We start from the raw sequence: 57,671 nt of genomic DNA on the forward strand, positions 1-57,671 counted from the left end.
AGAGCGCCGGAGACGTCGTCAAGGCCGGTGAGGCGATTTCCACCGTCGGCAACAGTGGCGGCCAGGACAACTCAGGGCTGTACTTCGCCATCCGCCAGCAAGGTCGCCCCAGCGACCCCGCACAATGGTGCCGTGCCCAGGGATAGGTACCACCCCCTATTTGACGGCCTAGCGTGACATCGCGCTGTGCCGAGGCTCCAGCCGGAGCGCTACCAGGATCAGGAGTTCGTTCGACATGCTGCATTTGCCTCGCCTCACCTCACTGGCCCTGACCATCGCCGTGGTCCTCGGTGCGCCTCTGGCCCATGCGGCCGAGCCGACCAAGCCGACCACTGTGCCGGCCACGACGGTATCGGCGGCGGCCAAGGCGCCGTTGCCACTGGAGGAGCTGCGCACCTTCGCCGAGGTCATGGACCGGATCAAGGCAGCCTATGTCGAACCCGTCGACGACAAGACCCTGCTGGAAAACGCCATCAAGGGCATGCTCAGTAACCTCGACCCGCACTCGGCCTACCTTGGCCCGGAAGACTTCCAGGAGCTGCAGGAAAGCACCAGCGGCGAGTTTGGCGGTTTGGGCATCGAAGTCGGCATGGAAGACGGTTTCGTCAAAGTCGTATCGCCGATCGACGACACGCCAGCCTCGCGCGCCGGCATCGAAGCCGGTGACCTGATCGTCAAGATCAACGGCCAGCCGACCCGTGGCCAGACCATGACCGAAGCCGTCGACAAGATGCGCGGCAAGATCGGCGAGAAAATCACCCTGACCCTGGTCCGTGATGGCGGCACTCCATTCGACGTCACCCTTGCCCGTGCAGTCATTCAGGTCAAGAGCGTCAAGAGCCAGCTGCTCGAAGATGGTTACGGTTACATCCGCATCACCCAGTTCCAGGTCAAGACCGGCGAAGAAGTCGGCAAGGCGCTGGCCAAACTGCGTAAAGACAACGGCAAGAAGCTGCGCGGCCTGGTCCTGGACCTGCGCAACAACCCCGGCGGCGTTTTGCAATCTGCAGTAGAAGTGGCTGACCACTTCCTGACCAAAGGCCTGATCGTCTACACCAAAGGCCGTATCGCCAACTCCGAGCTGCGCTTCTCGGCCGACCCTGCCGACGCCAGCGAGGGCGTGCCGCTGGTGGTGCTGATCAACGGTGGCAGTGCTTCGGCGTCGGAAATTGTCGCCGGTGCCCTGCAAGATCAGAAGCGTGGCGTGCTGATGGGTACCGACAGCTTCGGTAAAGGCTCGGTGCAAACCGTTCTGCCGCTGAACAACGATCGCGCCCTTAAGCTCACCACCGCGCTGTACTACACCCCGAACGGCCGCTCGATCCAGGCCCAGGGCATCATCCCCGACATCGAAGTGCGCCAGGCCAAGCTGACCGCCGAAGCCGACAGCGAGAACTTCAAGGAAGCCGACTTGCAGGGCCACCTGGGCAACGGCAACGGTGGTGCCGACCGTCCAACCGGCAGCACCAAGCGCAAAGAGCGTCCGCAAGACAACGACTTCCAGCTCAGCCAGGCCCTGAGCCTGCTCAAAGGCCTGAGCATCACCCACAGTAAGTGACAGCCTGCATGCGTTACCTGCTGGTCTTGCTGTACCTGTTGAGCGGCGCCGTGATCGCGGCGCCTGCTCAACCGGGCAAGGCTTATATGAGCATCATCATCGACGACCTCGGCCAGAGCACGGCCCGGGACAGCCGCACCTTGGCCCTGCCCGGCCCGGTCACCCTGGCGATCATGCCCGATACCCCGCACGCGACCGAATTCGCCCGCCAGGCTCACAAGGCAGGTAAAACGGTGATCCTGCACATGCCCATGGACCCTGCCACTGGCCCCTATGCCTGGCACCCCGGCACCACCATGCCAGCGCTGGCGCAGCGCCTGGACGCCGCCCTGGCCAAAGTGCCGTACGCTGCGGGGATCAACAACCACATGGGCAGCCGCATGACCTCGCAACCTGAGCCCATGGCCTGGTTGATGGGCGAACTGCAACGCCGCCACCTGTTCTTCGTCGACAGCCGCACCAGTGCCGCTACCGTGGCTGCCGCCAAGGCCCAGGCCACCGACCTTGCACATGTCTCGCGGGATGTATTTCTGGACGATGTGCGCACCACCGAAGCAATCGCCAGCCAACTGCAATCGGGCGTCGAGCTGGCACGCAAACAAGGCTCGGCGGTGTTGATCGGCCACCCTTATCCACAAACCCTCGAGGTGCTGGAACGGGAAATGCCCCGGCTGAAAAGCCAGGGCATCGAACTGATCAACATCCAACAGATGATTGCCGAGCGCAGCAACCAGGCCATGCCCGCACACGGCAGTCATGGCCTGTATCGCAATCGCTGAGACCAGTCAGGCAAACGGAATCATCCCGTCGACATCGGACAAGACCAGATTGCCCCGATAGACCGCCAGCAACTCACGGGAGTCACTGTGCGCCGCCTCAATCTGGACTTTCCGGCCAATCAATCGCTGCGACCAGATTTTCAGGTGCCCTTTCACAAACTGACGTGCCGGAATTGCCGCCGTCTTGTAGTGAAAATGCGCTTCCCAAATTGCCGTACCTGCCTGGTCGTCCCGCGATAGCGAACTGCCTGTCACACCGCTATCGCGGGCCAAGCCCGCGCCTACCAGTGCAAGTCAAACAAAAAGGCCCTGTTCTTGCGAACAGAGCCTTTGAGGTTACCCGGAACAGGTCAGCTATAGACCCGGCCCAGCAACTGGCGATGACTCTCGAACTGATCGAGCACATCACGGGTGATCTGATCTGGGGTAAAGCCCATCAGATCATATTCCTGGCTACCGCTTTGCAGGTAAACCTCGGCACGGTAAAAACGCTGACGCACTTCGCTTTCACCTTCTACCGGTGCTTCACTTGGCGCCGCCAGGTAGCCGTCAAGGCTCACTTCGTAAACGAACGGGTTGCCCTCTTCCATCATGACCCGCAGGCCCATGGTCGAACGCGACTGCCCCACTCGGGTCTCCACCTCGACCCCTAGGTTCTGCAACTGTACGGCCGCTTCCTTGAGCGCCGGGCTTACCTGTTTGTCCATGAAGCGCTGAACCATCGCCTGGGTCGGCTGCAGATCCAGCTGGCTCAAACGCTCGCTGAAACCACGACGACCACGCGCAGCCAGTTCGGCTTGCTCCTGCTCGGTCTGGCTGTCTTGTTTCATGGCCTTGTACAGGCCGAACATGAACAGCACCAGCACCACCGAGAACGGCAGGCCCGCCAGTACCACCATGGTCTGCATCGCGGCGAAGTTACCGGCGAACAGCAAACCAATGGTCACCAGGGTGATCACCACCGACCAGAACACTACCATCCAGTGCGGCGCGTCCTCGTCGACTTGACCGCCTTTGCACGACAGGTTGGCCATCATCACCGCGCCCGAGTCGGCCGGGGTGAGGAACAGCACGAAGCCTACGAACACTGCGACACCAATGACGATCTTGGCCGCTGGGAAGAACTCCAGCAGTTGGTAGATCGACATCGACGGTTGCTCAAGCGCGGTCTTGCCGAGCTCTACGGCGCCATGGTTCATCACCAGGTCCAGCGCGGTGTTGCCGAAGATCGACAGCCAGGCCAGGGTGAAGCCCAGCGGAATCAGCAGCACGCCAGCAACCAGCTCACGCACGGTGCGGCCCTTGGAGATACGGGCGATGAACATGCCGACGAATGGGCCCCAGGAAATCCACCAGGCCCAGTAGAACACGGTCCACAGCCCCAGCCAGCGCTCAGACTTGCCCGCCTCGCTTTCGTAGACGTAGAGATCGAAGGTCTTCAGCACAATGCCGTTGAGGTAGTCACCGACGTTCTGAACGAAACCGTTGAGCAGGTGCAGGGTGTCACCGGCCAGCAGCACAAAGATCAGCAGGCCGCTGAACAGAACGATGTTCAGGTTGGACAGGCGGCGGATGCCGTTCTCCACACCGGACACTGCGGCCACAGTGGCCACTGTCGCCATCACCAGGATCACGATCAGCAGGTTGGTATTGCTGTGATCCATGCCGAACAGGTATTCCAGGCCCGAGGCCACCTGCATCGAACCGATGCCCAGGTTGGTCACCAGGCCCAGCAACGTCACGAACATGCCGAAGATGTCCACCGCATGACCGGCGCCACCTTTGACCCAGCGCTCACCCATCAGCGGGTAAAGCGCCGAACGCAGAGCCAGCGGCTGGTTATGACGGTAGGCGAAGTAGCCCACAGCCAGGCCAACCAGGGCGTAGATCGCCCAGCCATGCAGGCCCCAGTGCAGGAAGGTCAACTGCAAGCCCTGACGCGCAGCCTCAGCAGTGGCCGAGGCGCCTTCTGGCGGGTTGAAGTAGTGATCCAGCGGCTCGGAGGCGCCGAAGTACAGCAGCGAAATACCAATACCCGACGAGAACAGCATGCCGGCCCAAGCGCCGTAGCTGAAGTCTGGCTTGTCGTCCTTGCCACCCAGCTTGAGTTTGCCGAAGTTGGAAAACGCCAGAACGATGACGAACAGCAGGTAACCGCCGATCACCAGCATGTAGTACCAGCCGAAGCTACGTGTCAGCCAGGTCTGGGCGACATTGAGCACTTCGCCGGCTTTTTCAGGAACAGCGATAAGCAAGGCAGTCAGTACAAGGATCAGCAACGCGGAAGTGATGAACACCACGCTATTGACCCGGACCCTCTCGGTGGGGGTCTTGATTAGGGAGGCAGAACTCATTGCACATTTGCTCCGGGCAGTGCGAGAGAAACGAAAACAACCTGGCCCTGAGCAAATGGTGCAATAGCCCCACTGCATCAGGTGTTATAAAAGCACCTTGAAAAAACCGTGATCCCGAATCGATTGCGTTGAGAAAAAACAGACCAAAAGCCCCGCTCCGAGGGTTGCCCTGGCGGTCATGGACCGCTCGGCAGATCTTCTCAACACGCCGTTTACACCCGTCAACACCTTGTATTCCGGGGGTTCCACGTCTTTTTGGGGTGCCAATTTGGGCCATCTGACATCGGAAATTTCCTGTCAATGGCACAGATTGTCGCAGAGCTTATTCTTTGTTGATTGAACGTTCAATCAAAACAAAATAGACTGGCCTTCGCCGAGGCAGCCGCTCGTCGACTGCTCGCAGGCCTGAGGAGATTTGCAAAATGCCCAAGGTCGGTATGCAACCCATTCGTCGCCAGCAGTTGATCGAAGCCACATTGCTGGCCATCGACCAGGTCGGAATGGGTGACGCCAGCATTGCGCTGATCGCCCGTTTGGCCGGTGTGTCGAATGGCATCATCAGTCACTACTTTCAGGACAAGAACGGCCTGATCGCGGCGACCATGCGGTACTTGATGAGCGTGCTGAACGAGAACGTCGCGGCCAACCGCCAGGCGCTCAAGGACAACAGCCCGCGTGCCCACCTGCAGGTGATCATCGAAGGCAACTTCGACGCCAGTCAGGTCAACGGCCCGGCAATGAAAACCTGGTTGGCCTTCTGGGCCTCCAGCATGCACCAGCCGTCTTTGCACAGGTTGCAGCGGATCAACGATCACCGCTTGTATTCCAACCTGTGCTGCCAGTTCCGTCGCGCCCTGCCGTTGCCTCAGGCACGCAGCGCAGCCCGCGGCCTGGCAGCGTTGATCGACGGACTGTGGCTGCGCGGTGCGCTGTCAGGAGACGCCTTCGACACCGACCAGGCGAAGCAAATCGCTTACGAATACATGGATCTACAACTGGCGAAACAGACGAGCCCGGACACACAAACCCAGGCCTCTGAACCACTACGCGCCGCGAATGCCAAACAGGCAGGAGCGCCGCTCGGATAGCCAATAACACTATGCACTTGCGAGGACACTATGGCCCGTTTCGAACTGCAAAAACTCTACATTGATGGTGGTTATGTCGACGCTTCCAGCGACGCTACCTTTGACGCCATCAACCCGGCCAACGGCGAAGTCCTCGCTCAGGTACAACGCGCCACCCAAGCAGACGTCGAGCGTGCCGTAGAAAGCGCCGAACGCGGCCAGAAAGTCTGGGCTGCCATGACCGCCATGCAGCGTTCGCGCATCCTGCGCCGCGCTGTCGACATCCTGCGCGAGCGCAACGATGAGCTGGCTGCCCTGGAGACCCTGGACACCGGTAAGTCCTACTCCGAAACCCGTTACGTCGACATCGTCACCGGTGCTGACGTACTGGAGTACTACGCTGGCCTGGTGCCTGCGATCGAAGGCGAGCAGATCCCGCTGCGCGACAGCTCGTTCGTCTACACCCGCCGCGAGCCACTGGGTGTGACCGTGGGTATCGGTGCCTGGAACTACCCGATCCAGATCGCCCTGTGGAAATCCGCACCTGCCCTGGCGGCCGGTAACGCGATGATCTTCAAGCCAAGCGAAGTCACCTCGCTGACCACCCTGAAACTGGCCGAGATCTACACCGAAGCAGGTCTGCCAGACGGCGTGTTCAACGTCCTGACCGGCAGCGGCCGTGAAGTCGGCACCTGGCTGACCGAGCACCCACGCATCGAGAAAATCTCCTTCACCGGCGGCACCACCACCGGCAAGAAAGTCATGGCCAGCGCCTCGAGCTCGACGCTCAAGGAAGTCACCATGGAACTGGGCGGCAAGTCGCCACTGATCATCTGCGAAGACGCCGACCTCGATCGCGCCGCCGACATCGCCATGATGGCCAACTTCTACAGCTCCGGTCAGGTCTGCACCAACGGCACCCGCGTGTTCGTCCCTGCCTCGATGAAAGCGGCTTTCGAAGCCAAGATCGCTGAGCGCGTTGCCCGCATCCGCGTTGGCAACCCAGAAGACGAGAACACCAACTTCGGCCCGCTGGTCAGCTTCGCCCACATGGAAAGCGTGCTGGGTTACATCGCCAAGGGCAAGGAAGAAGGCGCACGCGTACTGTGCGGCGGCGAGCGTCTGACCGACGGCGAGTTCGCCAAAGGTGCGTTCGTGGCACCAACCGTGTTCACCGACTGCCGTGACGACATGACTATCGTCAAAGAAGAAATCTTCGGCCCAGTGATGAGCATCCTCTCCTACGAGAGCGAAGAAGAAGTCATCCGCCGTGCCAACGATACCGAATACGGCCTGGCCGCTGGTGTTTGCACCAACGACATCAGCCGCGCCCACCGCATCATCCACCAGCTGGAAGCCGGTATCTGCTGGATCAACGCCTGGGGCGAGTCGCCAGCTGAAATGCCGGTTGGCGGCTACAAACAGTCGGGTGTTGGCCGCGAAAACGGCGTGAGCTCGCTGGCTCAGTACACCCGCATCAAGTCGGTACAAGTCGAGCTGGGCAACTACAACTCGGTGTTCTAAGCACCCCTGTAGCCGCGCCTGGGCCCGCAAGGCCCGGGCGCTTCCCGCTTTCCTGTCTACCGCCAAAATGAGGGAACAGAAATGTCCCATGAATTCGATTACATCATCGTCGGTGCCGGCTCGGCCGGTAACACCCTGGCGACCCGCCTGACCGAAGACCCAAACGTTACCGTTCTGCTGCTCGAAGCCGGTGGTCCTGACTACCGCATGGACTTCCGCACCCAGATGCCAGCTGCCCTGGCCTTCCCGTTGCAGGGTCGTCGCTACAACTGGGCCTACGAAACCGATCCAGAGCCACACATGGATGGCCGCCGGATGGAATGCGGTCGCGGCAAGGGCCTGGGTGGCTCGTCGCTGATCAACGGCATGTGCTACATCCGCGGCAACGCCATGGACTTCGACGGCTGGGCACAACTGCCAGGCCTGGAAGACTGGACCTACCTGGATTGCCTGCCGTACTTCCGCAAAGCGGAAACCCGCGACATCGGCGCCAACGACTACCACGGTGGCGAAGGCCCTGTCAGCGTGACCACGCCTAAAGCCGGCAACAACCCGCTGTTCCACGCCATGGTCGAAGCCGGTGTACAAGCGGGCTACCCGCGCACCGAAGACCTCAACGGCTACCAGCAGGAAGGTTTCGGCCCGATGGACCGTACCGTGACGCCTAAAGGCCGTCGCTCCAGCACCGCCCGCGGCTACCTGGACACCGCCAAAAAGCGTTCGACCCTGAACATCGTGACCCACGCCCTGACCGACCGCGTGCTGTTCGAAGGCAAGCGTGCCGTCGGCGTCACCTACCTGGTAGGTTCCAGCGAAGAACGCGTGGAAGCCCGTGCGCGTAAAGAAGTCATCGTCTGCAGCGGCGCCATCGCCTCGCCGCAGTTGCTGCAGCGCTCCGGTGTCGGCCCGGCCGAACTGCTGAAGAGCCTCGACATTCCGGTGGTCCATGACCTGCCGGGCGTCGGCGAAAACCTGCAGGACCACCTCGAACTGTACCTGCAATACGCCTGCACCCAGCCGGTATCGCTGTACCCATCGCTGCTCTGGTACAACCAGCCAGCCATCGGTGCCGAGTGGCTGTTCAACGGCACCGGTATCGGCGCCAGCAACCAGTTCGAAGCCGGTGGTTTCATCCGCACTCGCCCAGAGTTCGAATGGCCGAACATCCAGTACCACTTCCTGCCGGTTGCGATTAACTACAACGGCAGCAACGGTGTACAGGAACACGGCTTCCAGGCGCACATGGGTTCGATGCGTTCGCCAAGCCGCGGTCGTATCCAGGCCAAGTCGAAAGACCCACGCCAGCACCCAAGCATCCTGTTCAACTACATGGCCACCGAGCAAGACTGGCAGGAATTCCGCGACGGCATTCGCCTGACCCGTGAAATCATGGCCCAGCCGGCACTGGATGCCTTCCGTGGTCGCGAGATCAGCCCGGGCGCCGAGGTGCAGACCGACGAAGAGCTGAACACGTTCATCCGCGAGCACGCCGAAACCGCGTTCCACCCGTCCTGCTCGTGCAAGATGGGCACCGACGACATGGCCGTGGTCGATGGCCAGGGTCGCGTGCACGGTATGCAGGGCCTGCGCGTTGTCGATGCGTCGATCATGCCGATCATCATCACCGGCAACCTCAACGCCACCACGATCATGATCGCCGAGAAAATCTCCGACAAGATCCGCGGCCGCCAGCCACTGCCGCGTAGCACTGCCAAGTACTACGTTGCCAATGGCGCACCGGTCAAAGGCAAGGCCATGCGTGAAGTGAAGCAGGCCTGATGCATTTCGCGGGGAGCCCGCTCCCACAATCACTGTAGGAGCGGGCTTTCCCCGCGATAAAAAAAGCACCTCACGGTGCTTTTTTTGTGCCTGCGATTAACCCTTTACAGCCCGCCAACCCCTCAGGTTAGAATCCTTGGCACGCGACCTGCTTATTCACAGCACACCGCCCCCTTCCTGCTTTTCCCCGGAGTACTGCCTTTGGATGCGTCCACCATCAATAGCCTGTTCTTGATCGGCGCATTGCTGGTAGGTGCAAGTATTTTGGTCAGCTCACTGTCATCACGGCTGGGCATCCCGATTCTGGTCATCATCCTCGCCGTTGGCATGCTTGCCGGGGTGGATGGCGGCGGAATCATCTTCAACAATTACCCAACCGCGTACCTGGTGGGCAACCTGGCACTGGCGGTGATCCTCCTCGATGGCGGCTTGCGCACGCGTGTCGCCAGTTTCCGTGTGGCCCTGTGGCCGGCCCTGTCGCTGGCCACCGTTGGTGTGCTGATCACCACCGGACTGACCGGCATGGTCGCCGCCTGGCTGTTCAACCTGAGCCTGATCCAGGGCCTGTTGATCGGTGCGATTGTTGGCTCTACCGACGCCGCTGCAGTGTTCTCGCTACTCGGCGGCAAAGGCCTGAACGAACGGGTCACCGCCACCCTGGAAATCGAGTCAGGTAGCAACGACCCAATGGCGGTGTTTCTCACCGTCACCCTGATCGACATGATCGCCAGCGGCCAGACCGGCCTGCACTGGAGCCTGCTCACCCATCTGCTGCGAGAGTTCGGTATCGGCGGCCTGATGGGCCTGGGCGGTGGCTGGTTGATGCTGCAACTGGTCAATCGCATCAACCTGGCCGGCGGCCTCTACCCGATTCTGGTGATCGCCGGCGGCCTGGTGGTGTTCTCCCTGACCAACGCCCTGCACGGTAGCGGTTTCCTCGCCGTTTATCTGTGCGGCCTGGTGCTGGGTAACCGCCCGATCCGCAGCCGCCACGGCATTTTGCACATGCTCGATGGTATGGCCTGGCTGGCACAGATCGGCATGTTCCTGGTGCTGGGTCTGCTGGTGACACCACACGACTTGCTGCCCATTGCCCTGCCCGCCCTGGGCCTGGCGCTGTGGATGATCATCTTCGCCCGCCCCCTGTCGGTGGTGGCCAGCCTGCTGCCGTTCAAGGCCTTCCATGGCCGCGAAAAGGCCTTTATCTCCTGGGTTGGCCTGCGCGGCGCGGTACCGATCATTCTCGCCGTGTTCCCGTTGATGGCCGGGCTGCCTGATGCGCAGCTGTTCTTCAACCTGGCGTTCTTTATCGTGCTGGTGTCGCTGTTGGTGCAGGGGACCAGCCTGCCGTGGATGGCCAAGCTGCTGAAAGTGACGGTACCGCCAGACCCGGCGCCAATCTCCCGCTCTGCCCTGGAAGTGCACATCACCAGCGAGTGGGAGCTGTTCGTTTACCGTCTTGGTGCGGAAAAATGGTGCATCGGTGCCGCCCTGCGCGAGCTGAAAATGCCCGAAGGCACCCGTATCGCTGCCCTGTTTCGTGGCCAGCAACTGCTCCATCCGTCGGGAAGTACCACCCTGGAAGTCGATGATTTGCTCTGTGTAATCGGCCATGAACACAATTTGCCGGCCCTCGGGAAGCTGTTCAGCCAGGCCCCGCAACGCGGTCTCGATTTGCGCTTCTTTGGTGACTTTGTGCTCGAAGGTGACGCAGAACTGGGGGCTGTAGCGGCGCTGTACGGTTTGCAACTCGACGGCCAGGACCCTCATACACCGCTCAGCCGCTTCATCGCCCACAAGGTTGGCGGGGCGCCGGTGGTCGGTGACCAGATCGAATGGAACAACACACTATGGACGGTGGCGGTGATGGAAGGGAACAAGATCCTCAAAGTAGGCGTCAAATTCCCCGAAGGTACTCGACCCGGCCCTGGGCTGTTCCTTTAAACTCAAAACTTCGCCTTTGGCTGTAAGAACTTTCTGCCTATGTCCCCGCGCATTTTATTAAGCGCAGCCTTGCTCGGGCTGTGCCTGTCACTCTCCTTCGCTTGGGCGGCAGAGCCGCCTACCCGTGCCTCGGTCCAACACAGCCTCGACAAGATTGCCGAACGCAAGCTGCCCGAAGCGGAGCAGAAGGCGCTACAGCAAGTGCTGGAAAAAACCCTGGGCTTCATCGCTACCCAGGAAGACAGCGAGAAAAAACTCGTCGCGCTCAAGCAACAGCTGAGCGATGCGCCGCGCAAAACCACCGAGAGCCAACGCGAACTGGCCAAGCTCACTGAGAGCAAAGTGGTCCCCGTGGCCCAGCGCTATGCCGCGCTGAGCGTACCGCAGCTTGAACAGCTGCTGGCCGAGCGCACCACCGAGCAAGGTGAACTGCAAAAGGCCTTGTCTGAAGCCAACAGCCTGACCATCACCTCGCAGACCCGCCCGGAGCGCGCGCAGGCTGAAATCAGCGCCAACCAGACCCGCGCCCAGCAGATCAACAGCAGCCTGAAACTTGGCAAAGATGGCGGCAAACCGCTCACCACCGATGTGCGCAACCAGCTCAATGCCGAACTGGCGGCGATCAATGCGGTAACCCTGCTGCGCCGTCAGGAACTGGCCGGCAACAGCCTGCTGCAAGACCTGGGCAACGCCCAGCACGACCTGCTGATCGAGCGGGCAACCCGCCTGGAACAAGAAATCCAGGACATGCAGACGCTGATCAACCAGAAGCGTCTGGCGCAGTCACAGCAAACCGTTACCGAACAGTCCCTGGAAGCGCAGAAGGCCGGTGGCAGCACCTTGCTGGCCACCGAAAGTGCCGCCAACCTCAAACTGTCCGATTACCTGCTGCGCAGCACCGACCGTCTCAACGAACTGACCCAACAGAACCTCAAGACCAAGCAGCAACTGGACAGCCTGACCCAGGCCGACCAGGCCCTGGATGAGCAGATCAGCGTGCTCAAGGGCAGCCTGCTGCTGTCGAAGATCCTCTACAAACAGAAACAGGCACTGCCGCACCTGAAGGTCGACCGCAACCTGGCCGACCAGATCGCCGATATTCGCCTGTACCAGTTCGAGATCAACCAGCAGCGCGAAACCATCACCAGCCCCAGCAGCTACGTCGACAAGCTGCTCGCCAACCAACCGCAGGAAGATGTCACTCCGCAGCTGCGCAAGGCCTTGCTGGAAGTGGCGATTACCCGCAGCGACCTGCTCGAACGCCTGAACCGCGAACTGAGCGCGCTACTCAACGAATCCATCACCCTGCAGTTGAACCAGAAGCAGTTGCTCAGCACCTCGCAGAGCTTGCGTAACACCCTTGATGAGCAAATGTTCTGGATCCCGAGCAACAAGCCGCTGGATCTGGAATGGCTGGGCACCGTCCCTGAACGCCTGCACAAACAACTGATCAGCTTGCCCTGGGGTTCGGGGATCAAGGAACTGGGCGATGGCCTGGTTCAGCGCCCCCTGCTGTTCCTGCCGCTGTTGCTGCTGATCGGTGCCCTGTTGTGGCGGCGCAAGTACCTGTATGCCCGTCTGAGCAAGGTCCATCAGGATGTCGGACACTTCAAACGTGACAGCCAGTGGCACACGCCCCAGGCCATCCTGATCAACATCCTCCTGGCCCTGCCGGTGAGCCTGGGCCTGGCGCTGTGCGGCTTCGCCCTGCAGATCGACGCCCGCGGACAAAACGCCAACCTCGGCGCCGCCTTGTGGCAGGTCGCCCAGGCCTGGCTGGTGTTCTACACCGCTTATCGCGTGCTGGCCCCCGGCGGCGTGGCGGAACTGCATTTCCGCTGGGACAAGCCGCAAGTCGAGTTCCTGCGTCGCTGGGTCCGTCGCCTGGGCGCGGTGGTGCTGGCGTTGGTCGGTGTAGTGGCAGTGGCAGAACATCAGCCTTCGGCGCTGGCCGACGATGTGCTCGGCATTGGCGTGGTGCTGACCTGCTACGCCATGATGACCTGGCTACTCAGCCGCCTGCTGCTCAGCAGCCCGGCGCACCGCAATACCTCAGTGTTCCGGAAAGCGGTGGGCGTGGCCTTCACCGCCCTGCCGATCGCGCTGTTCATCGCCGTGTGCTTTGGCTACTACTACACCGCGCTGAAACTCACCGACCGCCTGATCGACACCCTGTACCTGCTGATGTTCTGGCTGGTGGTCGAGGCGGCCTTCGTTCGCGGCCTGGCCGTCGCCGCCCGGCGCCTGGCCTACCAGCGGGCACTGAGCAAACGTCAGGCCACCACCAAGGAAGGCCTGGATGGCGAAGTCATCGTCGAGGAGCCAACCCTCGACATCGAGCAGGTCAACCAGCAGTCCTTGCGCCTGATTCGCCTGGCGCTGCTCGGCGGCTTCATCGGGGCGTTGTACTGGGTCTGGTCCGACCTGATCAGTGTGGTGGCCTACCTCGACAACATCACCCTGTACGAGTACACCAGCGGCACAGGCGCCAGCATGAGCATGGTGCCGATCAGCCTCAGCGACATGCTCGGTGCCCTGGTGATCATCGGCATTACCTTTGCCCTGGCGCGCAACCTGCCGGGCTTGCTCGAAGTACTGGTGCTGTCACGCCTGAACCTGGCCCAGGGCAGCGCCTATGCCACCACCACACTGCTGTCGTACGTGATTGCCGGGGTCGGCTTCGTCTCCACCCTGTCGGCCCTCGGTGTGAGCTGGGACAAACTGCAATGGCTGGTGGCGGCACTGTCGGTAGGCCTGGGCTTCGGCATGCAGGAGATCTTCGCTAACTTCATCTCCGGCATCATGATCCTGTTCGAGCGTCCGGTGCGTATCGGCGACACCATCACCATCGGCAACCTGTCCGGTACGGTGAGCAAGATCCGTATCCGTGCGACCACCATTACTGACTTCGACCGCAAGGACATCATTGTTCCGAACAAGACGTTCATCACCGGGCAACTGATCAACTGGTCGCTGACCGACACCATCACCCGCGTCACCCTCAAGCTGGGTGTCGACTATGGCTCGGACCTCGACCTGGTGCGCACCCTGCTGCTCAAGGCGGCCAACGACAACCCGCGGGTGCTCAAGGAGCCGGAACCGATTGTCTACTTCCTGAACTTCGGCGAAAGCACCCTGGACCACGAACTGCGCATGCACGTACGCGACCTCGGCGACCGCAACCCGGTACTGGACGAGATCAACCGCTTCATCAACAAGGAATTCAAGAAGCAGCAGATCAACATCTCGTTCCGGCAGATGGAGATCTACCTGAAGAACATGCAGGGTCAGGAATACAAAATGGTGCCGATCGAGACCATGGACCGCACCGTGAGCGTCAACAAGCCGCTGGGCGATGGTGAGCAACCGAGCGCAACACCCGGCAAACCCGCCTGACTGGACGTAGACGGCCATACCCTTGCAGAATGATCGGATATTCTGCTGGAGATGGCCGTTGAAAGCCCTCGACGAACTAACCTTCGACAACCGTTTTGCCCGCCTGGGCGACGCGTTCTCAACCTCGGTGCTTCCCGAGCCCATTGCCGAGCCTCGCCTGGTGGTAGCCAGCGAGGCCGCCATGGCCCTGCTTGACCTGGAGCCAACCGAAGCACACTCCCCCGTATTCGCCGAACTGTTTGGCGGGCACAAGCTGTGGAGCGAAGCCGAACCCCGCGCGATGGTCTATTCCGGGCATCAGTTCGGCGGCTACAGCCCGCGCCTGGGCGATGGTCGCGGCCTGCTGCTGGGCGAGGTGTACAACGATGCCGGCGAGCACTGGGACCTGCACCTCAAAGGCGCCGGGCAAACCCCTTACTCGCGCATGGGCGACGGTCGTGCGGTGCTGCGCTCCTCGATCCGTGAGTTCCTTGCCAGCGAAGCCCTGCATGCCCTGGGCATCCCCAGCAGTCGCGCCTTGTGCGTGATCGGGTCGAGCACACCGGTGTGGCGCGAAACCCAAGAGCGCGCAGCCATGCTCCTGCGCCTGGCCCCCAGCCATGTACGCTTCGGCCACTTCGAGTATTTCTATTACACCCGCCAGCCCGAGCAACAGCGCATCCTCGCCGAGCATGTACTGAGTCAGCATTTCCCTGAATGCCAGACCGAGCCCGAGCCTTACCTGGCGATGTTTCGCACCATTGTCGAGCGCAACGCCGAGCTGATTGCCTTGTGGCAGGCCTATGGCTTCTGCCACGGCGTGATGAACACCGACAACATGTCGATTCTGGGCATCACCTTCGACTTCGGCCCCTTCGCCTTCCTCGACGATTTCGACGCCAACTTCATCTGCAACCACTCAGATGATCAGGGCCGCTACAGCTACAGCAATCAGGTGCCCGTCGCCCACTGGAACCTCAGTGCCCTGGCCCAGGCGCTGACACCGTTCATCAGTGTCGAAGCACTGCAACAAACCCTGGCCCTGTTCCTGCCGCTGTACGAGGCCCATTACCTCGACCTGATGCGCCGTCGCCTGGGCCTGCTGCAGGCTGAAGAAGATGACAAAGCGCTGATCGAACGCCTGCTGCAACTGATGCAGCCGGGCGCGGTGGACTACACCCTGTTCTTCCGCAAACTGGGTGATCAGCCGGCCGAGGCGGCGCTGCGTGTGGTGCGTGACGACTTCGTCGACCTGGCCGGTTTTGATGCCTGGAGCAGCGACTACCTCGCGCGCCTGGCCCGTGAGCCCGGCAACAGCGAAGGCCGCCGCGAGCGTATGCATGCGGTCAATCCGCTGTACATCCTGCGCAACTACCTGGCCCAGCGCGCCATCGAGGCGGCTGAAGGTGGAGACTACGAAGAAGTGCGGCGCCTTCATCAGGTGCTGCGCAAGCCGTTCGAAGAACAGCCCGGCATGCAGGCCTATGCCGAACGGCCGCCGGAGTGGGGCAAGCATCTGGAAATCAGCTGCTCATCCTAGACAACACCCTGTAGGAGCGGGCTTGCCCCGGGTACAAACCGGGGACATCCTTTACATTTCAAACCGGGGACATGGTTTACAGGCTAATACGCATGGTCAGGAGGTATCTGATCATGCCCTGGAACCAAGAGTCCCCTATGAACCAACGCATCCGATTGATTGGCGACTGGCTCTCCGGTGATTTCACCAAGAGCCAGCTTGCCTGGCGTTTCAAGGTCAGCCGTCCAACCGTAGACAAGTGGATCGCCCGCTATTGCGCAGACGGTGCCGCCGGGCTGGTCGACGCCTCCCGCAAGCCGCACCACAGCCCCCAAAAGGTCAATGATGAAGTCCTGTCTCGCCTCCTTGCGATGAAAGAGGCGCATGCCCGTTGGGGGCCGAAAAAGCTCATCGAGCTGCTGCGTCTGGAGGATCCATCCACCTGCTGGCCTGCGCCCAGCACCGCTGGCCAATGGTTGGATCGCTATGGGTTAGTCAAAAAGCGCCGCCCTAAGCGCCACTACGGCAAAAGTGCCCAGCAAATGCGTGAGGCCAATGAGCCCAATCAGACCTGGTGCGCGGATTACAAAGGTCAGTTCAAGATGCTGGACGGCCAGTGGTGCTTCCCGTTTACGGTCACCGACCATGCCTCACGAATGATCTTGGCGTGTCGGGCCCACGCCAAGGTCAACAGCTTGCCGGTTCGGCAGACATTTGAGCGGCTCTTCGAAAAACATGGCATGCCTGAGGTAATCCGCACCGACAATGGCATCCCGTTCGCATCACCAGGGCTTGCGCGAATGTCCACCTTGGCTGCGTGGTGGATACGTTTAGGTATTTATCCCGAGCGAACCGGGCTGGGGCGCCCCGATCAAAATGGCCGTCACGAACGCATGCACCGCAGCCTGAAGGCCGAGCTTCCACTGGGGCAAAATTTCCTCGAGCAGCAGCTTCTGCTGGAGCACTTTCGCAACGAGTTCAACCATGTGCGCCCTCACGAAGCGCTGGAGATGAAGCGTCCAGGCGAGCTGTATGTGCCGTCCAACCGCCCTTATCCCGGTTGTGTACCTGATGTGGAATACCCGGCAGAGATGCTGGTACGAAGCGTCAGGCAGAACGGTTCGATCAAGTGGAAAGGCAAGTTGTTGTTCGTCAGTGAAGCCCTTGCCGGTGAGCGGATCGGGCTTAAAGAAGTCGAAGATGACACCTGGGAGTTGTACTTATGTGACTATCCCTTGGGAAGGCTGAGACGCGGTGAAAACCGCGTCCAGGCCTAGAATGTGTAAACCATGTCTCCGGTTTACTGTGTAAAGGATGTCTCCGGTTGTACACCCGCGATAGCGGTCTATCAGATACAACGCATCGCGGGGCAAGCCCGCTCCCACAGGCAGGCAGACCAACTTTTGGAGTATCAATGACGGATTCACTGGTGATCCCTTGCCCCCACTGCAACGGCCTGAACCGTATCCCGGCTGAGCGTCTTGGCGACGCCCCCAAATGCGGCCGCTGCAAAAAACCGGTGCTGCTGGCCAAGCCGTTCGACCTCAAGCAAGGCGACTACGCCAGCCAGATCAAGGGCGATCTGCCGTTGCTGATCGATGTCTGGGCTGATTGGTGCGGACCGTGCAAACAGTTCGCGCCGATCTTCGAGCAAGCCGCGATCCAGCTCAGCGGGCGCTGCCGCCTGGCCAAGCTGGACAGCGAAAGTAATCAGCAACTGGCGGGGCAACTGGGGATTCGTTCGATTCCCAGCCTGATTCTGTTCAAGAACGGCCGGGAAGTCGCCCGCCAGAGCGGCGCATTCCCACTCCAGCAACTCCTGGAGTGGCTGCGCAGCCAGGGGATTTAAGCGTTTTCTTCGAGCAAGGCGTGCAGCTCGACAAACTGTTGCGTCAGCTTGTGGCGAGGTTCCAGGTGAATCAGCGGCAAGCTGGCCTGGTGCGATTCACGCATTTTCACCGAGCTGTTGAGGTACACCGGTAGCACCGGCAAACCTTCGGCGAGCAATTCGTCGAGCATCTGCTGAGGCAGGCTGGCGCGCGCCTGGAACTGGTTAACGACGATCCCCTCGACTTGCAGGTCTTCGTTGTGATCTTCCTTGAGGTCTTCGATCTCGGCCAGCAAGCCATACAGCGCCTGGCGCGAAAAGCTGTCGCAGTCGAACGGAATCAACACGCGATCCGCCGCGATCAGCGCGGAAACCGCATAAAAATTCAGCGCTGGCGGCGTATCCAGATAGATCCGCTCATAGTCCTCATCCAGCTCGTCGAGCAATTTACGCAGCTTGTTGATCTTGTGTTTGGCCTCAAGCTTGGGCTGCAAATCAGCCAGCTCGGCGGTGGCGGTCACCACATGCAGGTTGTCGAAAGGGGTTTCGTAGATATCTACCTTGTTCTTCTTGGCAAACGGCCCGGACGACAGGGTCTGCTTGAAGAAGTCGGCAATACCCATGGGAATGTCATCGCCGGTCAGCCCGGTGAGGTACTGGGTCGAGTTGGCCTGGGCATCCAGGTCGATCAGCAAGGTTCGATAGCCTTCATTGGCACTCACCGCTGCCAGGTTGCAGGCGATACTCGATTTACCCACACCACCTTTCTGATTGAACACCACGCGCCGCATGGAAAGACCTCCGTGTATCAGGGAATGACCGAGTATGTCGGCGCCGCGCCGGATTAGCCAGCACCATCCAGCACTCCAGCGCCACGCGCGTGCTGGGCACACAGCAACGCGGCAAACGCATCGGCCATCGGCGACGACGACTCACGCCGCTGCACCAGCCACACCGCGGTGTCTGCACCGTCATCGAGCAACGTGCGGTACACCACCCCGTCAATGCGCATGCGTTGAAACGAAGCGGGCAACACCGACACCCCCAGGCCCGCCGACACCAGGCCGATGATGGTCATCGCCTCGCTGGCCTCCTGGGCGAAGTGGGGGCTGAAGCCCGCTTGTCGGGCCAGGCTCAACAGTTGTGCGTACAAGCCACTGCCATAGCTGCGCGGGAAGAACACAAACGGCTCGTTCGCCAGTGCCGCCATGTGCACGCCCTGTTCGCTGCCCTCGGCCAGCGGATGAGCGGCGTTGATCACCGCGACCAGCGGCTCGCGGAACAACTCGGTGGCAACCAGGCTGTCCGGTAGGGCCAAGGGGCGCATCAAGCCGACTTCGATGCTTTCGTCGAGCAGCGCATCGGCCACCGCCTGGCTGCTCATCTCCTTGAGGTTCAGGTGCACAGCGGCAAAGCGTTGGCGAAACGCGTAAATGGCTTTGGGGATCGAAGAATTGAACGGCGCCGATGAGGTGAAACCGATCTTCATCTCACCCAGCTCACCCAATTGCGCACGGCGAGCGACGTCAGCCGCTTTATCGACCTGGGCCAACACCAGGCGCGCCTCTTCAAGAAACAGGCGCCCCGCTTCACTGAGTTCAACGCGACGATTGGTACGCTCGAACAACCGCGCCCCAAGCTCCTGCTCCAGCGCCTGAATCTGCTGGCTCAAGGGTGGCTGGGAGATCCCCAGGTTTTGCGCGGCCCGGCCAAAATGCAGCTCTTCGGCAACGGCGATGAAGTAGCGCAGGTGACGCAATTCCATACGGCCTCCAATAGGTCGTAAAAGCTCTTAAACAGGTCGAACAATATATTGGAAATGATCATTAGCCAGCTATATGCTTTTTTCACTGCCTGACAGGCCGTAGCGCCCATGAGGTCCCCCGTGAAAACTGCTGTTGCTCCACACGCCCACGATATCCCCGCAGCCCCCCTCGACGAAGTCGTCGCCACCCTGAACGAACGCTGGATCGAAAAAGGCACGCCAGCCTTTATGCGCACGGTATTGGCGCTGTTCTGCGGTGGATTCGCCACCTTCGCGCTGCTGTATTGCGTGCAACCGATGATGCCGCTGCTGTCCCAGGAGTTTTCCATCAGCGCCGCGCAAAGCAGCCTGATCCTTTCGGTGTCGACCGGTATGCTGGCTGTCGGCCTGCTGATTACCGGTCCGATTTCAGACCGCATCGGGCGCAAGCCGGTGATGGTGTTTGCCCTGTTCTGCGCCGCCCTGTGCACCATCGTCAGCGCGCTGATGCCCAGCTGGCACGGCGTGCTACTGACCCGCGCGCTGCTCGGCCTGTCGCTGAGCGGCCTGGCAGCGGTGGCCATGACCTACCTGAGCGAAGAGATCCACCCTCAGCACATTGGCCTGGCCATGGGCTTGTACATCGGTGGCAACGCCATTGGCGGCATGAGCGGGCGCCTGATTACAGGGGTACTGATTGATTTCGTCAGCTGGCACACCGCCCTGCTGGTGATCGGCAGCCTGGCCCTGATCGCGGCCGTGGTGTTCTGGAAAGTCCTCCCTGAGTCGCGCAACTTCCGCCCCCGCTCACTGCACCCGCGCAGCCTGCTGGAGGGCTTTACCCTGCACTTTCGCGATGCCGGGCTGCCGTGGCTGTTCCTCGAAGCGTTCTTGCTGATGGGCGCCTTTGTCACCCTGTTCAACTACATCGGCTACCGCCTGCTGGCCGAGCCTTACCATATGAGTCAGGCGCTGGTTGGCTTGCTCTCGGTGGTGTACCTGTCGGGTATCTACAGCTCGGCGCAGATCGGTGCGCTGGCCGACAAGCTGGGCCGACGCAAAGTGTTCTGGGGCACCATTGTGCTGATGTTCAGCGGCCTGCTGATGACCCTGTTCAGCCCGTTGCTGCTGGTGATTGTCGGCATGCTGGTGTTCACCTTTGGCTTCTTTGGTGCGCATTCGGTGGCCAGCAGCTGGATTGGGCGGCGCGCGACCAAAGCCAAGGGCCAGGCCTCGTCACTGTACTTGTTCAGTTACTACGCAGGGTCGAGTGTGGCCGGTACGGCCGGAGGGGTGTTCTGGCATCACGCCGGGTGGAACGGTATCGGGCTGTTCATTGGCAGCTTGCTGGTGGTGGCGCTGCTGGTGGCATTGCACTTGAGCCGGTTGCCAGCCAAGGCCTGAATGCTTCTGTAGGAGCGGGCTTGCCCCGCGATAGCGGTTTTATCTGACACACCGCATCGCGGGGCAAGCCCGCTCCTACAAGCCCCGCGATGCCTTTGATCAGTTGATCACTTCAACCAGGTCAACATCCACCTCACGGCTCATCAAGTGCTTCTCGACTTCACCGGTCAGCTTGACCTTGGTCTTGTCGTTGAACGGCACCGGCGGCATGTCTTCTTTGTCGATCTCGACGGTGATGGTGCCGGTGTTGTCCTTGAATTCGAACTTGTCGTCGTTGTTCAGCTTCTTGACCACAAAGCCCTGCAATACAACCGGGGTATCGTCTGCAGCGTCGTTGGCGGCAGCAACGGTGGTCACTGGCTGTGCGCCCGGGCCGGTGTAACCCGTGGCCAGGGCAGCGGTGCTGAACAGTGGGGCAAGCAGCAGAGCGAGGTAACGTTTTTTCATGGTGAAGATCCTGTCTGGGTTTCGATGAACAAAGATTACCCAAACAGGCTGAATTCAAACTTAATGTGGGAGCGGGCTTGCCCCGCGATACGATGTGACTGACACAACGCAATCGCGGGGCAAGCCCGCTCCTACCAGTTATTGGTGGTATTGCGCCGAGAGTTCGTGCACGGCGTTGATGAACGCGCCAGCGTGCTCCGGATCAACTTCTGGGGTAATGCCGTGGCCCAGGTTGAACACATGGCCGCTGCCATGCCCGTAGCTGGCCAGGATGCGCCCGACTTCAGCGCGGATCGCTTCTGGCTTGGCGTAGAGCACGGTTGGGTCCATGTTGCCCTGCAGCGCGACCTTATTGCCGACACGCTGACGCGCTTCGCCAATGTCGCAGGTCCAGTCCAGGCCCAAGGCATCAGCGCCAGCGTCGGCGATGCTTTCCAGCCACAGGCCGCCGTTCTTGGTGAACAGGATCACCGGCACTTTGCGCCCTTCGTGCTCGCGGATCAGGCCGCTGACAATCTTGCGCATGTAGGCCAGCGAGAACTCCTGGTAGGCCGCCGCCGAGAGGTTGCCGCCCCAGGTGTCGAAGATCTGTACCGCTTGCGCACCGGCAAGAATCTGCCCGTTGAGGTAGCTGATGACCGACTGCGCCAGCTTGTCCAGCAGCAGGTGCATGGCTTGCGGGTTGTCGTAGAGCATGGCCTTGGTTTTGCGGAAGTCTTTCGACGAACCGCCTTCGACCATGTAAGTGGCCAGGGTCCAGGGGCTGCCGGAGAAGCCGATCAGCGGCACGCGGCCGTTGAGCTCGCGGCGGATGGTGCTGACGGCATCCATCACATAGCCGAGGTCTTTCTGCGGATCAGGAATCGGCAGGGCTTCGATATCAGCCAGGGTGCTGATGACTTTCTTGAAACGCGGGCCTTCGCCGGTCTCGAAGTACAGGCCCTGGCCCATGGCGTCGGGAATGGTGAGGATGTCCGAGAACAGGATCGCAGCGTCCAGCGGGTAGCGGTCCAGCGGCTGCAAGGTCACCTCGCAGGCAAACTGCGGGTTCATGCACAGGCTCATGAAGTCACCGGCCTTGGCGCGGCTGGCGCGGTATTCCGGCAGGTAGCGGCCGGCCTGGCGCATCATCCACACGGGGGTGACGTCTACGGGTTGCTTGAGCAGGGCGCGCAGAAAACGATCGTTCTTCAAGGCAGTCATGTCGGCATCCGGAAAAAAAGTGCGGGCATTTTCTCAGACACCAACGGAAAAGGCACGGTCAGTACCGTGCCTTTTGTCTATCGGGTTGTGACAGATCAATAGATTTGTTGAATTCATCGCAGGACAAGCCCGCTCCTACCGGGTTCGGTGGGAGCGGGCTTGCCCCGCGATTCAGACTTGCAGGTAATCCAGAATCCCCTCAGCCGCATTGCGCCCTTCGAAGATCGCCGTCACCACCAGGTCCGAACCGCGGACCATATCGCCACCGGCGAAGATCTTCGGGTTGCTGGTCTGATGCTTGTAGGTGTTCTTCTCTGGAGCCACCACACGGCCCTGGCTGTCGGTCTGGATGCTGAACTGCTCGAACCACGGCGCCGGGCTCGGACGGAAACCGAAGGCGATGACCACGGCATCCGCCGGGATGATCTCTTCGGAGCCCGGGATCGGCTCGGGGCTGCGACGGCCACGGGCATCCGGCTCGCCAAGACGGGTCTCGACCACCTTCACGCCTTCTACCTTGTCTTCACCGACAATCGCGATTGGCTGGCGGTTGTAGAGGAATTTCACCCCCTCTTCCTTGGCGTTCTTCACCTCTTTGCGCGAGCCAGGCATGTTCGCTTCGTCACGACGATAGGCGCAGGTCACCGCTTTGGCGCCCTGACGGATCGAAGTGCGGTTGCAGTCCATCGCCGTGTCGCCGCCACCGAGCACCACAACCTTTTTGCCCTTCATGTCGACGAAATCTTCCGGCGACTTTTCAAAGCCCAGGTTGCGGTTGACGTTGGCCACCAGGAAATCCAGGGCATCGTGCACGCCCGGCAGGTCTTCACCCGGGAAGCCGCCCTTCATGTAGGTGTAGGTACCCATGCCCATGAACACTGCATCGTACTCTTCGAGCAGTTGTTCCATGCTGATGTCCTTGCCCACCTCGGTGTTCAGGCGGAACTCGATGCCCATGCCGGTGAAGACTTCGCGGCGATTGCTCAGCACGGTCTTTTCCAGCTTGAACTCCGGGATGCCGAAGGTCAGCAGACCACCGATTTCCGGGTTGCGGTCGAACACCACCGGGGTCACACCGCCACGCACCAGTACGTCGGCGCAGCCCAGGCCAGCAGGGCCGGCACCGATGATGGCGACACGCTTGCCGGTCGGCTTGACCTTGGACATGTCCGGACGCCAGCCCATGGCAAACGCGGTATCGGTGATGTACTTCTCCACCGAACCGATGGTGACGGCGCCAAAACCGTCGTTGAGGGTGCAAGCACCCTCGCACAGACGATCTTGCGGGCAGACCCGGCCGCACACTTCCGGCAGGGTGTTGGTTTGGTGCGAAAGCTCCGCAGCGGCGAGGATGTTGCCTTCGGAAACCAGCTTCAACCAGTTAGGGATGAAGTTGTGTACCGGGCACTTCCACTCGCAGTACGGGTTACCACAACCCAGGCAGCGATGGGCCTGCTCGGCCGATTGCTGGGGTTTGAAAGGCTCGTAGATTTCCACGAACTCTTTCTTGCGTTGACGCAACAGTTTCTTCTTCGGATCTTTGCGCCCGACCTCGATGAACTGGAAGTCATTACTCAGACGTTCAGCCATGTTCTAAACCTCATAACAGCAGCTGCTAGCTACAAGCCGCAAGCTGCAAGACGATCACTTAAGCCGGGCAAGCTTCGAACTGCTCTGACTTGCAGCTTGAAGCTTGCCACTTGCAGCTGTTGATTACTGCGGGTTGGCACGGGTGCTGGACAGCAGGTTCTTCAGGTTCGCGGCTTTCGGCTTGACCAGCCAGAAGCGACGCACGTAGTCGTCCAGGTTTTCCCAGAGCTCACGCCCCCATTCGCTACCGGTTTCTTCGACGTATTCAGCCAGCACGCGCGACAGGTGGCTACGGTAAGCCTCCATCGCTTCGCCACTGATACGCTGGATTTCCACCAGTTCATGGTTGAGCTTGTCGACGAAGCTGTTGTCCATGTCCAGCACGTAGGCGAAACCGCCGGTCATGCCAGAGCCGAAGTTATAACCGGTCTTGCCCAGGACGCAGACAAAACCACCGGTCATGTATTCACAGCAGTGATCGCCAGTACCCTCGACAACCGCGTGGGCACCAGAGTTACGCACAGCAAAACGCTCGCCTGCGGTGCCTGCGGCAAACAGCTTGCCGCCAGTGGCGCCGTACAGGCAGGTGTTACCAACAATGGCGCTGTGCTGAGTAGCGAACGGGCTGCCCGCAGGCGGCACGATAACCAGCTTGCCACCGGTCATGCCTTTACCGACGTAGTCGTTGGCATCACCTTCGAGGTACAGGTTCAGACCACCGGCGTTCCACACGCCGAAGCTCTGGCCCGCAGTGCCTTTGAAGCGGAACGTGATCGGCGCCTTGGCCATGCCCTGGTTGCCGTGCAGACGCGCGATCTCACCGGAAATCCGCGCGCCGATGGAACGGTCGCAGTTGCAGATGTTGAGCTCGAACTCGCCGCCGCTGAGGTCGCGAATGGCAGGCAGCGCCATATCGACCATTTTCTCGGCCAGCACACCCTTGTCGAACGGCGGGTTGCGGTCAACTTCGCAGAACTGCGGCTTGTCGGCCGGTACATGCGGGCTGCCGAGCAACGGGCTGAGGTCCAGGTGTTTCTGCTTCTCGGTTTCGCCGGGGAGCATTTCCAGCAGGTCGGTACGCCCGATCAGTTCGCCAAGGCTACGCACACCCAGTTTGGCCAGCCACTCACGGGTTTCTTCAGCCACGTAGGTGAAGAAGTTCACCACCATGTCGACGGTGCCGATGTAGTGGTCTTTGCGCAGCTTGTCGTTCTGCGTCGCCACGCCAGTCGCGCAGTTGTTCAGGTGGCAGATACGCAGGTATTTGCAACCCAGGGCGATCATTGGCGCGGTACCGAAGCCGAAGCTCTCGGCGCCAAGAATCGCCGCCTTGATCACATCCAGACCAGTTTTCAGGCCGCCGTCAGTCTGTACCCGCACCTTGCCGCGCAGGTCGTTGCCACGCAGGGTCTGGTGGGTTTCCGCCAGGCCCAACTCCCACGGCGCACCGGCGTACTTGATCGAGGTCAGCGGCGAAGCGCCGGTGCCGCCGTCGTAGCCGGAGATGGTGATCAGGTCGGCGTAGGCCTTGGCCACACCGGCAGCGATCGTACCGACGCCCGCTTCTGCCACCAGCTTGACCGAGACCAGCGCCTGCGGGTTGACCTGCTTGAGGTCGAAAATCAGCTGCGACAAGTCTTCGATCGAGTAGATGTCGTGGTGCGGCGGTGGCGAGATCAGGGTCACGCCAGGCACTGCATAACGCAGGCGGGCAATCAGGCCGTTGACCTTGCCGCCGGGCAGTTGACCGCCCTCACCCGGTTTGGCGCCTTGAGCGACCTTGATCTGCAACACTTCGGCGTTGACCAGGTACTCAGGGGTGACACCGAAACGACCGGTGGCCACTTGCTTGATTTTCGAGCTTTTGATGGTGCCGTAGCGGGCCGGGTCTTCGCCGCCCTCACCGGAGTTGGAGCGCGCGCCCAGACGGTTCATCGCTTCGGCCAGCGCTTCATGGGCCTCTGGCGACAGTGCACCGAGGGAGATACCGGCAGAGTCGAAGCGCTTGAGGATGGCTTCCAGCGGCTCGACCTCTTCCAGGGCCAGCGGCTGCTCGGCCGTCTTGACCTTGAGCAGGTCACGGATCATCGACACCGGACGCTGATCGACCAGTGCGGTGTATTCCTTGAACTTGCTGTAGTCGCCCTGCTGCACGGCAGCTTGCAGCGTATTGACCACATCCGGGTTGTAGGCGTGGTATTCGCCACCGTGGACGAACTTCAGCAAACCGCCCTGCTGGATCGGCTTGCGCGGGCTCCAGGCTTCGGCGGCAAGCAGCTTCTGCTCGTTCTCGATATCGACGAAACGCGCACCCTTGAGGCGGCTGGCAACGCCTTTGAAGCTCAGGCCGACCACCTCTTCAGACAAACCGACCGCTTCGAACAGCTGCGCACCGCGGTACGAACCGATGGTGGAGATGCCCATCTTCGACAGAATCTTCAGCAGGCCTTTGGAAATGCCCTTGCGGTAGTACTTGAAGACTTCGTCCAGATCGCCCAGCACTTCGCCGGTACGGATCAGGTCGGCCAGCACTTCGTAGGCCAGATACGGGTAAACCGCCGAGGCACCAAAACCGATCAGCACCGCAAAGTGATGCGGATCGCGGGCGGTAGCGGTTTCTACCAGGATGTTGCTGTCGCAACGCAAGCCCAGTTCGGTCAGGCGGTGGTGCACGGCACCCACGGCCAGCGACGCATGCACCGGCAGTTTGCCCGGCGCGATGTGGCGGTCGCTCAGCACCAGTTGGGTCTTGCCGCTGCGCACGGCTTCTTCAGCCTGGTCGGCGATGTTGCGCACCGCGGCTTCCAGGCCTACAGCCTCTTCATAGTTGAGGTCGATCAGCTGACGCTCGAAGCCTGGGCGGTCGAGGTTCATCAGCGAGCGCCACTTGGCCGGCGAGATCACAGGCGAGCTGAGGATCACCCGCGAGGCGTGCTCAGGGGATTCCTGGAAGATATTGCGCTCGGCACCCAGGCAGATCTCCAGCGACATGACAATGGCTTCACGCAGCGGGTCGATCGGTGGGTTGGTGACCTGGGCGAACTGCTGGCGGAAGTAGTCATAGGTCGAACGCACGCGCTGCGACAGGATCGCCATTGGCGTGTCGTCGCCCATCGAACCCACTGCTTCCTGGCCCTGTTCACCCAGCGGGCGCAGCACCTGGTCACGCTCTTCGAAGGTGACCTGGAACATCTTCATGTATTGCTTGAGCTGGTCAGCATCGTAGCTGGCCACACCCTGGTCGTCGCTGAGGTCAGCCTGAATGCGCAGGGCATTCTGACGCAACCAGCGCTTGTACGGGTGACGCGACTTCAAACGGTTGTCGATGGCGTCGGTGTCGAGGATCTGACCGGTTTCGGTGTCCACGGCGAAGATCTGACCCGGCCCTACACGGCCCTTGGCGATCACGTCTTCCGGGGTGTAGTCCCACACGCCGATTTCCGACGCCAGGGTGATGTAGCCGTTCTTGGTGGTCACCCAGCGCGCTGGGCGCAGGCCGTTGCGGTCAAGCAGGCAGACCGCATGGCGGCCTTCGGTCAGCACCACACCCGCCGGGCCGTCCCACGCTTCCATGTGCATGGAGTTGTATTCGTAGAACGCGCGCAGGTCGGCGTCCATGGTTTCGACGTTTTGCCACGCTGGCGGAATGAGCATACGCACGCCGCGGAACAGGTCGATGCCACCCGTGACCATCAGCTCCAGCATGTTGTCCATGCTCGAGGAGTCGGAGCCGACACGGTTGACCAGCGGACCGAGCTCTTCAAGGTCGGGGATCAAGTCGTTGGCGAACTTGGTGCGCCGCGCCTGGGCCCAGTTGCGGTTACCGGTGATGGTGTTGATCTCGCCGTTGTGGGCGAGGAAGCGGAATGGCTGCGCCAGCGGCCATTTCGGCAAGGTGTTGGTGGAGAAGCGCTGGTGGAAGACGCAAATGGCCGTCTGCAGGCGCTCGTCACCCAGGTCTGGATAGAAGGCGGCGAGGTCCGCCGGCATCATCAGGCCTTTATAGATAATGGTCTTGTGCGAAAAGCTGCAGATGTAGTGGTCGGTGTCATGGGCGTTGGCCACAGACGAGCGACGACGGGCACTGAACAGCTTGATGGCGAATTCCTGATCGCTCAGGCCTTCACCGCCGACGAACACCTGCTCGATCTGCGGCAGGCGCTCCAGGGCCAGGCGGCCGAGGACGCTGGTGTCGATCGGTACCTTGCGCCAGCCCACCAATTGCAGGCCGGCCGCGAGGATCTCGCGATTCATGTTTTCGCGCGCAGCTTCGGCTTTGCTGTTGTCCTGATTGAAGAACACCATGCCAACCGCGTACTGCTTGGGCAGCTCAACGCCGAATTGCTCCTGGGCTACCGCGCGCAGGAACTGATCGGGTTTTTGCATCAGCAGGCCACAACCGTCGCCGGTTTTGCCGTCAGCGTTGATGCCACCGCGGTGGGTCATGCAGGTCAGCGCCTGCATAGCTGTTTGCAGAAGGTGGTGGCTGGGTTCACCCGTCATATGGGCGATCAGGCCGAAACCACAGTTATCCTTGAATTCTTCGGGATGGTACAGACCTGTTTTCATAGACACTTTCTCACCAGGTTCGCCTCTCACCAAGGCAAATCTCTTTTTAGTACAACCACTTACCATCCACGCCGAACGAACGCCAGCTTTGCGGGGGCAATAGGAGAGCCATTGTTGCACAGCGACAGGGAAGCCCACAAATTTACGACGCATTGTCGCAAACCCATGTCGCATTTTTGAATGTTTTTAAGCGTGCGCCGTGGTAACGGCATGGCTTGAGTCTGAAGCGTTTCAGCCTGGACTGCAAGATGGGCTTGTGGCCGGCAGTCTGGGACAGAAAAGCCTGCCGCGCATTACGCAGCAGGCTTGACCTTAATTCAGGAGTCGCTCAGCAGGTGGCGGGGGTAGTGCCACCGAGCTTTATCAGCGGGTCGCGGCCAGCTCTTGTTGGACGCTGGCAACGGTACGAGGCCAAGGTTTACCAGCCTGGACCTTGGCTGGCAAGGCTTTGATTGCAGCCAATGCTGCATCGCGGCTGGAGAAACTGCCGTAAGTAATCACATACAGCGGCTTACCCTGCAAGGTTTTCTTGAAGTAGCGATAGTCGCCACCTTGCGCCTTCACGTAGGCCTGAGCGGAAGCCTCGGAGCTGGTGCCCAGGATTTGCACCACATAATTGCCCGGTTTTTGCCCGGCATACCAGCCGCCACCTGCAGCGGGCTTGGCTGCTGGCTTCTCGACGGGTTTCTCGACAGGCTTGGGTGCTGGCTTGGCAACGGCAACCTGGGTTGGCGCAGGTTTTACCGCAGGCGCAACCGGTTTGCTGGCAGCAGGCGCAACCGGCTGTGGTGCTGGCGCGACAGGCTGGGCCTGGGCAATCGGCTGGGCCGGAGCCGGCGCAGGGCCAGCACTGACGCCAGCAGGCGGGGCGATAGTGGTTACGGTCGGTGGCTGCAGTGCAGTGTCACCGGCTGGCCCACCCTCTTCACCTTCGCCCATGCCGGCCGCCTCAGCCAACGGGCCGCGCATGACCGGTTGCGACTGCCCAACCAGTGGCAGTGGCATTGGCTGCGAATTACCGGCGAACTCGATGGCCGGGCCACCATTGTTCGACTGTGCGTTGCCTGGCTGGCCTTCACCCAACGGCAGCTGCGCTTGCTCGGCAGGCGCGGTTGGCGCCTGATCGCCCTTCTTCGGCATCAGTACAGCGGCAGCAACCGCAACGACCACAACAGCAGACAGTGCCAGCACGTGTTTTTTAGGCATATTGAACCCCATTGATGGTCGCTTGGCCGTGGTCCGGCTGGCGATCATGGCTTCGATCAAGGTATCGCGGGCAACCTGGTTGATATTCCCAGGCCAACCATCCGAGTTTTGGTGAATATCGACAATCTGCTCACTGGTGAACACCTCGATCCCTCGTCCGGCACCTTCCAGGCGCTGCTCGAGGTATTCCCGGGTTTCTTCTTCGCTGTAGGGCGCAAGCTCGATGACATGGAAACGCTCCAGGTCAGTATCGATCGCTTCCAGCCCGGCAATCAGTGACGGCTCACCGAACAGGAAGACATGCGGACGCCCTTCCGGCGTACCCGCCGCCAGCTCCAGCAAGGCTTGGAGTGCCGACTCGTCCAGTTGTTCCGCGTCGTCCACCAACAGATAGACTTCTTGCCCCGTCAACGCCAGTTGCACGACCTGGGCCAGTAGCTCAGGCACTTCAGGCTGGGCAACACCCAACGCCTGAGCCACCTGGGCCAACACCGCAGCCGCATCGTTGGCGCCGCGCGCGGAAACCACCACGCTTTGCACCGTTTGCTTGTTGGTGCTGGCAACCAGTGCCTGACGCAGCAAGGTCTTGCCACTGCCCTGAGGGCCGGTCACTACCAGCAACAGCTGGCTGTAACGCGCCAGATGGTGCAGTTGGCCAAGCACCGGCTTGCGCTGGGCGGGGAAGAACTTGAACCCGGGCACCCGCGCAGCGAAGGGATCGTGGTTCAACTGGTAATGGCCGAGAAAGGCCTCGTCGGCATGCAGACTAGTCATCGAACTCTCATCAACCTCAAAGCTGAGCCACGATTGCGCGGTAATCCGCCGCCAGCGTGGCCTGAAGAATCTCTTTCGGATAGTCGTCGGTGACCACCGCTGCGCCCATTTGGCTCAGCAGGACCAGACGCAAACGACCGTCGAGTACCTTTTTATCTACCGCCATGTGCTCCATGAACTGCGCCGGGGTCATTTCCTGTGGGGGCACCACCGGCAAACCTGCCTGTTGGAACAAACGAATACCGCGATTGCGCTCTTGCTCGCTGATCCAGCCAAGGCGCATGGACATTTCCAAGGCCATTACCGTACCGGCGGCGACGGCCTCACCATGTAGCCAAACACCATACCCCATGTGGGTTTCGATGGCGTGGCCGAATGTATGTCCGAGGTTGAGGGTGGCGCGCACGCCAGACTCGCGCTCATCGGCGCCAACAACGGCAGCCTTGGCCGCACAGGAGCGGCGAATCGCTTCGGTCAGGGCGACCTGATCCAGCGCGCGCAATGCCGACATATTGGCCTCAAGCCATTGCAGGAAAGGCTCGTCACAGATCAGGCCGTACTTGATCACTTCGGCAAGGCCGGCCGACAGCTCGCGCGGGGGCAACGTATTGAGGCTGGCGGTGTCGATCACCACGGCGTTGGGCTGATAGAAGGCACCCACCATGTTTTTGCCCAGCGGGTGGTTGATCCCGGTTTTACCACCCACCGAAGAATCGACTTGCGACAGCAAGGTGGTCGGCACCTGGATGAAGTCCACGCCGCGCTGGTAGCAGGCAGCGGCAAACCCGGCCATGTCACCGATCACGCCGCCGCCCAGCGCCACTACGGTAGTGCGGCGGTCGTGGCGGGCGGTGAGCAAGGCATCAAAAATCAGCTGCAGGGTTTCCCAGTTCTTGAAGGCTTCGCCATCAGGCAACACCACTGGCAGCACCGAATAGGCGCCCAGGGTCTTGCTCAGACGCTCAAGATAAAGGGGTGCGACAGTCTCATTGGAGACGATGGCGACCTGCCGACCGGCAATATGCGGCGCCAGCAGCTCTGGCTGGTCCAGCAGCCCTTCGCCAATGTAGATCGGGTAGCTACGTTCGCCCAATTCGACCTTAAGTGTCTGCATGTGTCCCCACAATGAACGAGGCGCGGCATCGATGGCTCGATCCGCGCGATAACGATGTGCCCTGTCAAGGCGTGACTGGCCGCCGAGGATAGTCCCGGCTTAACGGGGCGGCAACTTCTGCAAGCGCTCGAGAATATCCAGCACAACCATCCGCGGTGGCCGTTCGTCGGTTTCCACCACCAGGTCGGCGATCTCGCGGTAAAGCGGATCACGGATCTCCAGCAAGGCGCGCAAGGTCGCCTCGGGATTGGCAGTGCGCAGCAACGGACGATTACGGTCGCGCGCAGTGCGCCCGACCTGCTGCTCGACCGAGGCGTGCAGGTACACCACGCGCCCACCGGCATGCAGGGCCTGGCGGTTGGCATCGCGCATGACCGCGCCTCCGCCGGTGGCCAGAACCACGCCATCGTAGCCGCACAGCTCGGCGATCATCGCCTGCTCGCGGTCACGAAAGCCCGGTTCGCCTTCCTTGTCGAAGATCCACGGGATGTTGGCGCCCGTACGCAGTTCAATTTCCTTGTCGGAATCTTTGAACGGCAGGCGCAGCTCTTTGGCTAACAGGCGACCGATGGTGCTTTTGCCAGCACCCATGGGCCCCACAAGTATCAAATTTCGCACAGAATCAACGACTCACAGCAATCGCCTGGTCACTCATGATACGCGGAGTCAGGAAGACCAGCAGCTCGGATTTTTTCTCTTGTATAGCATCGCGACGAAACAGCCGACCAACATACGGCACATCGCCTAAAAATGGCACCTTATCGACAACTTTACTTTGCACCGTGGAGTACACGCCGCCAATCACGATGGTCTGCCCATCGCTGACGCGAACCTTGGCGTTGACCTCGTTCTTCCTGATTGCCGGCACCTGATCCAACGCGTTGAGATAGTCCGGCTCGTCCTTGGTCACTTTCACGGCCATGATCACCCGGTTGTCCGGGGTGATCTGCGGTGTTACCTCCAAAGACAGCGACGCCTCACGAAAGGTCACGGAAGTCGCGCCGCTGCCGCTGGTCTCCTGGTACGGCACCTCGGTGCCCTTGAGGATCCGCGCAGTCTCCTTGTCGGCGGTGACCACCTTGGGCTGGGAGATGATTTCGCCATTGCCGGACTTCTCCATGGCGCTCAGCTCAAGGTCCAGCAGCAGGTTGTCCCGCACCAGGCCAAGGCCAATGGCCGAGCTAGCACGCTCTACGCCAAGATCAACGAAAGTATCCGCCCCACCCAGCGTCAAGCCGCCTCCCAGGCGTAACTCGCCACCCCAGCGCACACCCAATCCGCGCTCATAATCAACGTTTGCCTCAACGATCCTGGCCTCGATCATGACCTGACGTACCGGCACATCCAGGCGCGCGATCAACTGGCGCAGCGCCTCCAGTCGCTCAGGAGACTGGCGGGCAACCAGAGTATTGGTTCGCTCATCGACCGTAAGCGCTCCCGCAGCAGGCTCCGACGGGTCGCTCGCCATCAGCGATTCGAACACCGCAGCGATATCCACAGCCTTGGCGTAATGAATGGGCAGCAACTCCCGACCTGTCGCCGCCAGGCCTGCCGCTTGTTGACGGCCTTCGAGCAATTGCCGCTCATGTCCCGCCAGCTCTCCGATAGGCGCCACCAGCAGCACATTGCCTTCAGCACGCTTCTCCAGGCCCTTGCTGCGCAGCACCAAATCGAGTGCCTGTTCCCAAGGGACTTCCTGCAGGCGCAAGGTAATTTTTCCCTGCACCGCATCGCTGGCCACCAGGTTTACCCCGGAAAAATCCGCCAGTATCTGCAACACCGAACGCACCTCAACGTCTTGAAAGTTCAAGGACAACGGTTCGCTTTCCGGCACCGGGCTACTTGCCTGAGCGCTGAGCGACAACCCGATAGACAGCGTGGCAAACAGCGCCAGGCACCTTGCTGCGTTCATCTGCGACCTCCCTGGTCTGCATGCTTACCCCGCACTCGCGGGCACTTTCATACTCAACGTTCGCTGTCGCTCGACCCAGCCCTGGCCCACAACGAAAATTTCTTCGGCGATGTGCACCTGGCGCTCTTCAATCCGCACGATGCGGCCCCGATCACGCCCTAAGCGATCCCCAACCTGCAGGCGATGGACTACGCCGCCAGCATCCAGCAATGCAAAACGCAGCTGATGGCGGGTCAGGCTGCCCACCATCTCGAACTGGTCGAGCGAAAGCGTTTCCAGGTGCTGGCGGGCTTGCACCCTTGGCGAAGGCGCGAACGGGCTACGCGAAAAATTCGGTACAGTCCGAGAAGGCTGAGGTTCAGCCCCGGGCGAAACGGCGACCGGCTCGCGACTGCGGTAGGCGCTGGCACGCAGTTGCAGTCGCAGCCCGGCCTGACCCGGCAGCTGCACCGCCGACAGCGAGAAGTTCTCTTGGGTCACCAGCCGGGGCAGTTGCGCCAACCCCTGAGCAAAGCTCGCCAAGGCGATGTAGGTGCCTCGCAGTTGCAGCTGCATCGGCATTTCGATGTACTGCTCATGCGGGATTTCCGGCAACAGTTGCAACTGCTCGACCAGCACCCCGTCAGCCTGCGCCTGATGCGCGATACCTTCCAACAGCTCGGCCAGCTCACCGCCTGCAGCCAAGCGCCAGCGAGATACCTCTAGTTGCTGATACGACGCCGCCAATTGCGCCTCGCGGCTGACCAGCGCCTGCGCCTGCAAGGCTTTATCTGCACGCTCGGTCTGCAGGCGCTGCGCGTGTTCCGCACCCTGCTCAAGCTCAATGAACAGCCCCCTCAGGTGGACGATGTACGCCAGCCCCAGCAGCAACATCAGGCCGCTGCCCAGTAATACCCACTGCCGGATCAACGAGCCGCCGATCAGCCGCTGCCACCGGGCGGTGGATAACGCATTCAAGGTTTGGGCCTCATGACCACGCTCACCTCGAACGCCTCACCCTCGTCCACTGCGCTGGTGTGTTGCAACATCGCCTCGCCAAACGCGCTGGACAGGCCGCGCAGCAATTGCGCAACCAACGTCCCTGAGCGGGCCACGCCCTGAAGATGCAAGCCCGCGTCTTCGTGGGTTACAGCGGTGAGGTACACCCCCTCGGGCACCACCTGCTGAAGTTGCTCGAACAGCTCGAACAGAAACAACCGCTGGCCCTGCAGCCGCTCCAACACCTGCTGATGCTGCTTAACCTGTTCCTGCTCAACACCATGCTGCGCGATCTTCGCCAACTGACCATCGAGTTGTGCGATGGCCTGCTGCAATGAAGCGGTTTCCAGCCCTTGACGCTGCTGTGCCTGCCGCGCCAGAGCGTCCCCTAAGCAGACAATCAGTACAGCCAGCAAGCCGATAGCGGCCAAACGCACAGACAAACGCCGGATTTCGGCCTGACGTTGATGCTCACGCCAAGGCAGCAGGTTCAAACTAAGCATCGTTCGCCCTCACGCAGTGCCAAACCGCAAGCGATGGCAAGACTCGGGGCCTGCGCCATGAGTGCCTGAGCTTCCAGCCCTGGCGCCAGGGTCATACCCTGAAAGGGATCGACAGCACTTACAGCAATACCCAGGTGCCGCTGCAACGGGTCGCACACGTGCACGCCAGGTACCCCGGCACCACACAGCAGCAATTGCTTTGGCAGCGCCCTCCCCGGGCTGGACAACACGTAGTTATCCACCGCCGCAACCAGCGCCGCCACAGCATCCCCCTGCCGCTGTATCGGGACTTCGCGGCGCAGCGGCACGGGGTCGGCACCTTGCTCATGAAACACCAGGGTGTCAGCTTCCAGCTGCAACAGCAGCTCGCCTCCCGCGACACTGGGCCGAACAGCACGGTGCAAGGCATGGGCATCAGATTCCACCGCACAGGCATGCACCCCGGCCACCTCAAGACTGGCCTGCAACGCGTCAAGCAAGGCCAGGTGACAAGCCGCAACGAGCACGTGCTGACACTGGGGATCATCAGGGGCAATGCCAACAATCTGAAAGTCGATGGCAGCGTCTTCCAGGGCAAACGGAATGAAAGGACCGACATCCGCCGACAGATTTTCGGCAATCGCGTGATCGTCAAAGCCAACCGGCATTGCCACCTGCTTTTCGATGATCAGTCCGGCAGGCAAGGCGATCGCGGCTCTGCGGGCTGTGCCCACGCGGTGCTGAACAGCCTGGAGCAAACACGCCCCAACCTGTTGCACATCGCTAATCCAGCCATTGTGCGTGGCCGCGGCCGGCAAGGGCTCAAGCGCCCAGGCCTGCACGCAATAACCACCGCGATGGCGGCGCAGTTGCACCAGCCTGATGAACGGAGGGGTAATTTCCACCCCCAAAAGTGAACCGGCATCCTTGCCCCAGCGTCCAAGCATCGGTTTTCCTTTATCACTGCAGGTGTACAGCGGGCTTGAGCCCATCACACCTGGCTGACTCCCTGTCGGCGGCGCCAATAACGCGACCGTACGAAAAATGCTTATAATGCCCAGCGTTTTTCCTTGTCCGCTGGCACTGCGCGCAACCCATTCTTTAACCTGGACGCCCAAAAGCCTTGATACGTCTGCTGAAGTTCATCTGGTGGTCTTTCGTCGCAGTCATTTGCGCCATCGTGCTCGGTCTGAGCGGCGCGTTTCTGTATCTTAGCCCCAGCCTGCCCTCGGTAGAGGCCCTTAGAAGCATCCAGTTGCAGATCCCTTTGCGGGTCTACAGCAGTGACGGAAAACTGATCGCCGAATTCGGCGAGATGCGCCGTTCTCCCATCCGTTTCGCCGACATTCCGCCCCATTTCATCCAGGCTTTGCTATCGGCCGAAGACGACAATTTCGCCAATCACTATGGCGTCGACCCCAGCAGTTTGATGCGTGCTGCAACACAATTGCTCAAGTCCGGGCACATTCAAACCGGCGGCAGCACCATCACCATGCAGGTGGCGAAGAACTTCTTCCTCAGCAGTGAGCGAAGCTTTTCGCGCAAGACCACCGAAATTCTCTTGGCGCTGCAGATTGAACGCGAGCTGACCAAAGACGAGATCCTCGAGCTGTACGTCAACAAGATCTACCTGGGCAACCGTGCCTACGGCATCGAAGCGGCCGCTCAGGTGTATTACGGCAAGTCGATCCGCGACATCAGCCTGGCGCAGATGGCGATGATCGCCGGCCTGCCCAAGGCGCCGTCGCGCTTCAACCCGCTGGCCAACCCGGTACGCGCCAAAGAGCGCCGCGACTGGATTCTGGGGCGGATGTACAAATTGGGCAAAATCGACGAAGCCAGCTATCAAGCAGCCCTGGCCGAGCCGATCAACGCCAGTTACCACGTGCCAACACCTGAAGTCAGAGCCCCGTACATTGCGGAAATGGCCCGCGCCGAAATGGTTGGCCGCTATGGCAGCGACGCCTACACCGAAGGTTTCCGGGTAACCACCACGGTTCCAAGCGACCTGCAGGAGATCGCCAATAAAGCCGTGCTCGATGGTTTGACCAACTACGACGAGCGCCACGGCTATCGCGGTCCTGAAGCACGCTTCCCCGGCAAGACCCACGCGGCCTGGCTGCAGGAACTGAGCAAGCAACGCCCACTGGGCGGCCTGGAGCCGGTGATTGTCACCCAGGTCGACAAGTCCGGCCTGCAGGTGCTGACCCGATCCGACACCCTGGAAACGGTTGCCTGGGAGACCATGAAGTGGGCCCGGCCGTTCATCAACACCAACAGCCAAGGCCGTGCGCCGCAGCAGCCGTCTGACGTCGCCAAGGTTGGCGACCTGATCCGCGTTCAGCGCCTGGACAACGGCAGCCTCAAGTTCAGCCAGGTGCCGGGCGCACAGAGCGCATTGGTCTCGCTGGACCCGAACAGCGGCGCCATCCGCGCACTGGTCGGTGGTTTCTCCTTCGAGCAGAGCAACTACAACCGCGCCATGCAGGCCAAGCGTCAACCGGGCTCGAGCTTCAAGCCCTTTGTCTACAGCGCAGCGCTGGACAACGGCTACACCGCCGCCAGCCTGGTGAACGACGCCCCGATCGTGTTCGTCGATGAGTACCTGGACAAGGTGTGGCGCCCGAAAAACGACACCAACACCTTCCTCGGCCCGATCCGCATGCGTGAAGCGCTGTACAAGTCGCGCAACCTGGTGTCGATCCGCCTGCTGCAGGCCATGGGGGTCGGCCCGACCATCGACTACATCAGCAAGTTCGGCTTCAACAAGCAGGACCTGCCGCCCAACCTGTCTTTGGCACTGGGTACCGCGACACTGACGCCAATGGAAATCGCCACGGGCTGGAGCACCTTTGCCAACGGCGGCTACAAAATCACGCCGTACCTGATCGAGCGTATCGAAAGCCGTAATGGCGAGACCCTGTTCACCGCCAACCCACCGCGGGTGCCACAGGCTGAACAGGTCGAAGCAGGTATCGCCGCACCGGAAGCACCGATCAGCCCCCAACTGCCCGGCGAGCCTGCTGCTACGCAAGCCAGCAACGCTGCGGCCATCGCCCAGCCACCTGCCGTAGCCGAGCGCATTATCGATGGGCGCACCACCTACATCCTCACCAGCATGCTGCAGGACGTGATCAAGCGCGGTACCGGGCGGCGCGCCCTGGCCTTGGGCCGTTCCGACCTTGCAGGCAAGACTGGTACCACCAACGAATCCAAGGACGCCTGGTTCTCTGGTTACAACGCCGACCTGGTGACGACTGTCTGGAGCGGCTTCGATCAGCCTGAAACCCTGGGTCGCCGTGAATACGGCGGTACAGTGGCATTGCCGATCTGGATGAACTTCATGGGCCCGGCCCTCAAAGACAAGCCCAACCACCCGCCTGCCGAGCCGGAAGGCATCCTCAGCCTGCGGGTTGACCCGGTCAGCGGCCGGGCGGCAACGCCAAGCACGCCGAATGCCTACTTCGAGCTGTTCAAGGCCGAAGACACACCGCCTTCGGTCAATGAGCTGGGCAACGGCGCAGCACCGGGCAGCCCGCTGCCAGCAGACGAAGCGGCACCGATCGATCTGTTCTGATCGCGGGCTGTTGATCATCCTGTGGGAGCGGGCTTGCCCCGCGAACACGGGCGAAGCCCGTGCCATTCACCGCAGTGCCTGCTTCGCGGGGCAAGCCCGCTCCCACATAAGGTTGGCCTCAAGGCAAAAAAAAGCCCCGACGCTTGCGAGCCGGGGCTTTTTGTTACGCGTTCGGATTAACCGTTGAACACGTCATCCACGCTTTTCAGCGGGTAGTTCTTCGGATACGGCAGGGTCGCTACGCCGGTTTCGATAGCCGCTTTAGCCACAGCATCGGAAACGACGGTGATCAGGCGGGCATCCATTGGCTTCGGAATGATGTACTCACGGCCGAATTCCAGGGCGTCAACGCCGTAGGCTGCACACACTTCTTTCGGAACTGGCAGCTTGGCCAGGTCTTTCAGTGCGTTGGCAGCAGCGATCTTCATCTCTTCGTTGATGCGCTTGGCGCGAACGTCCAGAGCACCACGGAAGATGAACGGGAAGCCCAGAACGTTGTTGACCTGGTTCGGATAGTCGGAACGACCGGTCGCCATGATCACGTCGCTACGGGTAGCGTGTGCCAGTTCCGGGGAGATTTCCGGATCCGGGTTGGAGCAGGCGAAGACGATTGGGTTTGGCGCCATCGACTTCAGGCCTTCAGGGCTCAGCAGGTTCGGGCCGGACAAGCCTACGAACACATCAGCGCCGTCCAGGGCATCAGCCAGGGTGCGCTTGTCGGTAGCGTGGGCAAACACTGCCTTGTACTGGTTCAGGTCGTCACGGCCAGCGTGGATCACGCCAGTACGGTCAACCATGAAGATGTTTTCGATTTGCGCGCCCATGCTCACCAGCAACTTCATGCAGGAGATGGCGGCGGCGCCAGCGCCCAGGCAGACGATCTTGGCATCGGCCAGGGTCTTACCAGCGATTTCCAGGGCGTTGATCATGCCGGCGGCGGTAACGATCGCGGTACCGTGCTGGTCATCGTGGAACACTGGAATGTCGCACTGTTCGATCAGCGCGCGCTCGATCTCAAAGCACTCTGGTGCCTTGATGTCTTCCAGGTTGATACCACCGAAGGTGATGGAGATACGTTTGACGGTGTCGATGAAGGCTTGCGGGCTTTCGGAGTCGACTTCGATGTCGAATACGTCGATGCCAGCGAAACGCTTGAACAGAACACCCTTGCCTTCCATGACTGGCTTGGACGCCAGTGGGCCGAGGTTACCCAGGCCGAGAATGGCGGTGCCGTCGGAAATGACTGCTACCAGATTGCCCTTGCCGGTGTACTTGTAGGCCAGCTCTGGATCGCGACCGATTTCACGTACGGGCTCAGCTACACCCGGGCTGTAGGCCAGCGCCAGGTCGCGAGCAGTCGCGGTAGGTTTGGTGAGCTCGACGCTCAGTTTCCCCGGACGAGGCTGAGCATGATATTCGAGAGCGGCGGTTTTCAAATCTGACATGGTGGGCATTCCGCTATTTACTGTTCTGACGGACCGCCGAGGATACGCAAAGAGCAAAGGGCCGACAAGACTGGCCGGTCACTTGTGTCAAGGCCTTTAACCTACGACTTTCCGCCAAGAGCCGCAGCCCGCAAGGGTTTCAATGTGTACAATCGAATAAAAAAATGTTCACAATATTTTATCTTTCGATGCGTTCCAGCATCGACGGATCGGTCAATGGCAGCAACCAGCGCTTCTGCCCGGGTTTCAAGCCGCCTTTGCGGGAACGATCCAGCACCCAACCTCGCGCTTCAACCATCTGCCCTTGCAAGCCTTGTACAAAGGAAGCGGGAAAGTTGCGCTGTAACCGCGCAGGCACCTGAAGCACCAGCGAATCGTCGATTTCGATCCAGATTCCGCCGCGATTGCGCTCGATGCCCATGACTTTGCCGCTGATCAGCGCAAAGCCGGATTGCTGTATCTGCGCCGCCGCTAGCACCGCAGGTTTGCGCCACAGGCCAGCCTTGGCCTGACGAGCGGCATGCTCGGCCTGCTGCTGGCAGTCGCTCAAACTCACGTTGGGGGCGACGGCCACCCGGTAGCCCAGCCCCTCGCCCAGCAGTTGTGCTTCGAAATTGTCGCCAGCACGGCCATAGATATGCGCCAGAGTGCGCCCGTACTTGTCTCTGGGCTCGACGCCCGGCACCAACCCGACTTCGCCGCCATTGGCCTTGACCAAGGCCTGCAGACGCTGCCGGGCAGCTTCGGCGAAGGGTTCACTGGCGCGGCCCTTGCGGCCGATTTCCGGGGCGTTGATGCCAATCAGGCGAACGCTGCGGCCATCATTCAGACGCACGGTATCGCCATCTACCACCTGGCGCACGCTCACGCGCTGTGGATCGACGGGCGTCGGGCAGAACGCCTGAGCCTCAAGCTGCCAAATTGCGCCCACAAAAAAGGCGCCCACAAGGGACGCCTTTTTCAGCAGCAATGCCAAACCCATTGGGCCAGCTTCGCGCAATCTTACTTCTTGGCACCGAACATGCCGAAGCGATCTGCGAACTTCTGTACGCGGCCGCCAGTGTCCAGAACCTTTTGCTTACCGGTGTAGAACGGGTGGCACAGGTTGCAGACGTCGACTGGCAGTGCTTTGCACAGGGTCGAACGCGTTTCGAACTTGTTACCGCAGCTGCAGGTAACTTCTACAACTTCGTAACCCGGGTGGATTTCTGGCTTCATGGGGTATACCTCAGTGCTGACGTGCCGCCACTCAACACCATTGTTGAATACCGCACGCAAAATAGGGCCCGAATAATACCAGAGCATGCCGCCAACGCAAGTTGTCGCTTGCACCAACCGTCGTCTGCTAGGCTCGCCGGGTCTTGCAACCCCTTCAGAGAACTCATCGCGTGTCCGACGTCATCCTGCGCCTCGCCCTGCCCTCGCCCCTGCGGCGACTGTTCGACTACAGGGCGCCGGCAAGCATGGCGCGCCAGGAATTGGCAGCGGGCATGCGCATTCGCGTGCCGTTCGGGCGCCGGGAAATGATCGGCATACTGGTCGAAATCGCTGACAAGAGCGAAGTCCCGGCAGACAAACTCAAACCGGCCATCGCCCTGCTCGACCCGGTGTCGCCCCTGCCTCCGGCGCTGTTCAAGCTGTGCCTGTGGACCGCCCAGTACTATCAGCACAGCCTCGGCGACACCCTGAGCTGGGCGTTGCCGGTGCTATTGCGCCAGGGCGAGCTTGCCGAGGCGCGTCAGGAGCGCTTCTGGCACGTGGCACCCGGCGCGCGCCTTGATGATCCGCGTATCGCCCGCGCACCACGCCAGCGCGAAGCCCTGGCAACCCTGGCGCAGCACCCCCACGGCGTTGCCCACACCCTGCTGAGCAAATTGATGCTGAGCAAAGACAGCCTCGACCTGCTGCTGGCCAAAGAACTGGTACAGGTCGAGGTGCGCCGCCACCTGCCGCAGGAGCGCCATGAACACTGGCTGGCGCAACCGGAGCTGCCGCTGAACGACGAGCAACGTGCTGCCTTCAACGCCGTTCGCTCGGGCTTTGGCAGCTTTCATGCCTTCTTGCTGGCCGGGGTTACCGGCAGTGGCAAGACCGAGGTGTACCTGCAGCTGATCCGCGAAACCCTCGAGGCCGGCAAGCAAGCCTTGATCCTGATTCCGGAGATCAACCTCGGGCCACAAACCCTGGCGCGCTTCGAACAGCGCTTCAACGCCCGCATCGCCCTGCTGCATTCGGCAGTCAACGACCGCGAACGCCTGGACGCCTGGCTGGCGGCCCGCGACGGCGAGGCCGACATCATCATCGGCACCCGTTCAGCACTGTTCACCCCGATGAAGCGCCCCGGCCTGATCATCATCGATGAGGAACACGACGGCTCCTATAAACAGCAGGAGGGGCTGCGTTATCACGCCCGTGATCTGGCCGTGGTGCGTGCGCGCCAGGAGCACATTCCGATTCTGCTCGGCTCGGCAACGCCCTCTCTGGAAAGCCTGCACAACGCCCACAGTGGCCGTTATGGCCTGCTGCGCCTGAACCAGCGTGCTGGCGGCGCGAAACAGCCGCGTTTCCTGCGTCTGGACGTGAAAAGCCGGCCACTGGACAGCGGCATCAGCGGCCCCTTGCAGCAGGCCATCGGCCAGACCCTGGCGGCCGGCCAGCAAGTGCTGGTGTTTCTCAACCGTCGCGGTTTCGCCCCGACCCTGTTGTGCCACGATTGCGGCTGGATGTCGGAGTGCCCGCGTTGCGATGCGCGCATGACCGTGCACCAGCGCTCCAACGAGCTGCGCTGCCATCACTGCGGGTACGACGAGCGCGTACCGCGCCAATGCCCGCAGTGCCACAAAGTCGATTTGCGCCCGGTGGGCGCTGGCACCGAGCGCGCCGAAGAGCGCTTGAGCATCTTGTTCCCCAACGTTCCGGTGCTGCGTGTAGACCGCGACAGTACGTCGCGAAAAGACGCCATGAACCAGTTGTTTGCCACCATTCATCGCGGTCAGCCCTGCATCCTCGTCGGCACCCAGATGCTCGCCAAAGGGCACCACTTTCCGCGTGTGACTCTGGTGGCGATTCTCGACGCCGATGGCGGCTTGTTCTCCGGCGACTTCCGCGCCAGCGAACGCATGGCGCAGTTGATCGTGCAGGTGGCCGGGCGCGCCGGGCGGGCCGAGGAACCGGGCAAGGTGATCATCCAGACCCACCTGGCCGACCACCCGCTCCTAGTACAACTGACCGAGCAAGGCTACTTTGCCTTCGCCGAGCAGGCCCTGAGCGAACGCCGTGCGGCCGGCCTGCCGCCGTTCGCCCACCTGGCACTGCTGCGCGCCGAAGCGCACAAGCCGGGGCAAGCCGAAGGTTTTCTCGACGAAGCCTGCAGCGCAGCAGAGCGGCTGCTGGCCGAGCTCAACCTGCACGGCATCGAACTCTTGGGCCCGGTACCGGCGCCGATGGAACGACGCGCGGGTCGTTTTCGTGCACAACTATTGCTCCAGGCCAATGCACGGGCGCCTTTGCATCGACTGATCAGCGCCTGGTTGCTACTGTTGGAACACATGCCGTCCGGGCGCCAGGTGCGCTGGTCTTTGGATGTAGACCCCGTAGACCTGTACTGACCCCCACTGTGGGAGCGGGCTTGCCCCGCGAATGCGCCTCAAAGGTTGGCAACCTCGCCCCGGCAACGGATAATGTCCAGTTTTTCCACCTGCGCATCGAAGCGCTACCGCGCTCGCGGTTGAAAGAGAAGCCCATGAAAGACACCATTCGCCAGCTTATCCAGCAAGCCCTCACCCAACTCGTCACCGACGGTGTGTTGCCTGAAGGGCTGACGCCGGCGATCCAGGTGGAAAACGCCCGGGACAAAACCCACGGCGACTTCGCCAGCAATATCGCGATGATGCTCGCCAAGCCGGCCGGCATGAAGCCGCGTGACCTGGCGGAAAAAATCATTGCCGCACTGCCTGCCGATGAGCAGGTCAGCAAGGTCGAAATCGCCGGCCCGGGCTTTCTCAACTTCTTCCAGAATACCCAAGCCCTGGCTGCCCGCCTGGATGCAGCCCTGGCCGATGCCAAACTCGGGGTGAAAAAGGCCGGCCCGCAGCAGAAGGTCGTGGTCGACCTGTCGGCGCCTAACCTGGCCAAGGAAATGCACGTTGGCCACCTGCGCTCGACCATCATCGGCGACGCGGTATCTCGCGTGCTGGAATTCCTCGGCGATACCGTGGTGCGTCAGAACCACGTCGGCGACTGGGGCACTCAGTTCGGCATGCTGATGGCGTACCTTCAGGAAAACCCGATCACCAGCGACGAGCTGTCTGACCTGGAAAACTTCTATCGCGCCGCGAAAAAGCGCTTTGACGAGTCGGAAGAGTTTGCCGACCGCGCCCGTGGCCTGGTGGTCAAGCTGCAAGCCGGTGACGAGGAATGCCTGAAGCTGTGGACCCGCTTCAAGGACATCTCGCTGTCGCACTGCCAGAAGACCTACGACCTGCTCAACGTCAAACTGACCATGGCCGACGTCATGGGCGAAAGCGCCTACAACGACGACCTCGCCAACGTCATCAACGACCTCAAGGCCAAGGGCCTGCTGGTCGAGAGCAAGGGCGCCCAGTGCGTGTTCCTTGATGAATTCAAGACCGCTGAAGGCGAACCACTGCCGGTAATCGTGCAGAAAGCCGACGGCGGCTACCTGTACGCCACCACCGACCTGGCGGCCGTACGCTACCGCAGCAACGTGCTCAAAGCTGATCGCGCCCTGTACTTCGTCGACCAGCGTCAGGCCCTGCACTTCAACCAGGTGTTCGAAGTGGCGCGCCTGGCCGGCTTCGTTGGCCATCCGATGGACATGGAGCACATGGGCTTCGGCACCATGAACGGCGCCGATGGCCGTCCGTTCAAGACCCGCGACGGTGGCACGGTGAAGCTGATCGACCTGCTCACCGAAGCCAAGGAGCGCGCCTACGCCCTGGTCAAAGAGAAGAACCCTGAGCTGCCAGAAGATGAACTGCGCGCTATCGGCCAGGTGGTAGGCATCGACGCGGTGAAATACGCCGACCTGTCCAAGCACCGCACCAGCGACTACAGCTTCAACTTCGAACTGATGCTCAACTTCGAAGGCAACACCGCGCCGTACCTGCTGTACGCCTACACCCGTGTTGCTGGCGTATTCCGCAAACTGGGCAAAAGCTTCGACGAAGTGGACGGCAAGATCGTCCTGCAGGCCGCTCAGGAGCAAGACCTGGCCGCGCGCCTGGCCCAGTTCGGTGAAATCCTGAACAACGTCGCCGAGAAAGGTACCCCGCACGTACTCTGCGCCTACCTGTACGACGTTGCCGGCCTGTTCTCCAGCTTCTACGAGAACTGCCCGATCCTGGCTGCCGAAACCCCTGAACAACAGCAGAGCCGCCTGCGCCTGGCCGCCCTGACTGGCCGTACCCTCAAGCAAGGTCTGGAGCTGCTCGGCCTGGAAACCCTGGAGCGTATGTAAGTTGGCTGCCAAGAAAAAACCCGCACCCAAGCGCGGCGCCAGCCGCAACCAGGCCCCGGCAAAGCAACCGATTCCGGGCTGGTTGTGGCTGGCGATCGGCCTGACCGTCGGCGCCTTCATTGTGTTTCTGATGAAACTTGAGCCGGGCAACGAAGAAGTCAAACGCAGCAAGCCTGAACAGCTGAAAGCCGAGAAGGCTGCCGAAGCCAACAAGACCGCGCCTAGCCCGCAACAGCCGGTCAAGCCCAAGTACGACTTCTACACCTTGCTGCCCGAATCGGAAGTGATCGTGCCGCCGGAAGCCGTACCGGAGAAAACCCCGCCGGTACCGGCGCAGCCTCCGGTCACTCCGGCGGAAGCAGCCAAGATCGACACTGCGCGGGCTCAGGCGGCGCTGATGGGGCAAACGCCACCGCCCGCGCCACCGGTGATCAAGCCTGCGGCGACCACCCAGTTCTTCCTGCAGGCCGGGTCGTTCCGCAAACAGGCGGACGCCGACAAAGTGCGGGCACAGATCATCCTCCTTGGCCAGGCGGTCAAGGTCGAGTCGGGTACGGTGAAAGAAGAAACCTGGTACCGGGTGCTGGTCGGCCCGTTCAGCAATCGCGAACAACTGACCGTGGCCCAGAAACAACTGGCCGGCAGCGGCTTCAGCAACCTGCTGCTGCAACAGCGCCAGACCCGCCAGTAACCCTGCGTGGGGCCTTGTCGGCAACGACAAGGCCGCCGTTGCGTCAACGACGCTGGGCGTTGGCCAGCGATACCTGGGTGTTCAGCGTCCAGAAGTCATACAAGATCCCCACCAGAAACAGCCCACCCGTGCACAGGTAGATGATCCCGGTGATCCATTTGCCCTGGTACATGCGGTGCACGCCGAACACGCCGAGAAAGGTCAGCAGAATCCAGCTCAGGCTGTAGTCCAGTGGGCCGGCATGGAAACGCAGATCAGCCTCGCGATCCATCGACGGGATCAGGAACAGGTCGATCAGCCAGCCGATGCCCAACAGGCCCAGGGTGAAGAACCAGATCGTCCCGGTAACCGGTTTACCGTAGTAAAACCGGTGCGCCCCGGTGAATCCGAAAATCCACAGCAGGTAACCGATCACCTTGCTGTGAGTGTCGTGCAGCTGCCCATCCTGTTGATAACTGTTCATTCATAGCCTCTGCGGGTTATCGATAAATTTTCTAAGAAAAAATGTGACTTTTTCGTGTCAGGGCGACGTATGGCAGCGCTCCAATCGACCAACGGATCAGAAATTGATCAAAAAGCTGTTATAAAGTTGCGCGCTAACCAACCAAGAGCCCTGCCTATGCGTCCTTTTTTGAAGACATGGCTAACCATTTGCCTATTATTGCCACTGGCCGCCCACGCCACCAACCGTGAGCAACGTCTACCCAACGGTTTTTCCGGGTACACCACAAATTCCAACGCTGTACGTTCCAGCTCCAGCAAGCACGTCAGCAGCAAAGCCCAGCCGCGTAGCTACTCCAGCAAGCCAGGCTTACCGGTCGCCGCAATGTCGCCGCAACAAAGCAGCGAAGTGCTCAGCCGTGCCGTCAATGTGCTGGGCACGCCTTACCGCTGGGGCGGTAGCACCCCGAGCAGAGGCTTCGACTGCAGCGGCCTGGTCAAGTACGCGTTCCACGGCATCGAAGAAGTCGACCTGCCTCGTACCTCCAGCGCCATGGCCCAGGGCCAGGGTGTGAAGGTCAATCGCAACGACCTCAAGCCCGGCGACCTGATCTTTTTCAACATCAAGAGCCGTCGGGTCAACCATGTTGCCATTTACCTGGGCAACGACCGCTTCATTCATGCCCCGCGCACCGGTAAGCGCGTCAGCATCGACACGCTGAACAAGCCGTACTGGCGCAGCCGCTACGTGGTAGCCAAGCGCGTACTGCCAAAAAGTCAGCAATTGGCCCTGGCCAACCGTTAACACCATTGATGCGTCCGCTCGCGGGCGCTTTCAAGGCTGATCACACCGCGCGACAGCAGGCCCTGCAGACAACCGTCAAGGGTTTGCATGCCTTGCGCCGCACCCATCTGCATCGTCGAGTACAACTGCGCCACCTTGCCTTCACGCACCAGGTTACGTACCGCGGGCGTGGCCAGCAGAATTTCGTGCGCCGCAACCCGCCCGCCGCCGACCTTGTCGACCAACACCTGCGACACCACCGCCTGCAGGGCTTCGGCCAGCATGGTGCGCACCAGGTGTTTTTCCTCTGCGCTGAACACGTCCACCAAACGATCAATAGTCTTTGCCGCTGACCCGGCGTGCACGGTCGCCAACACCAAGTGCCCGGTTTCTGCCGCCGTCAGGGCCAGGCGGATGGTCTGCGCATCACGCAGCTCGCCAAGCATGATCACATCAGGGTCCTGACGCAGGGCACCGCGCAAGGCCTGGGCAAAGCCGGCACTGTGGCGGCCGATTTCGCGCTGACTGATCAGGCTGCGCTGAGGCCGGTGAACAAATTCAATCGGGTCTTCGAGGGTCAGGATATGCAACGCCTGCTCGCGGTTAAGGTGGTCGAGCAACGCGGCCAGGGTGGTGGATTTGCCCGACCCCGTCGGCCCGGTGATCAGCACCAGCCCCGCCGGCAACTCGGCAATCTGACGAAACACCTCACCCAGTCCCAGGTCGCTCAGCGTGCTCACCTGACTTGGAATCACCCGAAGCACCGCTGCAGGGCCTCGGCACTGGACAAAGGCATTGACCCGAAACCGCGCAAGATCGGCTACGGCTAGCGAAAAGTCGATATCCAGATGTGTTTCAAAATCCTTTTTCTGCGCCGTCGTCATCAACTGGTTCAGCAGCTCAAGCACCTGTTCAGCGCTCAGCGCCGGTAAATCCAGGCGGCACAATTGCCCATCCAGGCGTACGGTCGGCACCTCCGACGCGGCCAGGTGCAGGTCCGAGGCCCCGGCATTTATTGCCAGGGTCAGCAGTTCAGTCACATCCATGAGACTCCCCAAAGGCTGCCAAGCAGGTAGAATGCCGCAGACCCAAAGAGCCGCTGGCATCGATCAATGTCCACCATAGCAGACAACCTTTCCACGCTCGCCGCCCGCATCAGCGCTGCTGCGCAGGCCGCAGGGCGCGCGCCGTCCGACATCCGCCTGCTGGCGGTAAGCAAAACCAAACCCGCCAGCGCCGTGCGCGAGGCCTTTGCCGCAGGGGTGCGCGATGTCGGCGAGAACTACCTGCAAGAAGCCTTGAACAAACAAGGCGAATTGACCGACCTGCCCTTGACCTGGCACTTCATCGGCCCCATTCAGTCGAACAAGACTCGTGCAATTGCCGAGCATTTTGACTGGGTACATTCCGTGGACCGCCTGAAAATCGCCCAACGCCTGTCCGAGCAACGCCCTGACAGCCTTGCCGCGCTGAACATCTGCCTGCAGGTCAACGTCAGCGGTGAGGCCAGCAAGTCTGGCTGTACGCCTGAGGAGCTGCCCGCTTTGGCCGCCGCTATCGCCGCCTTACCGCGGTTGAAACTGCGCGGGCTGATGGCAATCCCAGAGCCGACCGATGATCGTGTCGCTCAGGAAGCCGCTTTTGCCCGGGTTCGCGAACTGCAAGCCAGCCTGGGGCTGGGCCTGGACACGCTGTCGATGGGTATGAGCCACGATCTGGAAGCGGCCATCGCCCAAGGCGCAACGTGGGTGCGAATCGGCACCGCGCTGTTCGGCGCCCGCGACTATGGCCAAGCCTGAAACATGCCTTTCAACTTTTCCCTTAAGGACCTGACATGAGCAAGACTCGTATTGCCTTTATCGGCGCCGGCAACATGGCCGCCAGCCTGATCGGCGGCCTGCGCGCCCAGGGCCTGGACGCCTCGCAGATCCGCGCCAGTGATCCGGGTGCCGAGCAGCGGGCAAAAATCCATGCCGAGCATGGCATTGAAATGTTTGCCAACAACGCCGATGCCGTCGAAGGCGCCGATGTTGTCGTCCTGGCGGTCAAGCCCCAGGCCATGAAAGCCGTGTGCGAAGCGCTCAAGCCGAGCCTCAAGCCTGAGCAACTGGTGGTGTCGATCGCCGCCGGGATCACCTGCGCCAGCATGAACAACTGGCTCGGCGCCCAGCCGATTGTGCGTTGCATGCCCAATACTCCAGCACTGCTGCGCCAAGGCGTGAGCGGTCTGTTCGCCACTGCCGAAGTGTCTGCTGCACAGCGCCAGCAGGCCGAACAGCTGCTGTCAGCCGTCGGTATTGCCCTGTGGCTGGACACCGAGCAGCAACTGGATGCGGTGACCGCCGTCTCAGGCAGCGGCCCGGCCTACTTTTTCCTGTTGATCGAAGCGATGACCGCCGCCGGTGAAAAACTCGGCCTGCCACGCGAAACCGCCGCCAAGCTGACCCTGCAAACCGCCCTGGGCGCCGCGCACATGGCTGTCAGCAGCGACGTCGATGCCGCCGAGCTGCGCCGCCGCGTGACCTCCCCGGCTGGCACCACGGAAGCGGCGATCAAGTCGTTCCAGGCCGATGGATTTGAAGCGCTGGTGGAAAAAGCGCTGGGCGCTGCCGCGCATCGCTCGGCCGAGATGGCCGAACAACTGGGCAACTAAGGAGCCGAACATGATCGGATTGAACACCGCTGCCAGCTATATTGTGCAAACCCTGGGCAGCCTTTACCTGCTGATCATCATGCTGCGTTTCATCCTGCAGCTGGTACGCGCCGACTTCTACAACCCACTCAGCCAGTTTGCCGTGCGTGCCACCCAGCCGCTGCTCAAGCCCATGCGCCGGATCATTCCAAGCCTGTTCGGCCTGGACATGTCTTCGTTGCTGCTGGCGATCATCGTGCAGATGCTGGTCATGGGCCTGACCCTGCTGCTGAACTACGGCACCATCGGTAACCCGGTGCAGCTGCTGATCTGGTCGATCATTGGCGTCACCGCGCTGTTCCTGAACATTTTCTTCTTTGCCCTGATCATCAGTGTGATCCTCTCCTGGGTCGCTCCGGGCAGCCACAACCCGGGCGCCGAGCTGGTCAATCAGATCTGCGATCCGTTCCTGGCGCCGTTCCGCCGCCTGCTGCCGAATCTGGGCGGCCTGGATATTTCGCCGATCCTGGCGTTCATGGCCATCAAGTTGATCGACATGCTGGTAATCAACAACCTGGCGGCAATGACCGGGATGCCGGAAATTCTGCGCCTGTTGATGTGAGTTTTCGCGGGGCAAGCCCGCTCCTGTAGGAGCGGGCTTGCCCCACGATGCTTTTCTTGCCGCACAGATCAACGGTCTTTAGACTTACGCCTCATTTAAGCGTGAGCAGGGTCGATGTCCACTGTCTTTCCCGAAGATTCGGTCGGTCTGGTAACACCGCAACTGGCGCAGTTCAACGAGCCCCTGGCCCTGGCCTGCGGCCGCTCGCTCGCCACCTATGAACTGATCTACGAAACCTACGGCACCCTCAACAGCACGGCCAGCAATGCCGTACTGATTTGCCATGCGTTGTCGGGTCACCATCATGCGGCGGGCTATCACAGCCCCAACGACCGCAAGCCGGGCTGGTGGGACAGCTGCATTGGCCCAGGCAAGCCAATCGACACCAACCGTTTCTTCGTGGTCAGCCTGAACAACCTCGGCGGCTGCAATGGCAGCACTGGCCCAAGCAGCGTCAACCCGGTAACCGGCAAGCCGTATGGCGCCGACTTCCCGGTGCTGACCGTGGAAGACTGGGTGCACAGCCAGGCGCGCCTGGCCGACCGTCTGGGCATCGCACAGTGGGCCGCGGTGATTGGCGGCAGTCTGGGCGGTATGCAGGCGCTGCAGTGGACCATCACCTACCCTGACCGCGTGCGCCACTGCCTGGACATCGCCTCGGCGCCCAAGCTTTCGGCACAGAACATCGCCTTCAACGAAGTGGCACGCCAGGCCATCCTCACCGACCCGGAGTTCCACGGTGGCTCGTTCCAGGACCAGGGCGTGATCCCCAAGCGCGGGCTGATGCTGGCGCGCATGGTCGGGCACATCACCTACCTGTCGGACGACTCCATGGGCGAGAAATTCGGCCGTGAGCTGAAAAGCGACAAGCTCAACTACGACTTCCACAGCGTCGAGTTCCAGGTCGAAAGCTACCTGCGTTATCAGGGCGAGGAATTCTCCGGGCGCTTTGACGCCAACACCTACCTGCTGATGACCAAGGCGCTGGATTACTTCGACCCGGCCGCATCGCACGGCGGCGATCTGGCGGCAACCCTGGCGCATGTCACGGCGGATTACTGCGTGATGTCGTTCACCACCGACTGGCGTTTCTCGCCAGCGCGCTCGCGGGAAATCGTCGACGCCCTGATCGCCGCACGCAAGAACGTCTGCTACCTGGATATCGACTCGCCCTATGGCCACGATGCCTTCCTGATCCCGACCCCGCGCTACATCACGGGATTCACGAACTACATGAACCGCATCGTCTGCTGAGGAACCTATGAGAGCCGACCTGGAAATCATCCAAGACTGGATCCCCGCCGGCAGCCGGGTACTCGACCTCGGTTGCGGTACCGGTGAACTGCTGGCCTCGCTGCGTGACAACAAGCAGGTCAGCGGCTACGGCCTGGAAATCGACCCCGACAACATTGCCCAGTGCGTGGCCAAGGGCGTCAACGTCATCGAGCAGGACCTGGACAAAGGCCTGGGCAATTTCGCCAGCAACAGCTTCGACGTGGTGGTCATGACCCAGGCCCTGCAGGCTGTGGAATACCCTGACCGGATCCTCGACGAAATGCTGCGCGTGGGCCGCCAGTGCATCATCACCTTCCCCAATTTCGGTCACTGGCGCTGCCGCTGGTACCTGGCGACCAAAGGTCGCATGCCAGTTTCCGACTTCATGCCGTATACCTGGTACAACACGCCGAACATCCACTTCTGCACCTTTGAAGACTTCGAGGCGTTGTGCAGCGAACGTCGCGCACAAGTTCTCGACCGCCTGGCCGTTGACCATTTGCACCGCCACGGGTGGGCGAGCAAGCTATGGCCTAATCTTCTAGGGGAGATCGGCATTTACCGTGTCAGCAGCCCCGGCCTTACCGAACACAAGGTCGCGGTTTAACCCGCACACTGGAGGAGAACGATCATGGGTCGCTTGTTGAGTTTTCTACTGGCTGGCTGCCTGAGCATGACGGCGGTTGCCGCCGATGCCATCAAGGGCGAGCGCCAGGAAGTTTTTGGTGATACCACGGTGCACTACAGCACCTTTATCTCGACCTTCCTGCAGCCGGACATCGCCAAGGCGGCGGAGCTGGTGCGCAGCAAGAACCAGGGCGTGATCAACGTCTCGGTGATCAAGGCCGGCACACCGGTGGTCACCCAGGTCAGCGGCAGCGTCAAAGATCTCACCAGCAATTCGATCCCGCTGAAATTCAAGCAGATCACCGAACAAGGCGCGATCTACTACATCGCCCAGTTCCCTGTTGAGCAACAGGAAACCCGTACCTTCACTATCGACGTTGGCATTGGTGGTAAAACCGAGACCATCAGTTTCAACCAAGAGCTTTTCCCAGGCGAATGATGACTTTCAAGCAAATCGTATTGGCCAGCCACAACGCCGGCAAACTCAAAGAACTGCAGGCGATGCTCGGTGATACCGTGCAACTGCGCTCGATTGGCGAGTTCAGCAGCATCGAGCCCGAAGAAACCGGCCTGTCGTTCGTCGAGAACGCCATCCTCAAGGCACGCAATGCCGCGCGCATTTCCGGCATGCCGGCCCTGGCGGATGATTCGGGCCTGGCCGTGGACTTCCTTGGCGGCGCTCCGGGCATCTACTCGGCACGCTATGCCGACGGCAAAGGCGATGCGGCCAACAACGCCAAGCTGCTGGATGTCCTCAAGGATGTGCCACAGGAGCAGCGCGGCGCTCAGTTCGTCTGTGTGCTGGCACTGGTACGCCACGCTGACGATCCACTGCCGATCCTGTGCGAAGGCCTGTGGCATGGCCGCATCCTGACCGAAGCCAGCGGCGAGCATGGTTTTGGCTACGACCCGCTGTTCTGGGTACCTGAACGCAACTGCTCCAGCGCCGAACTCAGCCCCGGCGACAAGAACCAGATCAGCCACCGTGCCCGTGCCATGAGCCTGTTGCGTCAACGTCTGGGCCTGGCATGACCGATCGTTCGCCGGCACAGCCACTGCACCTGGGCGAGGCTGGCTTTACTTCCCAAGCACCGCGGGCGGCCTTGCCACAGCTGCCGCCCCTGGCGCTGTACATCCATATCCCCTGGTGCGTGCGTAAATGCCCGTACTGTGACTTCAACTCCCACGCCGCCACCCCGGAGCTTCCGGAACAGGCCTACGTCGATGCCTTGCTGGCTGATCTCGACCAGGAACTGGGCGCCGTGTATGGCCGCCCGATCAGCTCGATCTTCTTTGGCGGTGGCACCCCCAGCCTGTTCAGCGCCAATGCCTTGGGCCGCTTGTTGGCAGGTGTGGAGCAACGCATCCCGTTTGCCGCTGATATTGAAATCACCCTGGAAGCCAACCCCGGGACCTTTGAGCAGGAGAAGTTCAAGGCCTACCGACAACTGGGGATCAATCGCCTGTCGATCGGTATCCAGAGCTTCCAGCAGGCCAAGCTTGAAGCGTTGGGCCGGATTCACAATGGTGACGAAGCCATTCGCGCCGCCGATATGGCGCGCAATGCCGGGTTCGATAACTTCAACCTCGACCTGATGCACGGCCTGCCCGATCAGTCGCTGGAAGATGCCCTGGGCGACTTGCGCCAGGCGATCGCGCTCAACCCCACGCACCTGTCCTGGTACCAGCTGACGCTGGAGCCCAACACGGTGTTCTGGAACCAGCCGCCGCTGCTGCCTGAAGACGACATCCTCTGGGATATTCAGGAAGCTGGCCAAGCCTTGCTGGCCAGACACGGCTACAGCCAGTACGAAGTGTCGGCCTATGCCCAGCCGGGGCGTGCCGCGCGACACAACCTCAACTACTGGAGCTTTGGCGATTTCATCGGCATCGGCGCGGGCGCCCACGGCAAACTCAGCCACCCCGACGGCCGTATCCTGCGGACCTGGAAGACCCGCCTGCCCAAGGACTACCTGAACCCGGCCAAAGCCTTCAAGGCCGGCGAGAAGCTGCTGCCGGTGGATGAGCTGCCGTTTGAGTTCCTGATGAACGCCTTGCGCCTGACTCAGGGCGTGGACGCCGAACTGTTCAGCCAACGCACCGGACTGCCGCTGGAACAGCTGGCTGCGGCCCGCCGTGAAGCCGAACAAAAGGGCCTTTTGCAGGTCGAAACGTCGCGGCTGGTCGCTACCCCACGGGGCCAGTTGTTCCTCAACGACTTGCTGCAGTATTTCTTGACCTAAGGATTTCGAATGGACTTGGTACTCGACCTGCTTTCGACCGTTTCGCGCTGGAGTCGCAGTAATCTGTCGGAGATCTCACTGGCGCTTGTGGGCTGCTTGCTGGTGCTGTTTGGCACCGACATCAAAGGCTGGGTCGAACAACGCCTGGGCGGCCTGGCAGGCGCCTTGCGCGTCCCGTTCATGGCCTTGCTGGTGATGATCGGCAGTGGTGCGGCGCTGATCTATGCCACGCCGTGGGTGGTGAAAGGCCTGGCGCAGTTCAACAACTATGCGTTGGCGCCGGTATTGCTGGTTGTGCTGGTGTTGATCGGCGTGGTTGCTGATCGGCGCTGAATAAACATCGCGGGGCAAGCCCGCTCCCACAGCACCTGTAGGAGCGGGCTTGCCCCGCGATCGATTTACGCCAGCTTCTCGAACTTCAAATCCCACACCCCATGCCCAAGTCGCTCGCCACGGCGTTCGAACTTGGTGATCGGGCGTTCAGCCGGACGCTCTACGCACTTGCCATCGGCCGCCAGGTTGCGATAACCCGGGGCGACATTCATCACTTCCAGCATGTATTCAGCATAGGGCTCCCAGTCGGTGGCCATATGGAACACACCGCCCACCTTGAGCTTGCTGCGCACCAGAGCGGCGAACTCAGGCTGAACAATGCGGCGCTTGTGATGACGGCTCTTGTGCCAAGGATCAGGGAAGAACAGCATCAGGCGATCAAGGCTGTTGTCTGCCACGCACTTGTTCAGCACTTCAATGGCATCGCAGTCATACACCCGCAGGTTCTTCAGGCCCTGGGTCAGCACACCGTTAAGCAGCGCGCCAACACCCGGACGGTGTACTTCTACACCGATGAAGTCCTGCTCTGGCGCGGCAGCAGCCATTTCCAACAGGGAATGGCCCATGCCGAAACCGATTTCCAGGGTGCGCGGCGCCGAACGGCCAAACACCTGGTCGTAGTCTACCGGGCTATCGGCCAACGGCAGGATGAACAACGGCCCACCCTGCTCCAGGCCACGCTGCTGGCCTTCGGTCATGCGCCCGGCGCGCATCACGAAACTCTTGATGCGGCGGTGTTGGCGCTCTTCGCCTTCGGTGGAGATCGGCGTTTCTTGCGATTCAGTCATCAGGGGCTCTTACTTGATCAGACCATCCAGCGGCGACGAGGCGCTGGCATAGAGTTTTTTCGGCATGCGCCCGGCGAGGTACGCCAGACGACCGGCAACGATAGCGTGCTTCATGGCTTCAGCCATCATGATCGGCTGCTGGGCATTGGCAATCGCCGAGTTCATCAGCACGGCCTCGCAGCCCATTTCCATGGCGATGGTCGCATCCGAAGCGGTACCGACACCGGCATCAACCAGCACAGGCACTTTCGATTCTTCGAGGATGATCTGCAGGTTGTACGGGTTGCAGATGCCAAGACCAGTACCAATCAGGCCAGCCAGTGGCATGACCGCGATGCAACCGGCTTCCGCCAGCTGGCGGGCGATGATCGGGTCATCGCTGGTGTAGACCATCACGTCGAAACCGTCCTTGACCAGCACTTCGGCGGCCTTGAGGGTTTCGATCACGTTAGGGAACAGGGTTTTCTGGTCGGCCAACACTTCCAGCTTGACCAGATTGTGACCATCGAGCAGTTCACGGGCCAGGCGGCAGGTGCGCACGGCTTCGACCGCGTCGTAGCAGCCCGCAGTGTTTGGCAAAATGGTGTAGCGATCCGGCGGCAGCACATCGAGCAGGTTCGGCTCGCCCGGGTTCTGGCCAATGTTGGTGCGACGCACAGCAACGGTGACGATCTCGGCACCCGAGGCTTCGATGGCCAGGCGGGTTTCTTCAAGGTCACGGTATTTGCCGGTGCCGACCAGCAGGCGCGACTGGAAGGTACGGCCGGCCAGAGTGAAGGGCTTGTCGGTGCGAAGGTTGCTCATCGGAAATCCTCTGAAAGGTTGAGGGACTTGCAAGGTGATCCTGGGGCCCTAGCCGCCGCCGATGGCATGCACGACTTCGACCTGGTCGCCGTCACGCAACGCCGTGGCGGCGTGCTGGCTACGTGGCACGATATCCAGGTTGAGCTCTACCGCGACACGGCGCCCGACAAGGTCCAGGCGGGTCAGCAGGGCCTCGACGCTTTCGCCATCGGGCAACTCGAAGGGTTCACCGTTCAATTGAATGCGCATGCGCACGGCCACCATTGTTTTTAGGGGCCCGCATTCTAGCCCTGATCAGGTGCTGCGACCAAGGCCAAGCATTGCCATTCGTCTCGATTTGGACCGCCGAGTCAAGCCAGGCGCCAGGCAGCGAGCCCCAGGCACAGCCAGCCAGCGAGGAAGGCCATGCCGCCAATCGGGGTGATCATGCCCAGTTTGCCGATACCGCTGAGGGTCAACAGGTACAGGCTACCGGAGAACAACACAATCCCTAGGGCAAACAGACCACCGGCCCAGGCAACCAGGCGACCGGGCAATTGCGTGGCCAGCACGGCAACGCCGAGCAGCGCCAGGGCGTGCACCAGCTGGTAGGTGACCCCGGTGTGGAAGACTGCCAGGTATTCGCTGCTCAGGCGGCCTTTCAAGCCATGTGCGGCAAAGGCGCCCAGGGCTACACCGGTAAAGCCGAAAAAGGCAGCGAGCATGAGAAAACTACGCAACATGAGGCGACTCCTAGTCATCACAGGGTCTGTATAATGGCCCGCTCATTCGGTTCGGCCA

Annotated in this window: 50 protein-coding genes and 1 pseudogene (2 of these 51 running past the window's edge); 27 read left to right on the forward strand and 24 right to left on the reverse strand. The window is 61.2% G+C overall.

What is annotated here, in order from left to right:
• From ACVWSC_RS27180 to ACVWSC_RS27190, 3 genes are all read left to right on the forward strand, one after another.
• Nucleotides 1-146 carry the 3' end of a murein hydrolase activator EnvC family protein gene (locus tag ACVWSC_RS27180; RefSeq protein ID WP_442110472.1) on the forward strand. It extends 1,141 nt beyond the left edge of the window, so the window shows 146 of its 1,287 coding nt (coding positions 1,142-1,287); the start codon falls outside the window, past its left edge; its stop codon occupies nt 144-146.
• An 89-nt stretch (nt 147-235) separates the two neighbouring features.
• Nucleotides 236-1,558, forward strand: coding sequence for a S41 family peptidase (locus ACVWSC_RS27185; RefSeq protein WP_442110474.1), 1,323 nt, complete (start codon nt 236-238; stop codon nt 1,556-1,558).
• Nucleotides 1,559-1,566: 8 nt separating this feature from the next.
• Complete coding sequence (locus ACVWSC_RS27190; RefSeq protein ID WP_442110476.1) at nt 1,567-2,337, forward strand: divergent polysaccharide deacetylase family protein; 771 nt, start codon at nt 1,567-1,569, stop codon at nt 2,335-2,337.
• A gap of 6 nt (nt 2,338-2,343) precedes the next feature.
• Here the strand turns inward: ACVWSC_RS27190 and ACVWSC_RS27195 are convergent, their stop codons facing one another.
• Both ACVWSC_RS27195 and ACVWSC_RS27200 read right to left on the reverse strand, forming a co-directional pair.
• Complete coding sequence (locus ACVWSC_RS27195; protein WP_442110478.1) at nt 2,344-2,610, reverse strand: hypothetical protein; 267 nt, start codon at nt 2,608-2,610, stop codon at nt 2,344-2,346.
• A gap of 77 nt (nt 2,611-2,687) precedes the next feature.
• On the reverse strand, nt 2,688-4,691 hold the full coding sequence (locus tag ACVWSC_RS27200; protein WP_442110480.1) for a BCCT family transporter: 2,004 nt from the start codon (nt 4,689-4,691) through the stop codon (nt 2,688-2,690).
• Between the two features lie 422 nt (nt 4,692-5,113).
• Between ACVWSC_RS27200 and betI the strand changes: the two genes are divergently transcribed.
• The 8 genes from betI to trxC all read left to right on the forward strand — a co-directional run bounded on the left by betI (nt 5,114) and on the right by trxC (nt 17,748).
• Nucleotides 5,114-5,779 carry a transcriptional regulator BetI gene (betI, locus tag ACVWSC_RS27205; RefSeq protein ID WP_442110482.1) on the forward strand — a complete coding sequence of 222 codons (666 nt, stop codon included), beginning with the start codon at nt 5,114-5,116 and terminating at the stop codon, nt 5,777-5,779.
• Between the two features lie 30 nt (nt 5,780-5,809).
• Nucleotides 5,810-7,282, forward strand: a complete 1,473-nt coding sequence (gene betB, locus ACVWSC_RS27210; protein ID WP_442110484.1) for a betaine-aldehyde dehydrogenase — start codon at nt 5,810-5,812, stop codon at nt 7,280-7,282.
• Between the two features lie 81 nt (nt 7,283-7,363).
• A complete protein-coding gene (gene betA, locus ACVWSC_RS27215; RefSeq protein WP_442110486.1) occupies nt 7,364-9,061 on the forward strand; it encodes a choline dehydrogenase in 1,698 nt (565 codons plus the stop codon).
• Nucleotides 9,062-9,262: 201 nt separating this feature from the next.
• On the forward strand, nt 9,263-11,005 hold the full coding sequence (locus tag ACVWSC_RS27220; protein ID WP_442110488.1) for a potassium/proton antiporter: 1,743 nt from the start codon (nt 9,263-9,265) through the stop codon (nt 11,003-11,005).
• Nucleotides 11,006-11,044: 39 nt separating this feature from the next.
• Nucleotides 11,045-14,401, forward strand: coding sequence for a mechanosensitive channel MscK (gene mscK, locus ACVWSC_RS27225; RefSeq protein ID WP_442110490.1), 3,357 nt, complete (start codon nt 11,045-11,047; stop codon nt 14,399-14,401).
• Nucleotides 14,402-14,459: 58 nt separating this feature from the next.
• Complete coding sequence (selO, locus tag ACVWSC_RS27230; RefSeq protein ID WP_442110492.1) at nt 14,460-15,920, forward strand: protein adenylyltransferase SelO; 1,461 nt, start codon at nt 14,460-14,462, stop codon at nt 15,918-15,920.
• Nucleotides 15,921-16,033: 113 nt separating this feature from the next.
• Entirely contained in the window at nt 16,034-17,176 is a 1,143-nt protein-coding gene (locus tag ACVWSC_RS27235; RefSeq protein WP_442110494.1) for a helix-turn-helix domain-containing protein, read from the forward strand.
• A gap of 137 nt (nt 17,177-17,313) precedes the next feature.
• Nucleotides 17,314-17,748 carry a thioredoxin TrxC gene (gene trxC / locus ACVWSC_RS27240; protein ID WP_442110496.1) on the forward strand — a complete coding sequence of 145 codons (435 nt, stop codon included), beginning with the start codon at nt 17,314-17,316 and terminating at the stop codon, nt 17,746-17,748.
• Here the strand turns inward: trxC and ACVWSC_RS27245 are convergent.
• Both ACVWSC_RS27245 and ACVWSC_RS27250 read right to left on the reverse strand, forming a co-directional pair.
• On the reverse strand, nt 17,745-18,518 hold the full coding sequence (locus ACVWSC_RS27245; RefSeq protein WP_442110498.1) for a ParA family protein: 774 nt from the start codon (nt 18,516-18,518) through the stop codon (nt 17,745-17,747). The genes trxC and ACVWSC_RS27245 overlap by 4 nt on opposite strands.
• 53 nt (nt 18,519-18,571) lie before the next feature.
• Nucleotides 18,572-19,492: a LysR family transcriptional regulator gene (locus tag ACVWSC_RS27250; RefSeq protein ID WP_442110500.1), complete on the reverse strand. Its 921-nt coding sequence runs from the start codon at nt 19,490-19,492 to the stop codon at nt 18,572-18,574.
• 108 nt (nt 19,493-19,600) lie between these two features.
• Here ACVWSC_RS27250 and ACVWSC_RS27255 point away from each other — a divergent pair, with 108 nt between their 5' ends.
• Nucleotides 19,601-20,875, forward strand: a complete 1,275-nt coding sequence (locus ACVWSC_RS27255) for an MFS transporter (protein ID WP_442110502.1) — start codon at nt 19,601-19,603, stop codon at nt 20,873-20,875.
• A 99-nt stretch (nt 20,876-20,974) separates the two neighbouring features.
• Here the strand turns inward: ACVWSC_RS27255 and ACVWSC_RS27260 are convergent, their stop codons facing one another.
• The 11 genes from ACVWSC_RS27260 to pilM form a co-directional block, all read right to left on the reverse strand.
• The gene (locus ACVWSC_RS27260) at nt 20,975-21,322 is read right to left on the reverse strand and encodes a YgiW/YdeI family stress tolerance OB fold protein (RefSeq protein WP_442110504.1); all 348 of its coding nucleotides are present in this window, start codon (nt 21,320-21,322) and stop codon (nt 20,975-20,977) included.
• Between the two features lie 138 nt (nt 21,323-21,460).
• On the reverse strand, nt 21,461-22,525 hold the full coding sequence (gene hemE / locus ACVWSC_RS27265) for a uroporphyrinogen decarboxylase (RefSeq protein ID WP_133211193.1): 1,065 nt from the start codon (nt 22,523-22,525) through the stop codon (nt 21,461-21,463).
• A 171-nt stretch (nt 22,526-22,696) separates the two neighbouring features.
• On the reverse strand, nt 22,697-24,115 hold the full coding sequence (locus tag ACVWSC_RS27270; protein WP_442110506.1) for an FAD-dependent oxidoreductase: 1,419 nt from the start codon (nt 24,113-24,115) through the stop codon (nt 22,697-22,699).
• Nucleotides 24,116-24,238: 123 nt separating this feature from the next.
• Nucleotides 24,239-28,684 carry a glutamate synthase large subunit gene (gltB, locus tag ACVWSC_RS27275; protein ID WP_442110508.1) on the reverse strand — a complete coding sequence of 1,482 codons (4,446 nt, stop codon included), beginning with the start codon at nt 28,682-28,684 and terminating at the stop codon, nt 24,239-24,241.
• A gap of 363 nt (nt 28,685-29,047) precedes the next feature.
• Nucleotides 29,048-30,664 (reverse strand): AAA family ATPase, encoded by a 1,617-nt coding sequence (locus ACVWSC_RS27280; RefSeq protein WP_442110510.1) that lies wholly within the window; start codon nt 30,662-30,664, stop codon nt 29,048-29,050.
• Nucleotides 30,665-30,680: 16 nt separating this feature from the next.
• Complete coding sequence (aroB, locus tag ACVWSC_RS27285; RefSeq protein ID WP_442110512.1) at nt 30,681-31,778, reverse strand: 3-dehydroquinate synthase; 1,098 nt, start codon at nt 31,776-31,778, stop codon at nt 30,681-30,683.
• Between the two features lie 99 nt (nt 31,779-31,877).
• Nucleotides 31,878-32,396, reverse strand: coding sequence for a shikimate kinase AroK (gene aroK / locus ACVWSC_RS27290; protein WP_442110514.1), 519 nt, complete (start codon nt 32,394-32,396; stop codon nt 31,878-31,880).
• A 4-nt stretch (nt 32,397-32,400) separates the two neighbouring features.
• Nucleotides 32,401-33,690 (reverse strand): type IV pilus secretin PilQ, encoded by a 1,290-nt coding sequence (locus ACVWSC_RS27295; protein ID WP_442110516.1) that lies wholly within the window; start codon nt 33,688-33,690, stop codon nt 32,401-32,403.
• Between the two features lie 24 nt (nt 33,691-33,714).
• Nucleotides 33,715-34,647: a pilus assembly protein PilP gene (locus tag ACVWSC_RS27300; RefSeq protein ID WP_442110518.1), complete on the reverse strand. Its 933-nt coding sequence runs from the start codon at nt 34,645-34,647 to the stop codon at nt 33,715-33,717.
• On the reverse strand, nt 34,644-35,171 hold the full coding sequence (locus ACVWSC_RS27305) for a PilN domain-containing protein (RefSeq protein WP_442110520.1): 528 nt from the start codon (nt 35,169-35,171) through the stop codon (nt 34,644-34,646). The genes ACVWSC_RS27300 and ACVWSC_RS27305 overlap by 4 nt, the downstream gene beginning before the upstream one ends.
• The gene (gene pilM, locus ACVWSC_RS27310; protein ID WP_442110522.1) at nt 35,159-36,097 is read right to left on the reverse strand and encodes a type IV pilus biogenesis protein PilM; all 939 of its coding nucleotides are present in this window, start codon (nt 36,095-36,097) and stop codon (nt 35,159-35,161) included. Before pilM ends, ACVWSC_RS27305 begins: the two co-directional genes overlap by 13 nt.
• A 176-nt stretch (nt 36,098-36,273) precedes the next feature.
• On the opposite strand from pilM, the gene ACVWSC_RS27315 reads away from it, so the two are divergent.
• Entirely contained in the window at nt 36,274-38,727 is a 2,454-nt protein-coding gene (locus ACVWSC_RS27315) for a penicillin-binding protein 1A (protein ID WP_442110524.1), read from the forward strand.
• A gap of 176 nt (nt 38,728-38,903) precedes the next feature.
• On the opposite strand, the gene ACVWSC_RS27320 is transcribed toward ACVWSC_RS27315, so the two are convergent.
• The 3 genes from ACVWSC_RS27320 to rpmE form a co-directional block, all read right to left on the reverse strand.
• A complete protein-coding gene (locus ACVWSC_RS27320) occupies nt 38,904-40,172 on the reverse strand; it encodes a malic enzyme-like NAD(P)-binding protein (protein ID WP_442110526.1) in 1,269 nt (422 codons plus the stop codon).
• A gap of 178 nt (nt 40,173-40,350) precedes the next feature.
• Complete coding sequence (locus tag ACVWSC_RS27325; protein ID WP_442110528.1) at nt 40,351-41,172, reverse strand: thermonuclease family protein; 822 nt, start codon at nt 41,170-41,172, stop codon at nt 40,351-40,353.
• 2 nt (nt 41,173-41,174) lie between these two features.
• Nucleotides 41,175-41,390: a 50S ribosomal protein L31 gene (rpmE, locus tag ACVWSC_RS27330; protein ID WP_133211167.1), complete on the reverse strand. Its 216-nt coding sequence runs from the start codon at nt 41,388-41,390 to the stop codon at nt 41,175-41,177.
• A gap of 170 nt (nt 41,391-41,560) precedes the next feature.
• Here rpmE and ACVWSC_RS27335 point away from each other — a divergent pair, with 170 nt between their 5' ends.
• The 3 genes from ACVWSC_RS27335 (at nt 41,561) to ACVWSC_RS27345 (ending at nt 46,342) form a co-directional block, all read left to right on the forward strand.
• On the forward strand, nt 41,561-43,780 hold the full coding sequence (locus tag ACVWSC_RS27335; RefSeq protein ID WP_442110530.1) for a primosomal protein N': 2,220 nt from the start codon (nt 41,561-41,563) through the stop codon (nt 43,778-43,780).
• A 134-nt stretch (nt 43,781-43,914) separates the two neighbouring features.
• Entirely contained in the window at nt 43,915-45,651 is a 1,737-nt protein-coding gene (gene argS / locus ACVWSC_RS27340) for an arginine--tRNA ligase (protein ID WP_442110533.1), read from the forward strand.
• A 1-nt stretch (nt 45,652) separates the two neighbouring features.
• Entirely contained in the window at nt 45,653-46,342 is a 690-nt protein-coding gene (locus ACVWSC_RS27345; RefSeq protein ID WP_133214093.1) for an SPOR domain-containing protein, read from the forward strand.
• Between the two features lie 43 nt (nt 46,343-46,385).
• Here the strand turns inward: ACVWSC_RS27345 and ACVWSC_RS27350 are convergent, their stop codons facing one another.
• Nucleotides 46,386-46,805 carry an NINE protein gene (locus ACVWSC_RS27350; RefSeq protein ID WP_442110535.1) on the reverse strand — a complete coding sequence of 140 codons (420 nt, stop codon included), beginning with the start codon at nt 46,803-46,805 and terminating at the stop codon, nt 46,386-46,388.
• Between the two features lie 156 nt (nt 46,806-46,961).
• On the opposite strand from ACVWSC_RS27350, the gene ACVWSC_RS27355 reads away from it, so the two are divergent.
• Nucleotides 46,962-47,588, forward strand: a complete 627-nt coding sequence (locus ACVWSC_RS27355) for a C40 family peptidase (RefSeq protein ID WP_442110537.1) — start codon at nt 46,962-46,964, stop codon at nt 47,586-47,588.
• Here the strand turns inward: ACVWSC_RS27355 and ACVWSC_RS27360 are convergent.
• Entirely contained in the window at nt 47,585-48,613 is a 1,029-nt protein-coding gene (locus tag ACVWSC_RS27360) for a type IV pilus twitching motility protein PilT (RefSeq protein ID WP_442110539.1), read from the reverse strand. The genes ACVWSC_RS27355 and ACVWSC_RS27360 overlap by 4 nt on opposite strands.
• 66 nt (nt 48,614-48,679) lie before the next feature.
• Here ACVWSC_RS27360 and ACVWSC_RS27365 point away from each other — a divergent pair, with 66 nt between their 5' ends.
• The 9 genes from ACVWSC_RS27365 to ACVWSC_RS27405 all read left to right on the forward strand — a co-directional run bounded on the left by ACVWSC_RS27365 (nt 48,680) and on the right by ACVWSC_RS27405 (nt 55,299).
• Nucleotides 48,680-49,366: a YggS family pyridoxal phosphate-dependent enzyme gene (locus ACVWSC_RS27365; RefSeq protein WP_442110541.1), complete on the forward strand. Its 687-nt coding sequence runs from the start codon at nt 48,680-48,682 to the stop codon at nt 49,364-49,366.
• A gap of 35 nt (nt 49,367-49,401) precedes the next feature.
• Nucleotides 49,402-50,220 carry a pyrroline-5-carboxylate reductase gene (gene proC, locus ACVWSC_RS27370; protein WP_442110543.1) on the forward strand — a complete coding sequence of 273 codons (819 nt, stop codon included), beginning with the start codon at nt 49,402-49,404 and terminating at the stop codon, nt 50,218-50,220.
• Between the two features lie 10 nt (nt 50,221-50,230).
• On the forward strand, nt 50,231-50,821 hold the full coding sequence (locus ACVWSC_RS27375) for a YggT family protein (RefSeq protein WP_442110545.1): 591 nt from the start codon (nt 50,231-50,233) through the stop codon (nt 50,819-50,821).
• A gap of 114 nt (nt 50,822-50,935) precedes the next feature.
• Complete coding sequence (metX, locus tag ACVWSC_RS27380; protein WP_442110547.1) at nt 50,936-52,075, forward strand: homoserine O-succinyltransferase MetX; 1,140 nt, start codon at nt 50,936-50,938, stop codon at nt 52,073-52,075.
• A 7-nt stretch (nt 52,076-52,082) separates the two neighbouring features.
• Nucleotides 52,083-52,703 carry a methionine biosynthesis protein MetW gene (metW, locus tag ACVWSC_RS27385; RefSeq protein ID WP_442110549.1) on the forward strand — a complete coding sequence of 207 codons (621 nt, stop codon included), beginning with the start codon at nt 52,083-52,085 and terminating at the stop codon, nt 52,701-52,703.
• Nucleotides 52,704-52,727: 24 nt separating this feature from the next.
• Entirely contained in the window at nt 52,728-53,162 is a 435-nt protein-coding gene (locus ACVWSC_RS27390) for a DUF4426 domain-containing protein (RefSeq protein WP_442110550.1), read from the forward strand.
• Nucleotides 53,159-53,755: an RdgB/HAM1 family non-canonical purine NTP pyrophosphatase gene (gene rdgB / locus ACVWSC_RS27395; protein WP_442110552.1), complete on the forward strand. Its 597-nt coding sequence runs from the start codon at nt 53,159-53,161 to the stop codon at nt 53,753-53,755. Before ACVWSC_RS27390 ends, rdgB begins: the two co-directional genes overlap by 4 nt.
• Complete coding sequence (gene hemW / locus ACVWSC_RS27400) at nt 53,752-54,966, forward strand: radical SAM family heme chaperone HemW (protein ID WP_442110554.1); 1,215 nt, start codon at nt 53,752-53,754, stop codon at nt 54,964-54,966. The genes rdgB and hemW overlap by 4 nt, the downstream gene beginning before the upstream one ends.
• Before the next feature lie 9 nt (nt 54,967-54,975).
• The gene (locus tag ACVWSC_RS27405; protein ID WP_133214071.1) at nt 54,976-55,299 is read left to right on the forward strand and encodes a DUF3392 family protein; all 324 of its coding nucleotides are present in this window, start codon (nt 54,976-54,978) and stop codon (nt 55,297-55,299) included.
• Nucleotides 55,300-55,364: 65 nt separating this feature from the next.
• On the opposite strand, the gene trmB is transcribed toward ACVWSC_RS27405, so the two are convergent.
• The 4 genes from trmB to ACVWSC_RS27425 form a co-directional block, all read right to left on the reverse strand.
• Nucleotides 55,365-56,087: a tRNA (guanosine(46)-N7)-methyltransferase TrmB gene (trmB, locus tag ACVWSC_RS27410; protein ID WP_133214069.1), complete on the reverse strand. Its 723-nt coding sequence runs from the start codon at nt 56,085-56,087 to the stop codon at nt 55,365-55,367.
• A 9-nt stretch (nt 56,088-56,096) separates the two neighbouring features.
• The gene (locus ACVWSC_RS27415; protein WP_133214067.1) at nt 56,097-56,891 is read right to left on the reverse strand and encodes a thiazole synthase; all 795 of its coding nucleotides are present in this window, start codon (nt 56,889-56,891) and stop codon (nt 56,097-56,099) included.
• Nucleotides 56,892-56,939: 48 nt separating this feature from the next.
• Nucleotides 56,940-57,140 carry a sulfur carrier protein ThiS gene (gene thiS, locus ACVWSC_RS27420; RefSeq protein WP_028943904.1) on the reverse strand — a complete coding sequence of 67 codons (201 nt, stop codon included), beginning with the start codon at nt 57,138-57,140 and terminating at the stop codon, nt 56,940-56,942.
• Nucleotides 57,141-57,241: 101 nt separating this feature from the next.
• Nucleotides 57,242-57,613 carry a DUF423 domain-containing protein gene (locus ACVWSC_RS27425; protein ID WP_442110557.1) on the reverse strand — a complete coding sequence of 124 codons (372 nt, stop codon included), beginning with the start codon at nt 57,611-57,613 and terminating at the stop codon, nt 57,242-57,244.
• A gap of 33 nt (nt 57,614-57,646) precedes the next feature.
• Between ACVWSC_RS27425 and mtgA the strand changes: the two are divergent.
• Nucleotides 57,647-57,671: pseudogene (gene mtgA / locus ACVWSC_RS27430) on the forward strand (monofunctional biosynthetic peptidoglycan transglycosylase); it runs 733 nt beyond the window's last position.

Source organism: Pseudomonas sp. NUPR-002 (genome assembly GCF_056322725.1).

Excerpts from the sequence above, each read along its gene's own strand:
- ACVWSC_RS27200 (WP_442110480.1), bottom strand. The coding sequence starts at position 4,691 with ATGAGTTCTGCCTCCCTAATCAAGACCCCCACCGAGAGGGTCCGGGTC.
- proC (WP_442110543.1), top strand. The coding sequence starts at position 49,402 with ATGAGCAAGACTCGTATTGCCTTTATCGGCGCCGGCAACATGGCCGCC.
- ACVWSC_RS27295 (WP_442110516.1), bottom strand. The coding sequence starts at position 33,690 with ATGAACGCAGCAAGGTGCCTGGCGCTGTTTGCCACGCTGTCTATCGGG.
- ACVWSC_RS27280 (WP_442110510.1), bottom strand. The coding sequence starts at position 30,664 with ATGACTAGTCTGCATGCCGACGAGGCCTTTCTCGGCCATTACCAGTTG.
- trxC (WP_442110496.1), top strand. The coding sequence starts at position 17,314 with ATGACGGATTCACTGGTGATCCCTTGCCCCCACTGCAACGGCCTGAAC.
- ACVWSC_RS27390 (WP_442110550.1), top strand. The coding sequence starts at position 52,728 with ATGGGTCGCTTGTTGAGTTTTCTACTGGCTGGCTGCCTGAGCATGACG.
- hemE (WP_133211193.1), bottom strand. The coding sequence starts at position 22,525 with ATGACTGCCTTGAAGAACGATCGTTTTCTGCGCGCCCTGCTCAAGCAA.
- ACVWSC_RS27270 (WP_442110506.1), bottom strand. The coding sequence starts at position 24,115 with ATGGCTGAACGTCTGAGTAATGACTTCCAGTTCATCGAGGTCGGGCGC.
- gltB (WP_442110508.1), bottom strand. The coding sequence starts at position 28,684 with ATGAAAACAGGTCTGTACCATCCCGAAGAATTCAAGGATAACTGTGGT.
- rdgB (WP_442110552.1), top strand. The coding sequence starts at position 53,159 with ATGATGACTTTCAAGCAAATCGTATTGGCCAGCCACAACGCCGGCAAA.
- aroB (WP_442110512.1), bottom strand. The coding sequence starts at position 31,778 with ATGCAGACACTTAAGGTCGAATTGGGCGAACGTAGCTACCCGATCTAC.
- ACVWSC_RS27350 (WP_442110535.1), bottom strand. The coding sequence starts at position 46,805 with ATGAACAGTTATCAACAGGATGGGCAGCTGCACGACACTCACAGCAAG.
- rpmE (WP_133211167.1), bottom strand. The coding sequence starts at position 41,390 with ATGAAGCCAGAAATCCACCCGGGTTACGAAGTTGTAGAAGTTACCTGC.
- pilM (WP_442110522.1), bottom strand. The coding sequence starts at position 36,097 with ATGCTTGGACGCTGGGGCAAGGATGCCGGTTCACTTTTGGGGGTGGAA.
- ACVWSC_RS27190 (WP_442110476.1), top strand. The coding sequence starts at position 1,567 with ATGCGTTACCTGCTGGTCTTGCTGTACCTGTTGAGCGGCGCCGTGATC.
- hemW (WP_442110554.1), top strand. The coding sequence starts at position 53,752 with ATGACCGATCGTTCGCCGGCACAGCCACTGCACCTGGGCGAGGCTGGC.
- ACVWSC_RS27250 (WP_442110500.1), bottom strand. The coding sequence starts at position 19,492 with ATGGAATTGCGTCACCTGCGCTACTTCATCGCCGTTGCCGAAGAGCTG.
- metW (WP_442110549.1), top strand. The coding sequence starts at position 52,083 with ATGAGAGCCGACCTGGAAATCATCCAAGACTGGATCCCCGCCGGCAGC.
- ACVWSC_RS27375 (WP_442110545.1), top strand. The coding sequence starts at position 50,231 with ATGATCGGATTGAACACCGCTGCCAGCTATATTGTGCAAACCCTGGGC.
- ACVWSC_RS27305 (WP_442110520.1), bottom strand. The coding sequence starts at position 35,171 with ATGCTTAGTTTGAACCTGCTGCCTTGGCGTGAGCATCAACGTCAGGCC.
- ACVWSC_RS27255 (WP_442110502.1), top strand. The coding sequence starts at position 19,601 with ATGAGGTCCCCCGTGAAAACTGCTGTTGCTCCACACGCCCACGATATC.
- betB (WP_442110484.1), top strand. The coding sequence starts at position 5,810 with ATGGCCCGTTTCGAACTGCAAAAACTCTACATTGATGGTGGTTATGTC.
- ACVWSC_RS27355 (WP_442110537.1), top strand. The coding sequence starts at position 46,962 with ATGCGTCCTTTTTTGAAGACATGGCTAACCATTTGCCTATTATTGCCA.
- ACVWSC_RS27405 (WP_133214071.1), top strand. The coding sequence starts at position 54,976 with ATGGACTTGGTACTCGACCTGCTTTCGACCGTTTCGCGCTGGAGTCGC.
- ACVWSC_RS27415 (WP_133214067.1), bottom strand. The coding sequence starts at position 56,891 with ATGAGCAACCTTCGCACCGACAAGCCCTTCACTCTGGCCGGCCGTACC.
- ACVWSC_RS27425 (WP_442110557.1), bottom strand. The coding sequence starts at position 57,613 with ATGTTGCGTAGTTTTCTCATGCTCGCTGCCTTTTTCGGCTTTACCGGT.
- thiS (WP_028943904.1), bottom strand. The coding sequence starts at position 57,140 with ATGCGCATTCAATTGAACGGTGAACCCTTCGAGTTGCCCGATGGCGAA.
- ACVWSC_RS27260 (WP_442110504.1), bottom strand. The coding sequence starts at position 21,322 with ATGAAAAAACGTTACCTCGCTCTGCTGCTTGCCCCACTGTTCAGCACC.
- ACVWSC_RS27235 (WP_442110494.1), top strand. The coding sequence starts at position 16,034 with ATGCCCTGGAACCAAGAGTCCCCTATGAACCAACGCATCCGATTGATT.
- trmB (WP_133214069.1), bottom strand. The coding sequence starts at position 56,087 with ATGACTGAATCGCAAGAAACGCCGATCTCCACCGAAGGCGAAGAGCGC.
- ACVWSC_RS27245 (WP_442110498.1), bottom strand. The coding sequence starts at position 18,518 with ATGCGGCGCGTGGTGTTCAATCAGAAAGGTGGTGTGGGTAAATCGAGT.
- betA (WP_442110486.1), top strand. The coding sequence starts at position 7,364 with ATGTCCCATGAATTCGATTACATCATCGTCGGTGCCGGCTCGGCCGGT.
- ACVWSC_RS27185 (WP_442110474.1), top strand. The coding sequence starts at position 236 with ATGCTGCATTTGCCTCGCCTCACCTCACTGGCCCTGACCATCGCCGTG.
- mscK (WP_442110490.1), top strand. The coding sequence starts at position 11,045 with ATGTCCCCGCGCATTTTATTAAGCGCAGCCTTGCTCGGGCTGTGCCTG.
- ACVWSC_RS27365 (WP_442110541.1), top strand. The coding sequence starts at position 48,680 with ATGTCCACCATAGCAGACAACCTTTCCACGCTCGCCGCCCGCATCAGC.
- ACVWSC_RS27320 (WP_442110526.1), bottom strand. The coding sequence starts at position 40,172 with ATGTCAGATTTGAAAACCGCCGCTCTCGAATATCATGCTCAGCCTCGT.
- argS (WP_442110533.1), top strand. The coding sequence starts at position 43,915 with ATGAAAGACACCATTCGCCAGCTTATCCAGCAAGCCCTCACCCAACTC.
- metX (WP_442110547.1), top strand. The coding sequence starts at position 50,936 with ATGTCCACTGTCTTTCCCGAAGATTCGGTCGGTCTGGTAACACCGCAA.
- betI (WP_442110482.1), top strand. The coding sequence starts at position 5,114 with ATGCCCAAGGTCGGTATGCAACCCATTCGTCGCCAGCAGTTGATCGAA.
- ACVWSC_RS27360 (WP_442110539.1), bottom strand. The coding sequence starts at position 48,613 with ATGGATGTGACTGAACTGCTGACCCTGGCAATAAATGCCGGGGCCTCG.